Raw genomic sequence first — 57,671 nt, forward strand, 5'->3', positions numbered from 1 at the left:
GCCTCCGACTTAATTGGTGATAATATAATCATTAAGGGCCAGACTACCGGTTCAATAACTCATACAATAGAGTCTATGCAGATTGAAGGAAAATCTGTAGAATCTGTTGAAAAAAATACTAATGTTGCTATTTTAATACCAACAAAAGTTAGAAAAAATGATTTTGTTTATAAATTAATTGAGAGGTCACACAATGATTAAAAAAATAGCAATTTACGGTAAAGGCGGAATAGGAAAAAGTACTACTGTGGCTAACTTATCAGCTACATGGGCCAGTCAGGATTTGAATTGTTTAGTTATTGGTTGTGATCCGAAAGCTGATACTACACGTACATTATATGGTCAAAGAATTCCAACTGTTGTAAACACTTTAAAAGATAACAGAAAACCTGAACGTGATGATTTAGTTTTTAAAGGTTTTAAAGATATATTATGTGTTGAAAGCGGAGGGCCTGAACCTGGAGTCGGATGTGCCGGTCGTGGTGTAATCGTTGCAATGAAAAGACTTGAAAATATAGGAATCTTTGATGAAGACATTGATGTAGTGGTTTATGATGTTTTAGGTGATGTGGTATGTGGAGGTTTTTCAGTTCCTCTACGTGAAAAATATGCTGATGAGGTATTGATTGTCACTTCTGGTGAATATATGTCACTTTATGCTGCAAACAATATTGTTCGCGGAGTTAAAAAACTTAAAGGAAATTTAAGTGGTATTATCTGTAATTGCAGAAATGTTGAAAATGAAGAGGAAATAGTAAATGCTTTTGCTGAAAAAATTGGCACACATGTTATTGGAACTATTCACAGAAGCAATTTAATTCAAGATGCTGAATTGGATGCAAAAACCGTTGTAGAAAAATATCCTGAAAGTGATGAAGCTGGTGAATACTTCAATCTTGCTTCAAATATAATGGCTAATGAAAAGGTATCAATTCCTGAACCTATGGATGATGAAGAGTTTGAGGAATTTTTTAAATCTTATATCTGATTATTATGGCTAAAAAACTATGTATATTTGATTTTGATGGAACTTTGTTTGACTCAATAGATGATGTTATTTTTTGTTTTAACAAAGTTTTAAAAGAGTATGGCTTTCCTACCTTAACTCGTGATGAGTATATTCCATGTTTGGGAGGAAATATTAATGATATTGTCTCAAAAGTATTGGGCAAAAACAGTACTCCCCAAAATGTAGAAATTATTAAGGATGTCTATTTGGATTGTTATAATTCATCCAAAAAAGAAAGAACAATTCCTTATCCGCATAGTGAAGAGCTTTTAAGGAATTTGCAGGATAAAAATATTTTGCTGGCCATTAATTCCAATAGATTAAATTATTCATTAAATGAATTTGTTGAGAAATATTTCTCAGATATTGATTTTGTACTGATAGAAGGCCATAATGTTGATTATCCATCTAAACCTGATTCTTTTGGAGTAAATAATATAATTGACAAAGCAAATGTGAGTCTAGATGAAGCAGTATATATTGGTGATACTATAATTGATATTAGGACGGCTCAAAATGCAGGAATTGATTGTGTAGTTGTCAAATGGGGTTATGGGCAAGATAATGCATTCAATCATGAATATCCGATAGGAGTCATTGAAGAATTTTCACAATTATATGACTTGCTAGACATTAACTATTTTTAATCCAAAAATCATAGTATAATCTATGTTATTTGTATATTATCCAAAATGCTCAACTTGCAGAAAAGCCAAAAAATGGTTAGAAGAAAACAATTTAGAATTCCAGGAAAAGGATATTGTTGAAGATAATCCTACTGTTGAAGAGTTAAAAGAATGGTATGAAAAAAGTGATTTGCCATTAAAAAGATTTTTCAATACCAGCGGAATGAAATATCGTGAATTAAAATTAAAAGATAAACTTCCTGATATGTCTGAAGATGAACAATTGGAATTGCTTGCAACTGATGGAATGCTTGTAAAAAGACCAGTAATTGTCACAAATGATGTTGTCTTAACAGGCTTCAGACAAAAAGAATGGGAAGAAAAATTATTATAATTTTTTAACCCATTACCTTTCAATTTTAGGGTATTAGATTAATTTTCAATTCTAATATCCTAGAAAATCCAATTAACCATAATCCCCTACTGTCAAAACAACTTGGTGTAAATTATGGGAGGAGGGCTGAGATTATATGTTGTTTTGATCAAGTGGGATAAATATTGTTTGACACATGTTTTTTACCCCATTATCAATATGAAAGTTTAATATTAGTAAAACTTTCAATTAAAACTTATGGTATTTTTATATAAATCCTTTTGGTTACTTTTTAGTTACTCTAAAATAACGATAACTTTATATACTATAAAAAAGCCTATATGGCTAAGGGGGAAAATAAAATGAACACCTATAGCAAATGTCCAATAGAATTAGTAGTACGATTGTTCAAGAAAAAATGGGTAATCGAAATTCTTCGAGATTTGTTTTTTGGCAAAACTCGTTTTTCCGAATTCAAAATAGACAAACCAAATCTATCCAATAAGGTGTTGAGCAACTGCCTAAAATCAATGGAAAATGATGGTTTGATTAAAAGAATATCTGATAGATATGAGCGTGACGTTGAATATATATTAACTAAAAAAGGTCAAGCTTTAAATAAAATTGTATATGAACTAGCTATGTTTGGTATTGATGAAGATATCGGTGATACTAAATTTAATGAAGAAACCAAAGGTAAAATGAAACGTAGTTTTAAAGATAAATTAATCTTTAAATAATTCTTTTCTTTTTTTAAAAATTTTTATATTTAATTAAATTTAAATTAGATATCATGAACAATGATGATTTGGATCAATTAAAATTGGAACTTGAATGTGAAAAATTTCGCCTGATGTCATATCAGCTTGGTGATTTGCTTGAAGAGTATGACAAATTAATGGAATTGAGGGGAAATATTCAATTTAAATTTTTCCGTACATTGGAAAACATAAAGAATAATGGAATTCCTGTTAAAGAGGATTATGAACGTTGGGAAAAAATCAGAACCCGTGAAAGAGAAGGATGGGATGAAGAAATTAATTTAATTGCTGATTTAAAATATGATGTAGACGATAATTTGAAATTGCTTGATAATACTAAAATGAGAAGAAGCATGATATTCAATAATACGTCTTCTGATGACTAAATTCCAATAATTAAAGATTATTCAATGTGTTTAAGTAGACGCTTTCAATGTCTTTTCCAAATGTTTCTTTTGAGAATTTTTGGGATGATTTTAAAGCATTATCTTTCAATATAGAATATTCATCATCCATATTTAATATTTTTAAAATATAATCTATATATTCCTGTTTATTAGTATAAGTAAATCCGTTATATCCATTTTTAATAACATCATTCAATGATTTATCATATCTACAAACAAGAGGTAATGAAGATGCTAATGCCTCCATATATGTTATTCCCTGTGTTTCACATGTAGATGCAGAGACAAAAATTTTTCCTAATTTATAATATTTATATGTTTCTTTGGGTTGAATAGCTCCTGTTAATCGGACATGTTTCTGCATGCCCATTTTAGTAATTTTATTTTTTAAATGGTTGAGATTAGGTCCTTCTCCACAAATAAGCAATATGATATCTTTATCTTTTAAAATTAAATCTGGAAGAAATTCAATCAGTTCTTCAATATTTTTTTCTTTCGCTATTCTTCCAATATATACCAATATTTTTGAGTTATCATTTAAATTTAGCTCAGACTTTAATTTATTTTCTTCTTCTGGTGATAATTTCTGGTTAAATCTTTCTAAATCTATACCTGTTGGAATGAGGTAAGTTGGAAGATTAATATTTATTTTTTTAAGATATGAAATCATTTTTTCACTTGGTGCAATTATCCCATATGATTTATCATAACATTTTTTGACTATTCTTTTTGAAATTATTCTTCTAATTATCTTTGTAGGAATTAAACCGCTTGTAAAATCTTCCCAAGATGTATGGCAAGTATTAATATATGGACAATTCGATTTTTTAGAAATTTTTTTAGAAATTTTACCACAAAACCATTCTGTCTGAACATGGATTAAATCAGGATTCCATGAAACAATTTCGTCGATAATTTTATCATTGAATTTAATTGATTGTCTAAAATCTATTCTGTAAAGCGAAAAAGAACCTATATAATAATCATTATTAACAATTTTAGACTTATGGTCTTTTGATAATGTTAATAATCTAACATCATGTCCCTGTTTAATTAATTGGTCTTTTAATATGGTAATTGATACATCAACTCCACAAATTTGATTTTCATATGTATCTGATGTTATTAAAATTTTCATACAACTCTTATTCTTATTTTTATTCTTTTTTCTATTTAAAATTATAATTTAGTAGATATATTCAAGTGTTAGAGTAATTAAAAACAAAATTAAACAAATTGTCATTGAAGTGAGATATTTCTGTGTAAAGAAAATTAAATTTAAAAATAATCTATATTAAATTTTACAGTATTATTCTTAATAATCATTATATATAAATAGTAATAATTTACATAATTGTATATTGTATATATTTTGATAATTTTAATGTGGAGTTTGTGATAATGAGTTCAAAATGGAGAAGTACATCAGTTAAAATTACTTTAATTTTATTTGTTGTTTGCATAATGTTGTTTGCATTTTCATTTGTTCACAATACCCATTATACCGGTAAATCTTTTGCTGAAGCATATAATTTGCCTATTGGACAATCAGTGTTTGCTGGAGATTCAGTTTTGGATGATAAAGATATGGTTGAGGTTCCATTTCTTGGAAATCCATCATTTATTCTTCATGAAATAGGAACACTTGATTTACATGGCATTTTAATGACTTTATCAACAGGTATGGTTCCTTTTGATTTTTCTACTATTTCGGGTGAAGGTATTGATTCTTATGGAAATGCTTATGGATTTAAAGGTCCTGGTTATTTAACTATTCAAGGCGATAAATTAGCTGTTAAAGCTCCGGATACTTATATTTGGGGTTACAGTTCACCGTATAAAGTTTTAACAAAAACAGAAAAAGGTGTCGATGTTGTTGAAAATGGTACTGTTATTAAATCAGTTCCTACAAATGAAATTAAAGACTTGCCTTATCATAATAATTTTTATAATGCTTCTTCAATTGTAAATTGGTATAACTATGATGCAAAGGTAGGTTCAAACTTTACATTAGAAAAAGGAATTGTAGGATTTTCAGATAATAGAAATAATATTAGTCATGAAGATGTAGAACGTATTTTCGGTAAAAATGTATCAGATTATGTAGATGCTTATCCGTCAGGTTCACCTATTGTTTTATATATGGGAAACACTACTCAAGTTGAAGGTGAAGTATATTATACTTATTTGGACTCACACCCAGAATATGGTGACTCTGTAAGGGAATTTAATGCAAGGCAGTTTGTAGAAGCATGGAATAACACTATTATTCCACCTAATTGTACTGGATCAGGGCATGATTATGTTTCATTCGGTTCAGCAACTGATGCTTCAGCACCTGGTGGAAGTGCGGCTCACGGTGTTTGTCCACCAGCTAGGGCTTTAAGGTCTGCTGTTTTAGCAGAAGGATTTGGACTCCCTGTTGGTATGGATGGTACTGAAAATGCTGTATTATATGGTTACAATCCTGCTAGTGGTATTTTAGTAACTAATAATCATAATTATCCAGTTAAACTTGTAATGTGGACTGAAGGTAGTGGAACAAGTATGTCTATTCATTGTAAGGTCATTAGATTCGTGCCTTCTGATCAGGTTAATACAAATAACATGACTACTAACACCACTAAAACTAGTAATATAGGAAATGGTTAATTTCCTTTCTTTTTTTTATTTTTATGTCAATTTCAGCTATTATTACTGCAGCTGGTAAAAATTCCAGAATGCGTAAAGATCAAATTTCGAGAAATTTGGAAATCAGAAATAAACTTATTTTACCGTTTAATGATAAAACTGTTTTGGAGACAACTATTGACAATACATTATCTTCAAATATTGATGAATGTATTGTAGTACTTGGCCATTATAGTGATGAAATAATGGAAGCTATTTCTAATAATTATAAAGACTCAGTAAAATTTATTACAAATAATCCTTGTGATGTAGGTTTATCAACTTCTCTTTTCAATGGTTTATCAAATATCGATTCTGATTTTGCATTATGTGTTACCGGAGACCAACCAACGGTATCAACAGAAACCTTTAATAACATGATTAATGTGTTGGGGAAGTGTGAAAATCCATATAAAACTATATCCATTTTGAGAAGGAGAAAAACAGGATTATTGGATACTGCAGAAGGTCTTGGAATGCCATTTGTAGCACCAAGGATTAATTTAATGAAATATCTGGAAAATGAGGATGATAATTTAAATCCAATTTTGAGAAAAATATTTGCTGATGGCTATACATTTTATGGAATAAAAGAAAAAAATGAAAAAGAATTATTAAATATCAATCATTATGATGATTATTTAAGCTTAATTAAATAGATTCAAGTCCGCTAATTACCTCATCTATTTTTTCAGCACTGATACCGATTGTCATTTCGTTATCCTTAATATCGGCAGCTTTTCTGGAACCATCACAACCTAAAGTGAAGTTAAGTCCTCCTTCATTGTATGGATCTGCAAAAGCATCACCGCATAATGACTGAATACCTGCAAAATTAGGGTTAATTTTTTCACCACTTTCATAAACTATGCTTTGAGCAAGTTTCATTGCACCAACAGGCTCAGTTATTACTTGAATAACGTCTGCTTTAAAATTAGCTTCATCTAATGGTGCATATGCCATACCCCAAAACTTATCTTTAACAATTGATAATTTTGAAGTTAATTTTTTAGCAGTTTCCAGATCTTTAAATCTACCTAAAGAAAAGTATTTTTCACCATTAGCCAATTTTTCAGGCATTTCTCTAAGTCCGATAGCTCCGGCTCCACCAAGACACATTTGTTCTTCAACAGTACTGTAGAATTTTTCACCGAGAGAAGCTTTTCTAACCATTTCACAGTGTCTTACTTTTTCACTAATTAATTCAAAGCCTTCTGGAATATCGTCTTCGCTTTTAAGTAATTTCATAGCTACCGGTTTGCAAGTTAATTTAACTTTAGATCCAATAACTTCACAATATTTTTGATTTTTTTCTAAGTCGCTCATATTACTCACCTATTAATATATTTGTAATCAAGGAATTTTAAATTCTTTGTTTTTGTTTTTATTATTTTTACAAAATGTTTTGAAATCGCAGGCAGAACAGGTTCTCTCTTCTGCTTCAGCAGTCCATGCATCCTGTATTTTACAGCCATTTATCTCTTTGATTATAGATGTTTCGATTTTTTCAACTACATTATCAAATTTTTCTAGTGCATCATTAATTTTTTCATCATTAATTGGAATAATTCGAATTGAGCGGTCTATTTTAAATTTTTCACTTAATTTAGGCATTTCATCATCTTCAGTCCAGTTCTCAATCAATTCAATATCCTTTTTATATTCTTCACTGTCACCGACATCAGTAAGATGGTGATGAATATCCTCTTTTATTAATTTCAAATCCTCAATTGATGGAACTAACTCATTTAAATAAAATATTATTCCTGCTACCGGTTTTTTGCTTTCCTGTTTTTCTCTAAGCCAGGAATAGGTCAGGATTTGTCTTTCATGATAATCCCAATTTTCATTATTGCTGTTTGCAACATCGCATGGAGGTCTTTTCATACCTTTATAATCGATAATGATTTCGTATTCATCTTCATCATAATCTTTAATCAATTCGTTGAATTCGTCATTTTCCTTAAGGTATCTGACAATCTTATTGTCATCATGAATATTGATAAGGCTCAATACGTCTATAACCCCATTAATCCCATAATATTTTGAACGTTTATCATTTTTTGTATATGGCATATCCCTTAGACCTTTAATTAGAACTTCAGCAGATTCCATTAATGGGAATAAATCAGCACCCCATACATTAATTGCCTTTTCTGCCCTTGCACTGGCCAGTTTTTTATGGTCATATTCATTCAAATCATCAATGCTCATGTTAATGTCAGGATGATTTATAGTAAAGAAATGATTTGCCGGCGGATATAAACCACGAATCTGAAGCCTTAAATCAATAATATCTTCAATAGGCCTTACATCTTCTTTCCAGTCCCATGGAAATTCAGTTTTTTCATTTTCCCATTTCATATAAGCTTCTTCCATCACACCGTGAATAAATTCTCCAAACCATAGCTGGACGGGCATTGAAGGAGGAAGTGTCCCTTTATTCTGATATCTGTATTGCAAACCGCAAGTCAAATAAGATAATAAATCTCCAGTTAAGCTATACTCTGGAATCATATATGGTTTTGATTTTGATGATAATCTCATTAAATTCACCTTATATTAAATAAATCTCTTTAAATCCTTTTTGATGTTCATCTCTACTCCACCCGAGTGCAACGTTAGGAATAGATTTATGTTTCTGTTTAAATGAATAACCGTCAATCGCATTGTTCAATCCTATTAATATTAAAATATGTTCAGCTCTTGAAAATGCTACAAAATAAAGCCTTGTCAGGTCATCGAAAGACTTGTCCTTTTCACTTCTATAATCCTGCCCAAGTTCACTATATTTACGGATACTTTCTTCCATGATTGTATAATCAGGTTCTTTTTTAGGAAATCTTTGGTTTTGTGTTCTAACATCATTCTTTTTAAATTTGGAACCTACATCGACTATTACTAAAGGGAATTCCAAACCTTTTGATTGATGAATGGACATGATGTTTAATCTGTTTGTAGGTAGTGTTTCAAGCAAAGCTTCGTCTATTGAAACATCTCCCGTAGCTATTGGCAGGAAAATATTCCAGATAGCTTCAAGAATGGAAGCTCTTTCAGCTTCGGGGGTTGTGAAAACAATATTGGCAGAAAATTTATTGAAAAATCCTGTCTGGGTAATTGACTGGGTTATCGCTTCAAGATAAACTACTCCTTCAGCATCTTCCTGTAAAAAATCGAGCCATGTTACCAATTTATAAGCAAGTTCCATTAAATTGGCTCTGTCAGGCCATTTGTCATATCCTCTTGGATTTCTTCTCTGCCAATCTATAACGAATGTATTCAGGTCAAAGGGTTCGTGAGGTTCCGGATTTAATTTAATATATTCTTTTGCCTCATACCTCCAACGTTGCATATTTTTTTTACCAAGAACTGGTATCTGCTTATCTGATTTTTGTATTTTGGACTCCGGATCAATGCATTCTAGCATCAATCCGCAGAATATTGAAACTTCTTTAATTTCCTGCAGGTCACGTCCGCGAGGATTAAATACTTCAATAGGATTTTTTAATCTTTTCAGCTGATTTCTGATATGTCCGTTTAAAGTATGTGTGCCGTGACTCATTTCCTTTGGTGAATATGTTAAAACTGCCATATCTGAAGCTGAACCCTCTTCTTCATCCAGTTTAATAGTAATATTTTTAATGTCCATTGCTTTTTTAGCACTATCCATTTTCAGTTGCTTTATATCCTCGTTGGTTTTACATTTTTCCAATTGTTTAAAGTATTCTTCATCGATGACTCGGTTGACTTTCAGCTTAGTTTCACCCTTATTAATCAAATCGCTAACCAGTTTTGCCAAATCCTTTGACAACATCTGAACATTATTTCTGAATAATCCTAAAATAGGCATGTTGTGTTTTTCAAGTTCTGGAGCTATGATTTTAGGTTTTGCTTCAACCCTTGCATTTTGATATTCCTGATCAAGTTCAACAAAGCGATTGCAGTGGTTAATAATGTTTCTGCTTGAACGGTAATTTGTTCTCAGGTTAATTTCTTCCACGTCAATGCCCAGCTTATCTTTAACTCTTGATTTAAAATTGGTAAACAGGTCAACTGTAGCTCCCCTAAATCGGTATAATGATTGGTCATCGTCACCTACAACAGAAATGCTTCCGCCGTTTTCAATAGCTGATGCGGCCATTGTAAAGTAAATCTCTTCCTGTATCAGGTTAGTGTCCTGATATTCATCAATCAGAATGATTTTCAAATCATCTAAAAAGATATCCAATTTGTTGTTTCTAAGTGAATCAAGGAATTTTGACTCAAGCATTGTAAAATCAATAATATTTCTGTTTTTAAGTTCTTCTTCATATTCTTTTATACAGTCAAGTGCAATTTCAGCACCGCTGCCTTCACCAACATTGCTGTAAAATTCATCAAAGTCAATCTGGTCAAAATACATTCTGTTTTTCAGTTCCAGAATGATTTCACTCATCTGTGAAGCTTCTTTCAGTTTTTCTTTTTTGGTAAAACTTGTAAGATAACCTTGAAGGTTTTCATTTAAGTAACGGTTGTCCTTTAAAAGTATTTTAACCATTGCAAATTTAGCAACAAACTCTTCAATAACCACTTCCTGGTTGGTTCCCGGTTCTTTGTGAACACGCAAAAGTTCCTGGGCAATACTGTCTGTGGTTCCAATAGTCAGCTGATTGAAATCAATTCTGTTAATTTCAATTAGTCTGTCAAAGTCATCTCCGGCATTATCTATGAGATAATTTTTGATTTCATCTCCCCATCCAAGAATACGGGAATATAATTCGTCCGCTGCTTTTCTAGTAAATGTTGTTGCAAGTATTTCATTAGGCTTGATATCATCAACAAATATATATTTTAGTATTTTAAGTACAATTACTGTTGTTTTTCCAGATCCAGGACCTGCTACAATAAAAAGTCCTTCATTTGCTTTTGAAAGAATAGCTTTTTTCTGGTCATGGTTAGATGAAATATCTCTTTTCAAAATATTCACTACTATATCTTCAAATTCTTCATAACTAATCATTGTAATACCTAAAAATTTTATTATATAATATTTATTATTCAATTAATATATAAATAATTAGAGAGCATTTGATTAGTAATCCACGAATAATTTAAATATTATATCAAATTAATATAATATCTGTAAAGCTATTTTTAATGATTATTATGTTAGACTCTCCAATTGATGCATTTAAAAATGATATTAGGTTTAGAGACCATATTGCTCATGTTGAAACTATACCTGCTAAAAAAGCCAGTTTCAAAAAAATACCTAATTTAAATGATAAAATCATTGATTACTTGGATTCTAAAGAGATTAAATTATATAATCACCAGGCTGATACTTATGAAGCCATAAAAAGGGATGAAAATGTTATTTTAACTACAACTACTGCTTCGGGTAAAACCTTGGCATTCAATCTTCCTATCATGGATTCATTGATTGAGGATGAAAAGGCAACTGCCCTTTATATTTATCCTGCAAAAGCTCTGTCAAATGACCAGCTTAATGTTTTAAAGAAATTGGAAAAAGATTTGGATATTGATATTAAACCAAGAACTTATGATGGGGATACTCCAAAGTCCCAAAGGTATAATATACGTCAAAAATCAAGAGTTATTCTGACAAACCCCTATCAGCTCCATTTAATACTGTCCTGGCACCATCAATGGGAGAGATTTTACCGAAATTTAAAATATATTGTAATAGATGAAGCCCATTATTACAGGGGGGTTTTCGGATCAAATGTGGCTTTTTTAATTAGAAGATTAAAGAGAATAGCTAATTTCTACGGGTCAAATCCTCAGTTTATCCTATCATCAGCAACGCTGGCAAATCCTTTGGAGCTGGCTAATAAATTGACTGGTGAAGAATTCACATTAATAGATAATGATACTTCACCTAGCGGTGAAAAAGATTTTATTTTATTCAATCCATTTAAAAATTATAGAAACTCGGCTGAATCATCAGCACCATCAATTCATGTAGTGACAGCAGACATATTTCGTTACCTGATGCTTAAAAACATTCAGACATTGTGTTTTACCGTTTCTCGAAAAATCACGGAATTGATTGCAATGTGGTCTAAAAAGGATGCTAAACTGACTGATGGTAAGCTGGATAATTCCCGTATTGCAGCATATCGTGCAGGTTACAGACCGGAAGAAAGACGTGAAATAGAAGAAGGCTTGAAATCACGTAAATATTTGGGCGTTACATGTACCAATGCATTGGAACTGGGTATTGACATCGGTTCACTTGATGCAGTTATAATATCCGGTTTTCCGGGAACCATGATGTCTACATGGCAGCAAAGCGGAAGGGCAGGAAGAAGCAACCAGAAATCCCTGGCAATTTTGCTTGCATTTGAAAACCAGCTGGATCAGTATTATATGAACAATCCAAAAGCATTTTTCTCCAAGCCTCAGGAAAAGGCAATCATTGATTTGTCAAACCCGATTCTTCAAGAAGCGCACCTTTTATGTGCTGCAAATGAACTTCCTTTAAAAAAGGGAGAAGCATTAACATACTTTAACATATCTGATGATGTTTTGGATGAAATGGTTGAAAATGATGATTTGTACCTGTCAAGGCTTGGAAACTACACTTATAAATATGATGACAATCCAGCATTCGACCATTCTCTGGATCAGATATCTTCTGAAGAATTTAAAATAATGAATAATGGAAGATTGTTGGAAACAATGGAACGTTCACAGGTATATCGTGAAGCGCATGAAGGTGCAATCCTAATCAATAAGGGAGAAACATATACTGTTGATAACATTAATTTAAAATCAGGTTATGTCAATGTTTCCAAGAAGAATGTTGACTATCATACGATGGTGTTAAATGATACGCAAGTCAATGTGGTGTCAAAGGAATTCAAACGCCAATATGGAGATTTAACGATTCATTTTGGAGAACTGAACGTTAAAAAGGACTATTACAAATACAAAAAAATGCAGCATTCAAGGGTACTTGGAATGTATCCTCTTGATTTGCCTCCTCTCAAATTCAAAACAAAAGGCTTATGGTTTACAATACCTCAAAACGTAAAGGATGAACTAAAGAAATTGTATCCTGATGATGATGAAGTTTTTGAAGGTGGCCTTCATGGTGCTGAACATGCATTGATTGGACTATTTCCTCTGCAGGTAATGTGTGACCGCTTCGATATAGGAGGAATGTCAACAGCATATCACAAAGATACAGAAGAGGCTACAATATTTATTTATGACGGATATGAGGGTGGAATTGGAATATCTGAAAAGGCAGTTGATGTCTTTGTAGAGCTGTTGGAATCAACTCTGGATTTGATTAAAAACTGTAAATGCAGAAACGGTTGTCCGTCATGTATTTATTCTCCAAAATGCGGAAACGATAACAAGCCGCTTCACAAAAAGGCAACTGAATATATCTTGCAATATATGCTTGATGAATCAATGAAAAATAACTCAAAAGTAGTAACGGAAGAAGTCATTAGTCGCGGTGATGATTTATATGCTCAGGCACTGGATCTTTACACTGAACATCAATATTCTCAGGCAAAGGATTTGCTTCATGAAATATTGAATGATGATGCCAATAATTTAAATGCAAATCTTTTAATGGCTCATGTTCTATATGAACAGGGAATAGAAGATGTTGCAACTTATTATGCAAGAAAAGCCCTTAAAATTTCTCCTTCAAATACCAATGCAGCAGAACTGTTGCATAAAATGCAATTTGTTCCAGCAAAGATTGAATTTAGCCATAAAACTATTGAAAAAGAAGAATCTATTGAAGAAGTTGATGAAGGAAAATCCTTTGATGATGTTGATACATTATATGAAGAGGCATATGACTTATTTATTCAGGGTGATTTGGATACTGCACGGGAATTGCTGGAAGAGCTATTGGCTATTGATGATACTCATGTGGAGGCAACTGCATTGATGGGTTTTGTTTACAGAAGGGGCGGACTATTTACAGAAGCCATGGAATATGCGCGTAAAGCTTCCAAGTTAGATAAAAATAATGAGATGGTTCGTGAATTAATTAAGGAATTGTCTTAAATTGTTTATCATATTTCATATAAAAATAGATATTTTTAAGTTATTTTTTGGTGATGGTTTGGCTTTGTTTAAGGTGCTCCGGAATATGCGCTGAAACCTTCTTTAAAGTGTTCGCATACTTTTTTCAGCTCTTCCGGTATGTCAATGTGTTGGGTACAGTAATCAATGCATGTTCCACAATATGTACAGTCATCAGCAGACACCTTTTCATCTGCTAACTTGTCAAAGTAATTCCTGTAGATATTTGATTCAGGTTGGGCTTTGCTTTTATTATATAGGGAGAAATATTCAGGAATTGGAATCATTTCAGGACATGCGTCGATACAGTATCCGCAATCGCTGCATGGAACAGCTACTTTGGCATTGAGCTTATCAGCCATTTTTTCTAAAAATTCACTTTCTTCATCACTCAATACATCAAAGTTTTCAAATGTATCGCAGTTATCAAGCAAATCATCCATATTGCTCATTCCAGTTAATACAATCTTAACATGTTCAAGTGATGCGCAGAATCTTAATGCAAAGCTTGCTATTGATTTATCTGGATTGAATTGTTTAAACTCATCTTCAATTTCCTTTGGAGGATTTACAATGACTCCTCCTTTTAATGGTTCCATAACATAAACGTCAAGGCCGTGTTCAACACATAAATCATAGCATTTGCGTGCTTCAATAATCGGATCTTCCCAGTCAAGATAGTTCAATTCTAGCTGAACAACATCTAAAAAGTCTCCATATTTGTCTAGAACCTCTTTTAATAGTTTTGAATTGTCATGGAAACTGAAACCTATTTTTTTAGCAATTCCATTTTCTTTCATTTTTTTAATATATTCAAACGCTTTTGCATTTTCAGCTAATTTGTACCATGGAACGTTGATGTTGTGTATAAAGAATACATCAAAGTAATCTATTCCCAATCTTTCAAGCATTTCTGCTACAAACTTGTCATTGTCCTTTTCGGATGTCAATGCCCAGGTCGGCATTTTGTCACATATCTGATAGGATTCTCGCGGGTATCTTTCAACTATTGCTTTTCTAATAGCTATTTCGGATATTCCGTTATGGTATGCATAGGATGTATCAAAATAATTAAATCCTTTTTCCATGTAAATATCTACCATCTGATTAAACAGTTCCTGGTCAACACTTGCAGGATTATTTTTATCAGTTAATGGAAGTCTCATACATCCGAAACCAAATTTTTCTTTAAAAGTCATTGTTACTGCTCCCTCTTTAATTTAATACTATTTTATATTTAATGACTATATAAATGTTGTTAATTGCAACAATTGATGTATTACCTAAATATTATTGGGATATTAAATACTTTTATTAATGTAATAAAACAATAATTAATGTATAAATAATTATATTTTTTAATAGGTGAAATTAATGCATGAATTATCAATGGCTCAAGGAATAATTGATGCAGTTATTGAAACTGCAGAAAATAATAATGCAACTGAAGTCAATGAAATTACAATTGAACTTGGAAGACTGGCAATGGTTAATCCTGAACAATTAGAATTTATTTTAGGTGTTTTAATTGAAAATACAATCTTGGAAGATGCAAAGATTATTTTTGAAGAAATTCCAGTAGAAATTGATTGTCATGACTGTAATTTCCATGGGGTGGCTATATTGGACGATAAAGATCATTATGCTCCTATCGTCAAATGTCCTGAATGTGACAGTTATTCTATTGAAATATTAAATGGAAAGGATATAGTCGTTAAAAATATAGTTATAGAAAAACCTGAAGATAATTAAGTTATATGGTGATATAATGCATCAAGTAGCAGATGTAGAAGTTGCAAAAAATATTATGGATGCTAATAAAAAATTAGCAGATAAAAATAAGAAAAATTTAGAAGAAAAAGGAATATTCTGTGTTGATTTTGTTGGAGCAATTGGTTCCGGTAAAACAACTTTAGTAGAAGAAATTATTGATAATACTGATTATAAAATAGGTGTTTTAGCTGGAGATGTAATTTCTAAATTTGATGCTGGAAGAATAGAAAAACATGATGTTCCTGTTGTAGGTTTAAACACTGGCAAAGAATGTCATCTTGATGCTCATTTGGTAGGTCATGGTATTGCAGATTTACCTTTGGATGATTTGGATATGCTTATAATTGAAAATGTAGGTAATTTAATCTGTCCTGTAGACTTTGAATTGGGTTCCCACATGAGAATAGTTGTTGTAAGTGTCACTGAAGGAGACGACACTGTTGAAAAACACCCGATTATTTTCCAAACATCTGATGCTGTTGTTATCAACAAAGTAGACTTGGCTGATGCTGTTGGTGCTGATGCTGATAAAATGGTTAATGATGCATTAAAATTAAATCCTAATATTAAAGTCATTAAATCCAGTTTAAAAGATGGTACTGGATTAGATGAAATCATTAAATGTATTGAAGAAGCTATGAACAATTAATTTCGGTGATTTTTTGAAAATTTGGATTGATATTTCTAACGCTCCTCATGTAAGGTTTTTTAAAGATGTTATCAAATATCTTGAAGCTGAAGGTGAAGATTTAATTGTTACTGCTAGGCAATTTGGAGATATTCATAAATTATTGAATATGTATGATATAGACTTTATTTCTGTTGGAAAACATGGTGTAAGTTTATATGATAAATTAAGAGAAAGTACTTCAAGAGTTTACAATCTTGTTGATATTATAGCTGATGAAAGGGTTGATGTCGCCCTTAGCAAGCATTCTATTGAACTTCCTAGAATCACATTTGGTTTAGGAATTCCAAGTTTGTACGTTTTAGACAACGAACATGCTCTTGCAGCTAATAAGTTAACATTGCCTTTATGTGATAGAATTATCACTCCAAGAAAAATCGATTTTTGGAAATTAATGAAATTTGGAGCTGATCCAAATACTATTATTCCATATAACGGTACTTCTGAATTAATGCACTTTAAAAGTTTTATTTATAATGATGATGTTTTTAAAGATTTAAATTTAAAACTTGAACATCCTAAAACTATTTTAATGAGGCCTGAACCGTCTCTTGCATCATATTTGGATGCAGATTGTAGAAAATCTGTTTTATCTCCAATTGTTGATGAATTGAAAGACCATGCAAATATATTAATATTGCCTAGATTTAAAGAGCAAGCTGATATTTTTGAAGGTATTGACCATGTTACAATATTGGAGCCTCCTGTTGACACTTCAAGTTTAATGAAAAAGTGTGATTTAGTCATTGGTGCCGGAGGAACAATGAACAGGGAAGCAGCTATTTTACAAACTCCTGTTATTTCATGTTATCCTGGAGAAACATTATCAGTTGATCAGTATTACATTGATCAAGGTTTAATGTATAGATCAAATAATTCAAATCAAGTAATTACCAAAGCATTGGAATTTTTAAATAATCCTCATGAAAAAATTGATTTGAAAACTGATGATTTATTCCAGATTATTATAGATAACTTATATGATTTAGGTAAAAATGGTAAATAGTTTTTTATATTACTTTTACCAATAATATTTATTAAGGGCTGGTAGCTCAGATGGTAGATCGTCGCCTTGGCATGGCGGAGGCCCCGGGTTCAAATCCCGGTCAGTCCACTTTATTTTATTAAATAAGTTTCAATTGTGATTAAATTATGATGTTAATAGCGCAAAATCATTTACAACTGATATTGGAAATAGGAATAATGATGTTTGTATTATTAGTCTTTTTCCTTAATTTAGTTCCATTATCTTTAAGTGTTGTAACATTTTTATCTTTATTCTTAGCAGGAGGTTTTACTCTTCTTTTCGGAGCAGATATTGCTTTGCTTGTAGTATCTTCAAGTCAGGCAGAGTTTACTCACCCTTTCGGACCTATTGCGCTTCTTGGTGCGGTGACTGCATTAGCGTCGCTGAAGGTTATGCGGAACTCGGGAGTAGATGTTAGGCCACTTAGAAGATTTGTAATCTTATTTATAGCAGGTATTACCATATTTGGTGGATTAATGCATAGATCTTTCTTGTTATTATGGATTTTAGGTTTATTCTTAGGTTACACCATTTTATCAAAAACATTCAGAGAAAAATCCATATTTACACTTAAAAGAATCATGCTCTTTTTCGGTATAGCTATAGCTGGATTTTTAAGTTTGGAAGTTATTTCAAGAATTTCAGGAATGACTATCTTTTCACCAATGTTGAGATTAGGTAGGATTGAACAGTATTCTTCATCCAGTGTAAAAATGGTATTGAATAATATACAGCTAATAGGACATAATGGAAATGCTTCTTATTGGGGTGCTGAAGGTACCGCATTTGCTGAAGGTTATATTACCCTTCCGATGCAATTGGTTTTATTCTTTGGTCTTCCGTTTCCAATGTTTTTCGGTATATTAGTTAACCAAAAAGATACTGTTGATTATATGCTTCCAGGTATTCTCGGTTATGGATTTGACTTTGGATATTTAGGTCTTATTGGATTAATGGTATTTGTATTAGGAACAATTATCATTGGATTTAAAATATTATCCATGTATAGAGATAAAAGAGAGAAAAACAGTAAAAAATACTTAGGTAAAGAAGTATTGTTAACTGGTGCATTAGCAGCATTTTGTTCACAGGCATTAATTGGTTTATTTATATTTAATAGGACAATTAACGGTACTGCACTTTTATCATTCATGTTCTTAGGTTGTTTAATTTTGGCAAATGCAGTTACATTAAAATCAAGAACTTAAATAAGTGGGAGGAATATTTTTATGAAAGCTTTGATATTATTAGGATGTCCTGAAACTCCATCTCAAACTCCTATGGCAGTTTATGCATTTAGTAAATTGACTCAATCTGGTTATGATGTTACAATAGCAGCTAATCCTGCCGCTTCAAAATTAGTTAAAGTTTCTGATCCTGAAAATTATTATAATCTTAATCTTGTAGATTTGGAGAGAACTTTAGGTGAAATTAAAGAAGGAGATTATGATTTATTAGTCGGTTTTGTTCATAAAGATGCTGCCGCAGCATTTTTTGTAACATTTGATCAAATTTTAAACACCAAGTCTATTGCATTGGTATTTGAAAGAGACCTTGATTTGGTTGGTGAATTTGTTGATATGATTGAAGAAAGTGGAAGTAAAGCTAAAATTTATGCTGTAAGAGCATTCCATAATCCTTCACCTATTAAAGTTAATTTTGATAAAGCATTAAAGGAGTTGGAATAAAATGTCATTTTGTTTAGATACTTATCTCCAACAATCAGATAATTATGAAATTCACGCATCAAAAGCAGGTTTTAAAGATTGTGCAATGATTATTCGTTTTAAAGCTGATGAAATTGTTTATGTTAAACCTGGTGATCAGGTATTAGGTGTTCGTGTTATTGGAATTCCACCTATTCCTATTGGAATTGATGATAAAAAAGGAACTGTTTTTATTCCATACACAAAACCATGTCACGGTACTTCTGTTGTAGAATTACCTATTGATGCTGAAGAAATTGATAAAATTAGAGAATTGAATACTCAATAAGTGGTTATTATGCTCTCCACAGTTGTAGGTAGTTATCCTGTTGAATTAAAAGAACCGTCTGGTTTTAAAGATAAACTTCTTAATACTTTTGGAGCTTATGATCCTTTTAAAGAATCTATTAAGCAGGCTGTATTTTCTCAACTTGATGCCGGTGTTGATATTGTATCTGATGGTCAGGTAAGGGGGGATATGGTTTCTAGTTTTTCAAAGTATATTCCCGGATTTAAAATAAAAGATGGAAATACATATGTTGTTTCTAAGATTTTAAGACCTATTGGCGAAATTTCTGTTAAAGATTTGCTTTATGCCAAAAATTTAATCAGTAAATATTATAATGGTAATGTTCCTGAAGGCAAAGGAGTTAAAGGTATCATTACAGGTCCTTCAACCATTATTCATTCATCCAGAATCTCTTATTTTTATAAGGAAAAGGACGATGCCATTATTGATTTGGCACACAGTTTAAAATCAGAAGTCAATGCTATTGAACATAGGGTTAAGCCGGTTTATATTCAGGTGGATGAACCATTTTTATCAACAGGCATGGTAAACATGAAGGTTGCCCGTGAAGCTATTGATATATTGCGTGATGGTTTAAGCATTCCACTGGCCATGCATGTTTGCGGTACCCTTGAAGGAGCATATAAAGACCTTGCTAATTTCAATGTTGATATTCTGGATTTTGAATTTGCTGGAAATAATGTTAATTTAGGTATTTTGGAGAAAAATATTGATTTATTTAAAGGCAAAAAAATAGGATTTGGATGTATTGATTCTTCTATAAACGAAGTTGATTCAAAAGATAAAACCGAAGAGTTAATTTCAAAAGGTGTTGATATTATTGGAAAAGATAATATACTCCTTGATCCCGATTGTGGCCTTAGAAGAGCGCCAATGGATGTTGCCTATGACAAATTGAAATTAATGAATGATATAAAAGATAAATATTAAAATTTGTCTTTACATGATCTTGGGAAAAAGCAAGTGCTTGTTTTTTTCCAATAACAGTTATTGCACATTATGCATTTGCTTTGTCCATTGCCTTTCAGTTCCCACTCAACTAAAAATGTTGGATCAGCTACAAAAGGCCTTTGCATAGAAATGAATTCAATTTTTGATTTATTTAAGATATTGTTGATTTGATTTTGATTATTGACTCCACCACCCATAATAACCGGAATATTGACATTCTCCATAATTTTTTCACTTTCCTCAATTAATGGATTTTTCTTTTTAATTTCTCTTGAGGTAAATTCAGAAGGAGTTCTGTCATTATCTTTTGAAAAGAACTGTGGGGAGCGTGGACGTGTAATCTGTAAACTGTCAACTCCATGTTTTTCAAGTAGTTTGGCTATTTCTATTGTATCATCTATGGTCATTCCGCCGGATTGAATTTCAAATGCATTTAATCTTACATTGATGTGGAGTTTTGTATTTTGTTTTATTACTTTAATCATTTCTAAAACTATTCTTAAACGATTAACGGTACTTCCACCGTATTTGTCTTCTCTTTTATTGAAATATGGACTAATAAATCTTGTTAAGAAATAATAATTTCCTAAAGCTATTTGAACACCGTCAAATCCAGCATAATCAATTTTTTGACAAGCTATTATAAAATCAGTTTGAATTTTTCTTATATCCTCAATAGATAGGTCTTCTACGCGCATGTTCTGTTCTGCATGCTTGTTGAATTGTACAAATCCAAGTTGTGCAAAAATAGGAACATCATAAACATGAACTAAATCGGTCAAATCCTTAAATTCACGAACAAAACGTTTAAAATGAGGAGTATGTGAATATTTTGAAAACGCATCTCTTGGATAAAGTGATATTAATTCAGTAATTATTAAACCAACACCACTTGCAGCGATGTTTTCGTAACGATTATATATTTCAGGTGTTAAATTACCTGAGCTTTCTCTTTCGGATTCCCATAATCCAGTTCGTATTATACGACTGTTAAGATTTAAATCTCCAAATTTACAATAATCAAATAAATCTTTCATATTTATTATTTAGTTGATTATATTATAAATATTATATTTGAATGGTGAATGGTAAGTAAAAGTTAATTTGTGGGATATGATTTTTCCCACTTCATCGATATTCATGTTTAAAGTTTGCATCATATAACTTGGATGGTGTAAAATCACCAGGGTCTAAAACATCTCCCACCACAATCATTGCAGTCTTCGTTATATTAGCTTCTTTAACTTTACTTGCAATATCCTTTAACGTTCCTCTTATTATTTCTTGGTCTGGCCAAGTTGCTTTTTTGACTACTGCTACTGGGGTGTCTTCAGTGTAGCCTTCGAGTAGTTCATCAACAACTTTATCAATCATGGAGATTCCAAGAAATATGCACATTGTTGCATTGTGTTTTGAAAAGCTTCTGATACTTTCAAGTTCCTTTTTAGGTGTTCTTCCTGCAGGACGTGTGATAATAACACTTTGTGAAACTTCAGGTATTGTCAGTTCCGCTTCAAGTGCACTAGCTGTTCCAAATAATGAACTTACTCCGGGAATAATTTCATATTCAATGTTAAGTTTTTTCAATTCACGTATTTGTTCGCCGATAGCACCATAAATTGCAGGATCTCCTGTGTGAACACGAGCAACAAGTTTATCTTCTTCTATTGCTTTGGCCATAATGTCAATTGTTTCTTCAAGATTTAAGTAAGCACTATTGTGTACATCGCAATTTTCTTTTCTTGGAGCTAATACTTCTTTGTTAACAAGTGAACCTGCATAAATAATCACATCTGCTTTTTCAATAACTTTTCTTCCTTTAACAGTTATCAAATCAGGGTCACCCGGTCCGGCACCAATAAAAATAACTTTAGCTGTCATAAATATTAATTTATTTAATCTAGTATATATTTATTATCTGCTTCAATATTACTCATTAAAGGCAATATTGCTTTTAAAAATGAGTTAAATTTATTAATTTCAAAGATAATGTAAAATTATGGATAATCAAGGTTTTATTTCAGTAGAATTTTTATTTTCACTTTTTATAATATTAATCATAGCTACTGGTTTAATAGTTTATTCGCAAAATACAATAAATTCTGCTTTGGATATTGAATATGACTTAAATCACAGGATGATTCTGGATGATGTTGCAAATACTATCAATCAGGTAGATTCACAGGGCGAATTTTATTCAAAGGATATAAAATTGCCTGTAACGGGTAAAAATTATGAAATAACACTGGATAAAAATAAATTAACCATTGAATATGAGAATAAAAAAGGAGAAATCTTTGTTCCATTTGTTGAACCCTATTCAACTTATAGGATGTATCCAGGTCATATTTATGTAATTGAAAAAACACACGAAGGAAAAATATTGATAACATGATGTTTGACAGTAAAGGACAGGTCAGTGCAGAGTATTTATTGTTGTTCGGTTCATTAATTGTAATAATATTGATTTCATTATCATTTATTGCATCGCAGCATGAATTGACTATGGCAATGGCTGCCGCAAGGAATGGTGTAAATGACGGAAGTCTATACTCAACAAGTGCAATTTATCCCAAAGACACATACAATGATTATTCAAAGGAAAATTATAACATGCTTATTCCCTCATCAGTTGAAATAATTAATATCAGCTATACTGATATGGGATATGATTCCAATTTTGATAAGCAAAGAATTCAGTTTAAGGTATATGCCCATTCATCAAAAGATTTTGATAAAAAGGAGCTGGATTCCATTGGTGAGAGAATTAATTATAACTTAAGAAAATCTATAGCCTTAACTTTCGAGACAACACAGGCAACAAATAAATTATTTAATCCCGTTTTTTCAGACCACTATATTTTTACAACAGCAAATGTTAAGTGGGTTTAAGGTATAATAATAATTAGGTGTTAATATGGAAGATAGATTTGAAAAAGGTATGAGCATATTAAAAATTACTAATGGGGATACAATTGAAGAAATTTTTAAGGAACTTGAAGATATCGCTCCTGATTTAGGACGTTTTATTGTTGAATTCCCATATTCTGAGATATATACTCGTGAAGAAGTTGATTTAAAAACTCGTGAATTATGTACTGTTGCTGCCCTAACTGCAATTGGAACAATTCCTCAGCTTAAAGATCACATTAATGCAGCTTTGGCCGTTGGAAATACTCCTCGCGAAATTGTAGAAATCATAATGCAGATGACTGCTTATGCAGGATTTCCAAAAGCTATCAATGGTGTAATGGCTGCAAAAGAAGTATTTAAAGAAAAAGATTTACTTCCTGTGGAATGATATTGATGTATTCTGAAGAAGAAAAAGCAGAATTAATGAAAGAATTAAAAGAAATGGAGTCCCTTAAGGTTGATACGGGCAACGAAGGTGAAATCCTGCAGAATGATTTAATTGATTATATTGAAAATGGAAACGGCGATAAGCAAGATTTGATTTTTCGCATTGAATTATTCACATATGCTTTCAAATTATTTTCAAGAAAAGAAGTAAAATTAGATAATAATCAATTTATAGTGTATTTAAATGATTCAATTTTAGATTATGAAAAAATAGATTTAATAACAAAAGATTTAAATAAATTTGAATTGGTTATAGAAGCGGTTGAAGATAATGGCGAAATATTAATTAATTTGAATTTCACTTATCATTATTAAATATTAAAAATTTTACGTGCATTGTTGGTAGTTATTCTATCAACAGTTTCCATATCTTCATTTTGGAGTTCAGCTATTTTTTTAACTGCATTAACTACATTTAATGGTTCATTTCTTTCATCTTTGGTCATGGCTAAGTATGGACTATCAGTTTCAGTTAAAACATGGTCAAGAGAAATGTTTTTAATTAAATCCTGATGTTGTTTTGAGTAACAAAGCATTGTAGAAAAGCTCATAAAGTAATTGTCCTTTTCCATTATTCTTCGGGCGGTTTTAGCACTTCCGCTGTAACAGTGGAATATTACATATGGAATATCATCGTATTCCAAAACGATGTTCAGTGCTTTTTTTTCGCAGTCACGTACATGCATAAGCAATGGCACTTTATATTCATTGGCTAGTTCTATAAAACTTAAAAAGATGTCTTTTTGTTTTTCACGCATTGCTTTGTCTTTAACATAAAAATAGTCCATTCCAACTTCGCCAATTGCAACAATGTTATTAATATTTTCAATTAAATGGGCATGGGCTTGTTTTAATTCTTCATCACTGCAATTTTGTGAAGAAACGGGGTGATATCCGAAAGATGGGTAAATGAATCCTTCATATTCAGAACATAATTCAAGAACACCTTTATTGCTTTCATATCCTATTCCTGAAACAATAACTGCATCTAATTTGTCCTTTGCTCTAGATATGACCTCTTTACGGTCATCATCATATTCTTCAAAATCAATGTGGCAATGTGTGTCTATCATTGTTATACTCCAAATCTGCGTTCTCTTGCCTGATAAGATCTTATTGCCCTTAAGAAATCAACTTTTCTAAGTTCCGGCCATAATGTCTCACAGAAGTATAATTCTGAGTATGATGATTGCCATAATAAAAATCCGCTTAAGCGTTCTTCACCGCTTGTTCTGATAATTAGATTTGGATCATCAAGTCCTTCAGTATACAAGTTTTTACTTACTAAGTCTTCATCGACATCATCAACGGTGATTTTACCTTCCTGAACATCATTAATAATCTTTTTAAATGAGTCAATGATTTCCAATCTTCCATCGTAACCAATAGCTAGGTTGAAAAGTCTTTTATCATAATGTTTTGTAGCATCTTCTGCTTCTTTTATAGCTTCTTTTACTTCATCCGGAAGTAGTTCAGTTCTTCCAACAACTTTAACTCTTACTTCGTTTTTATGAATTTTTTCGTGGTCTACTAATTTTTTAAAATTTATTACAAATAGTTTCATCAATCCCTCTACTTCATCTTTTGGTCGGTTGAAGTTTTCTGTTGAAAATGCATATGCGGTAACTATTTCTATTCCTAGTTCTATACTCCAGTCTAAAACGTTTTCTAGTGAATCTACTCCAAGTTCATGACCTTTAAGAACATTTTTATTTCCTTGAAGTTTAGCATATCTCCTGTTACCGTCCATAATGATAGCTACATGTTTTGGCATTTTATTAGGGTCTAAACCCCTTGAAATATACCAATCATATATTTTATAGATTATGTTCTCGCCCATTTGAATTACCTAAAAGTTATTATTAATTAAATATATGTTGTTATCTATTATATAATATTGGCTAATTTATACGCTAATTTTAAACTCCTTAAATATCCTTTGATATTTTGGTCACGGCTTGTATCGATATATATGCTGTTTATTCCAAATGTTACCGCTCCGCAGCTTGGCCAGGAATTTACTAAAACTAATGTTCTGAATATGATGTTTCCCATTATTCCATTTGGAGCTATAATAATGTTGCACTTATCTTTTATAGCTTTTTCAATTAATATGTAGTGATTTATAACTTCAAAATCAGTATTTTCCTTAATCAATTTAGTCAATTCATTACTTTCATCAATGGATTTGGATATTTCTTCACTTCTTCCGTAATCTCCTTTTCTTCCTGATGCCATTACTGCAATTTTAGGAATTTTGGACTGTTTTTTAAGAAATTCTCCACAGTAGATTGCAATTTTTAATTTATCTTCAATTGTTGCTCCCTCATCAATTCCAACAGGAGTTAGTAAAAATTCAATATTATTTCCGTTAATATATGTGGCTCGGGAAATATCACTAAATTTACTTTTTAATTCTTTCATAACGCTTGATGCAGGTAGTGATCCTCTTACAACTGCATTAACATTATCATCCAGTATGGCTTTAACTAAATCATTATCATTGTCAACAGTTATTATTTCTACATTGTTATTTTCTTTTTTAAAAGCTTCACATGCCTTAATAACATCTTTGTTTTTGCCAAGTCCAACTGCTATTTTAATCATTAGTATTATATTTATATTGTTCAATGATATAATCTTATTTTAAATATTTCGAAAGATTAACTATAGTTATAAAAAGATATTTGTTTTTTTTAAAAAAGAGCATATTGTCTAATTGATTTTATTTGAGTTCAATTTTATTATTTTTTATTGAACATATTTGTACAATGTATCTTTTTTATTTTATATTTTACAATACATTAATATATATGATTGAATAATAATTATATTTATGAATGAAGAAGAAGTTTTAAATTCATTAGGTTATGTGATGGCTTCAACATATAGGCTTAGTGTAATACAATATATTGGTAATGGTGTTAAAATACCATCGGACATTGCTAGAAAGATAGGGGTTAGAACAAATCATATTTCAAATGTTTTATCAGATTTAAAGGATCATGGTTTGGTTATTTGTTTAAATGAAAATGCCCATAAAGGAAGATTATATAAAAATACGGAACTTTCACTAGAGATTTTAAAATATTTAAATCAAATGGATTAAAAAAATAAAAAATTATGATGATTTGTTAAAATCATCAATTGCACTGTCAACCAATTCAATAACACTATCTGCTAAATCAGGATATTCATCGTTAATTGCCACAGGGATATTGTCACAATAAACTACCTTAATACCAGCTTCAATGGCGTCTTTTGTTGCAACGTCAACAGCAGCTGCCTTGAGTTCAGTTAACATGACATCTGCTTTATCCATATATTTTGCCATATCCTCTTTTAAAAGAGGTCTATTGGATAAATGGGATGTAGTACCAATAACTTCACAGGAATAATTTTCTTCCAAATAACTTACTAATTTATCTTTAACTTCTTCAGGTGCGGTTGTAGCAAACAAAACTTTTTTTCCAGATATATCTTCCAGAGGTTTAGGTCTGAATACTGTTGAAATAATCGTTGCATCAGGATTAATCTCCTTTATGAATGATTCGATTTCAGTTATTTTTTCACTGCTTGCCATAGGTTCTTCACACATAGTTAAAATCACCAGATTACCTAAGGAAATTCTATAAGGACCAAAGTAAGTTGTTAAATTAGTGATTGGTTGGTTTGCTCCTATTAATGCTATTTTTTTATTTGTTTTTATTGGCGGTATGGCGGCACCGCTTCCTTCAAATATGGCAAATTTGGATTCCACTTCATTGGCAAGGCGAGCACCTTTTTTCATATTGGTTAAAAATACTTCACCGGCCATTCCTCCACCACATCGTCTACAGCCAATGGTTAAAATTCTGCTCATCAATGCATCTTCCCAGTGGTCACTTGCTGCGTGAACTCCTTTTTGGGATTGTTCCAATAGAAATTCGGCTGAAATTTCAAGTTCTTCACCATGAACAATTTCAGGTTCTTCAGGCCCTCCTCTGCCCATAGCTATAACACAGGGTTCATAACCTTTTTTATCAATTAATCTGGATACAAAACCAGAAACCGCAGTTTTTCCAATACGTTTTCCAGTTCCAAGAATAGTTATTGAAGGTTTTTGCATAACGTCATATTCACTGTGAGGTTCGAATTTAAAATCTGGTCCTTCATAGGTAATTCCTTCATTCAGGACTTTGCATGCTATTTTGAATCTTTTTGGATAGTCCAAGATAGGTTCATCACTTAAGTCCATCACTGCATCAATATCATATTGTCTGATCATGTCAACAATAATGTCATAAGGAATATCTTTATCTTTTGCAAATTGAACGGGAACTCCCAGAACTTGTGAATAGGATTCTTCTGTATCATCTCTTAACTTTTCAGTTCCACCTATAAAAACAACAGCAGAAATATCAATATGCTCTATTTTATTCAATGTATCAATTGCTTCTTGTGTGACTGGTAGATAATGTTCACCATCAACAAGACAAAGCATTTTTGTTAGACTAGTCATGGTTAACTATTTTGGAATTGGATTATATATACATTATTTTTTTCTATTAATCTTTAATTAATATATAATTTTACTTTATCTAAAATAGTCATATTAATGCCTATATTTAAATATGATTAAAAATAATATTATAGTATTCATATAGAAAAGAAGTTAATTATATAATTAATTCAAAACTTTTTACTCGAATTAATTAATGACATATTTATAGGTTAGATATTTATGTATAAAGATGAAATGATACAATTACATCAATTTTTAGTTTATGTTTTAAAATATTTATCAGAGGATGATCAAATCACTAATGATTGTAGCGAATATATTTCACTAAAAATAAGCCCACATCATATTCATAAAACCAAAGCGGAACATAAACATGCTATTTTTGTTTTATGTAAGATAATCTCTGAAGTAATTGCCGATAAAGATAATCATTCAATACCTGATAATGTATGCAATTCTTTAGCGGATTTGGTCACACGCTCCGAAAAAGAAATTAACGTAGCTTAATTTTCTTTTTTTTAACTTTTTTTTTTCAATGTTTAATATTAAATTCATCGCTTTCAACGATTTTTGGCAGTTTACCTATAGTTCCAACATTTTTATCTGATATAATTAAAATGCCGTCAAAGAATTCTTTATAGTTTTCCCCACAGTCTAGAGCATTTGAAACTTTATCTTCACTATTTTCACCATTCACTTCATTCGCAATTCTTGTTGCAATTCCATCAGCCAATGAAGGACTTTTGGAAATAACGGTAACGCTGTCGGATGAACCGAAGCTTATTGAATGGCCGATTTTTCCTGATGATGTACAGATGCCTAATGGTTTTTTCCTGGATTTTATTTTAAAGGCAATATTGTTTCCTAAAATTTCATTGTTTGAATAAATTCCACATAAAACATCCTCATCATTAACAAGAGCTATATCTCCGCCATTTTCTACAATTGAATAAGTACTTCCATTATCAATCAAATAATCTAGACTCATTTCAGAAATTGTACCTGCAACACATGCCATAGGGCCTACATCGGCTTTTGATGATGATTCATACATTTTCAAAACAATTTCAGATAGGTTTTCACTATTGTATTTCAATGGTTCGATGGACAATAAAAAGTCAGGATTTTTAGCAATGTATCTTTTTAATTCCTGTCTGATTTTAAGTATATATGGTTTTAGATTAATATTATCTAAATCACTTTTCAATCGTATATGTGTCTGGTCGATATCAATTTCTTCAAAATGCATATGATAATATATGTAAATGGTTATTATAATATTGATGCTTTTGTACAAATGTTGGTTTTTAGTTTCATTTTTTATTTTGGCTTTAATATTTTTTTAAATATGGAAAAGAAAAATTTTAATTAAAAGAAAAAGTTTAATATAAATATTATATAATAATATAATAAAAGTTAACGATTGTGATATTTTGAAAGCATTTGATTTTTTATTAAATAAAAGAGAAGAAAAGCCTAGAAGTAAAGGCATTACTATGGTCCTGGATAAAGGTTTAGGTCTCGAAACTGCCGAAAGTCTAATGAATATTTCCGGGGAATACGTTGATTATTTAAAATTCGGATGGGGTACATCCATAATTCATGATGAGGATATTATAAAAGCAAAGGTTGAAATGTATAAGAATCATAATATTATTCCATATACTGGAGGAACATTATTTGAATTGGCTTATATGAATGAAAAATTGGATGAATTTTTCATGAGAGCTAAAGAATTAGGTTTTCCAGCTATTGAAATATCTGACGGATCTGTTAATATTCCTCATGAAAACAAATTAGAATGTATTGAAGCTGCAAAAAGTAAAGGCTTTGAGGTATTATCAGAAGTAGGTAAGAAAGATCCGAATCTGGATAAGGAATTAACTTTGGATGAAAGAATAGAATATATGCAAGAAGAATTAAATTCAGGCTCCTCATTAATCATTGTTGAAGCAAGAGAAGGTGGAAAAAATATTGGAATCTTTGATAAATCGGGCAATGCAAAAGAAGATGAGATAGATTATATACTTGATAATTTTGATGGAGATAAGATTCTTTGGGAAGCTCCAAATAAAGATCAGCAAGTATTTTTTATCTTGAAACTAGGAAACACAGTTAACTTGGGCAATGTGTCTAGTGATGATATTACATCTCTTGAGACTCTAAGAAGAGGATTAAGAGGAGATACTGTAGGAAAGATTTAATACATTAAACTCGGGCAAAATAGTAGTTAATGTATTGAAACAATAAACTTGGGCATTAGTTTCAATTTAACTATTCTTTAAAGGTGAATTTAACCTAAGAAATTAAAGAAGGTATTAAAATTGACAAGAAGAAGTATTGGCCAAATCAATCAAAAGATTGAAAATGGCGAAGCTAATATATTTACGGTAGAAGAGTTTAAAAAGCTCGTAAAAAATGATGATGCTCCAGATTTTGATGAAGTGGATGTTGTTACATGCGGAACATGTGGAGTGATGAGTGGAACAGCAGCCATACTAAACTTTGTTGTATCTGGGCCTGGAGAATTTATAAGGGCTCGTGAAGTTTATTTAAATGGAATTCCTGCTTATGCAGGACCATGTCCCAATGAATGGTTAGGTTCAATAGATGCAATATTGCATGGAACAACTCATTCAATTGATGATGATAATTACGGCGGAGGATTTTTGCTTAAGGAACTTCTTGAAGGCAAATCCGTTGATGTGAGAGTGGAAAGTGCTGAAGGATTGACCATTGAAAACACAATAACAATAGATGATGTTATCAGAGGTCAAATTATAGGTACCCGTATGGCTTTCAAAAACTATACTGCATTTACAAATCCTAATGATCATTCGATTCCATCAATATTTGCGGCAACGCCTTTGGAAGGGAACCTTTCCGGATTAACATTCTCTGGATGTGGGGATTTAAATCCGCTTCAAAATGATGTTCCCCATAATGCAATAAAAGAAGGAGTTAAAATACTTTTAAATGGTGCTCCTGGATATATTTTAGGTGATGGAACTCGTTCATCTGCAGAAAAACCAAATTTAATGTTAACTGCAGATTATAAAGAAATGGACCCTTATTATATTGGAGGTTTTAAAACCGGACAAGGTGGGGAAGTATATGATACAGTAGCAATTCCAATTCCTGTTTTATCTGAAGAGATATATAATAATCTGCTGATTAAGGATGAGGATATAAAATTGCCTGTTGCAGATATTAAAGGACGTCACCTGCCATTGGCTGAAACTAACTATAAGGAAATGTGGGAAGGTTATGATTTAAGACCTCAATATGATGATTCTAAATGTAGAAACTGTGACCAGTGTCTTGTGGAAGAAATCTGTCCGACAAATGCATTTAAAAATCTAAAACTGAATATTTCTTATTGTTTCGGTTGTGGAATGTGTGCTAATTTCTGTAAGCATGATGCATTTGATATGAATACCGGTGATGTTGATTTACAAATCGATGGCCAAAATGTAAATATTCCAATTATTTGCAGACAGTCTGACAGATTGAGAGGAAACAAATTATCTTTAAAACTCAAAAAATTGATTGAAAATAATGAGTTCAGATTATAGGTGATTTCATGACTAGCCAACAGAAAATTACTGACTCACCTATTGAGTTTGCTGAAGATATTATTGAAGATGTAAAAAACTCAAAGGATGATGGTGTTTTAAAATGTGTTCAGTGTGGAATGTGTACATCAACTTGTCCCGCAGCAAGACACTCCGATTACAATCCTCGTGAAATCATCGAAAGAGTATTGGACGGTGATGTTACTATAATTGAGGATGATAATATCTGGAATTGTTTTTATTGCTATACCTGTCATAGTGTATGTCCTGTTGGAAATAGTGTATGTGAGGTAAATCAAATATTAAAACAGTTTGCTGTAGCTAATGAAATTGGATATGATAAGTTATATGAATATATGGGTTTTGCTGATTCATATTTCACTGCAGCTATTGGTGCAATTCCGGAAATATTTTTTGAAGATATTGACCGTGATGTTCCTGGCTGGTGGGATTTTAGACAACATTTGGATGAGATACGAGATGAATTAGGTCTTAATCCTCCATTAATGCCTCCAAAAGAAGTTATAGAAGAAGTAAGTACTATATTAACAATAACAGGTTTTAAAGCAAAAATTGAAAAGATAAGAGCATCCCAGGAGGAATCCGGATGAAGCAAGTTCCTGACAAAAATATTCTTTTATTCAGAAGTTGTCTTGTAAGTGTAGAATATCCTGGTGTTGAAGCATCAACAAAGTTTGTATTTGAAAAGCTTGGAATTGACTATGCGATTTCAGATAAACAGACCTGCTGTACTGGTCTTGGACATTATTCTGATGTATTTGACCAAATTGATACCTCTGCAATAGGTGCACGAAATTTCAAAATAGCTCGTGAAATTGGTCGGCCGAATCTTGTGATGATGTGTGCAACATGCTATGCAATCAACAAAAAGTCTGTTAAATTACTCAATAAAAAAGATGATTTAAGAGAACACATTAATCAATTGTTTGATGAAAATGGTTTGTCTCACTTAAAATATGAAAAGGATGATTTAAAACCTACAGAAAATATTTTTCATGTAGTGGATATCCTTTACAATAAAAAGGACGAAATCAAAAATCACCTTAAATATGATTTAAGCGATTATACCATAGCCACTCACCACGGATGTCACTATTGTAAGGTACATTATGAGGATACTATTGGTGGAGTACGTGACCCGAACATCATAGATGAATTGATTGAAGCCTGTGGATGTAAAACCATAGGATGGTATGACCATAAACGTGCCACATGTGGAACAGGTTTCAGACAAAGATATTCCAACCCTGATTTGTCATTTACAGCAACTGCAGATAAAATGAATGCATTAGGTGATGAGGAAGTTGAAATTGTAGTTCATTTATGTCCTAATTGTCATATTCAGTTTGACAGATATCAACCTTTAATATCAAAAAGAGAAGGAAGAGAATTTAAGGCAATACATTTAAATATATCTCAATTTATCGCAATCGCAATGGGTGGTGATTTTGATAAAGTAATTGGTGTTAAAGCTCATACTACACCAATTGATTCAGTAATCAAGGAGTTAAAGGAGGTTGAAAAATGAGAGATGATTTAAAAGTTGGCGTGTTTTTATGTGAATGTGGGGGAAATATTTCAGATATTATTGATTTGAATGAAGTTAGGGCCTCCTTGGATGTTGAATTTGTAGGGCAGTTTGAAAATTTATGCTCTTTAAATGGGCGTAAGATTATTCGTGATGCAATATTTGATCATGACCTGGATAGAGTAGTTGTTGCTGCTTGCTCTCCAATTAGTCATGAAAAAACATTTCAGGATTATGTAAAACCTTTAAATCCTTATTTGATGGATATGGCTAATATCCGTGAACAATGTTCTTGGGTTCACTCAGATAAGGCTAAGGCAACACATAAAGCTATTACTTTAATTAATGCATCTATTGAAAAGGTTAAGCAATCTGATGCTGTTGATCCGATCTTTTGCCAAACTCCAGATGAAGTTGCTGTTATTGGTGGTGGAATTGCAGGTATGAATGCTGCATTGTCTCTTGCCAAACAGGGAACTAAAGTAACATTAATAGAGCAGTCACCTTCTATTGGTGGACACATGGCAAAAATAGGTAAGGTTTTCTCTCCTGTTAAAATTGCTGAAGAGTGTGGAATGTGTCTTTTAAATCCGATATTGAATGAACTTGTTTGGAATGAAAATATAGAGGTATTAACAAATTCAAAAGTCATTGAAGCTGAAAGAAGGGCTGGAACATATAATCTGATTGTTGAAAAATCTCCCCGATATGTTGATACGGAAAAATGTATTGCATGCGGTAAATGTTCACAGGTTTGTGAAGTGGAGGTTCCTGATGACTGGAATGACGGCCTATCAACCAGAAAAGCAATTTACAGACCATTTGGACAATCATATCCTGAAAGTCACGTGATTGATATGGATAACTGTACAAAATGTAGTAGCTGTGTTAAAGTATGTAATATGAAAGCTATTAAACTCAGAGGGAGGTCTGAAAGGATTCCTCTTCAGGTGGGTTCAGTAATTGTTGCAACTGGACATAAGCTCTTTGACATGGAAAAAAGGCCTGAATATGGCTATAACCGTTATGATGATGTAATAACACAATCTGAATTGGGACGTATCACTGGAGTTAATGGTCCAACAAAGGGAAAACTCTTAAAATCCAATGGTGAAGTTCCAAAAAGAGTTGTAATGATACAGTGTGTCGGTTCAAGAGATGAAAAACCTGACGGACACAGATACTGTTCTAAAATATGCTGTACAGTAGCCCTAAAAAATGCCAATATTATCAAGCATAAAAATCCTGATACTGATGTTGTAATATGCTATACTGATGTCAGAACGCCGGGAATGTTTGAAAAATACTATAAGCACACTCAGGAAAATGAAGTAAGATTCATTAGGGGAAGACCTGGTGAAGTTGTCAAAAAAGGAGATAGCTTTATTGTTAGAACAGAAGATACTCTTAAAGGAGATTTTATTGAAATTGAAGCTGATATGGTAGTTCTTTCGACTGCAATGGAACCTTCAGATGGAACTCGTGAAATTGCTGAGATTTTAAATATCGGTACAACAGAAGATGGATTTATTAAGGAATCACATCCAAAAATCAAGCCTGTTGCAACTGATGTTCAGGGTATCTTTGTTTGTGGAACAGCACATGATCCAAAAGACATTACGGAATCAATCATGCAGGCTATTGCATCTGCATCAAAAGTATCAGAATACAATTATGGTGGTGTTGAAATCGAACCGTTCATTGCTGAAATTGATAAGGAAAAGTGTATACTCTGTGGAGACTGTATCAGCAGATGTAAGTATAAATCCATGAGCATCCAAAATGATGAGGTATATATTGACCCTATGGCATGTACCGGTTGTGGTAAATGTCTGGTTGGGTGTGGTCAGAAAGCTATTCATGTTAATGGTAATATTGACGAGAAAATTCTGGCTACCATTAAAGGTGTTCTCAGCAATAAAAATGATGATGAACGTATGATACTGGTATTTTTAGATAATATAGGTTATACTGCCGCAGATAATATTGGAGTAAACCGCTTGTCATATCCTGAGTCGATTCATATCATTAAAGTAATTTCAGTCAATCGTGTGAGACCGAATCACATCAAATATGCTTTGGAAAATGGTGCTGATGGAGTATTCATCGGTGAATTCCCTGGTGATTTAATGTATGATGAAGTGGAACGTAAAGTTGATAGGATTAAAGAAACATTAATTGAATTAAATGAAAATCCTGAACAGATTATGTTTTCAAAAGTTTATATTCCATACTTTTCAGGACTTGCCCGTAAGCTGACGGACTTTGATAAGAAAATTGAAGAGTTAAATCTTTAATTTTTTCACCAAATGTTTCTGGAGTATAACTTTTTACTCCATTTTTTTCTTTTTTTAAATTAAAGTAAGCTATAATAATTTTACTAGTTTTCATTAAATGATTGTATTTAATTTAATATTATAATTAATATTTAAATAATTATAAGATAAAAAAAATATTTTTTGAGTTTGGTAAACATCAGATGGTTAAAATTTGGTAAAAAATAAAAATTTTAGGGAAATTATAATTCCCCATTTGCTTTTCTTTCTTCAAGAAGTTTTAAACCTATCTCACCTAATTTGTATTTTTGAATTTTTCCACTGGTGGTCAATGGGAATTCGTCAACAAAGAAAACATATTTAGGTACTTTATATCTTGCTATGCTTCCAATACAGAAATCACGGATATCCGCTTCGGTTATATCATCATATCCTTCTTCTCTAATGATAAATGCACCAACGAGTTCACCGTATTTTTCATCAGGAATTCCAGCAACCTGGACATCTTGAACACATTCGTGGGTAAATAGGAATTCTTCTATTTCTCTTGGATAAATGTTTTCTCCACCTCTAATAATCATATCTTTGATACGTCCAACAATGGAGTAATATCCATCTTCGTCAACTGTAGCCAAGTCTCCGGAGTGTAGCCATCCGTCAGGCTCAATGGTTTCAGCAGTTTTTTCAGGCATATTATAATAACCTTTCATAACATTGAAACCTCTGCACATGATTTCTCCGGTTTCACCAGGACCTAATTCCTCACCAGTTTCTGGGTCTACGATTTTAACTTCAATATTAGGGAATTTTCTACCTACAGTATTGATTTTTTTCTCAAATGAATCTGCTGCATTGGTTTGTGTAAAACCAGGACCTGCTTCAGTAAGTCCATATACACTGGTGATTTCTTTCATGTTCATTTTTTCAATAGCGTCTTTCATGGTTTCAACAGGACATGTTGAGCCCGCCATAATACCGGTACGTAAGGAACTCATATCAAACATATCAAACATCGGATGGTTCATCATTCCGATAAACATTGTAGGAACACCATAAATTGATGTACACTTTTCTTTCTGGATTGATGAAATTGCAAGAAGAGGATCATATTCTTCAAGAACAACCATGGTAGAACCATGTGTAATAACTGCCATTACACCTAAAACAGTACCAAAACAATGGAATAAAGGTACTTGGAGAAGTAATCTGTCTTTTTCAGTATAATTCATATTTTCTCCAATATAATATCCATCGTTAAGAATGTTTCTGCTTGAAAGCATTACACCTTTAGGAAAACCTTCTGTACCGCTTGTATATTGCATATTTATAACATCATATTGGGAAACATCATCTTTTGCTTTTTGGAATTTTTCCTCATCGTAATTCATACCAAGTAACATTAATTCATTGGTATTGTACATTCCACGATGCTTTTCCTGACCTACATGGAAAACATACTTTAAATATGGGAATTTTTCACTGTTTAAGTTACCTCTTGCACTGTTTTTTAGTTCAGGTACGAGTTCATGGATAATTTCAAAATAGCTTGTGTCCCTAAATCCATCAGTCATTGCAATAGCTTTCATCTCGGATTGTCCTAAAACATATTCTAATTCATGGGACTGATAAGCTGTATTAACAGTTACAATTGTTGCACCAATTCTTGCTGTTGCAAACATATATGTTAACCATTCAGGGACATTTTTAGCCCATATTCCAACACGGTCTCCTTTTTCAATACCTAGAGCTAAAAATCCTTTTGCAATATTGTCAACTCTTTCATTAAATTCCTTATATGTAAATCTTAAATTTCTATCTGGATAAACTATAAACTCATGATCTGGTTGTTTTTCCACTTGAGTTTCAAAAAACTTTCCTATAGGAAGCTCTGTAAATAATTCACTCATTTTCACACCTTTTTTTAATTATATATTGTAAAAAAGCTAATTCCTGAATTTTACTTCTAATTCAACCTAAAGCGCAAATCTGGCTTAAAATATCTAAAACTCTTATTTCTAATTTCATTATTCCTTTTTATTTTAAACATTTTGATCCCACGCCTTTTAATTTTAATATGGTGTGTATAATACTGCTAATATTTTTGAATTCTTTTTCCCGGTTGCATGCAAATGGTGCGGAACTACAGAATCATAGAAAATAGTGTCGCCTTCATTGATTACAAAAGTGTCTTTTCCATAGATAACTTCAATTTCTCCTTCCAATACGTAAATAAATTCTTCTCCTTCATGTGAAGATAATTCTTTTTCGCCTTCTTCATATTCAATTTCAATTATGAATGGGTCTATGTTTCTGTCAATTTTACCTGCACCTAATGAGTGGTATTCTAAATTAGTTGCATTTGTAACATCTTCTCTACCTGAGAAATATAATGCATGATCTGTTTTTCCACCTCTAGTAACAACAGGTCCAATTTGTGGTGTGTCATCTAAAAATGTTCCAAGTCTGACTCCAAGTGCTCTAGCCATTTTGGTTAATGGTGTAAGGGATGGAATAACTTCTCCATTTTCCATAGCTTTTAAAACTTCTAGTTTAACGCCACTAGCTTCTGATAGTTCTTCAATAGTCATATCTTGTCTTTCTCTAATACTTTTCATTTTAGAAGCAAATTCTTCATTTTTTTCCATTATATCACTTTTTTACTTTTATAAAATACTAAAATTTTTAGTATAAGTATAGTATATTTTTTAATTTATATAATACTTTGTAAAATTAAAATGAATAGGGCTGTCTTAAAGTCAGTTGTTTTTTTTGCTTATTTTGTTGTAATTGTCTATTTAAAAAAGCTCTTTCGAATATATTTCCTTGCATTAAATTCGGTTTAAATAACTTTCATAAACCTTTCTTTTATAAATTCAGGAGTCATTTCAATAATTGGTGCTTTGGAATTACCAGGCTTACAGTTAAATTCTATAAAATTACATTCGTCATCTTTTATTATTTCTTTTAAATCAATATCTTCGAATTTATAGCTTTTTAGACCAACACTTGAAGCAATTTCTGATAGATTTAAATCTTTTGCATAGGTTTCCTGGTTGCCTGTTGAACCGTATGCTCCATTATTAATCACAATCCAAGTTAAATTTCTTGGTTTGCATGCATTGATGGTTACAAGTGAACCCATGTTCATAAGCAGTGCTCCATCTCCATCAATAACGACAACATCTCTATTTGGTTTTGATAAAGCTAATCCAAGACCAATTGATGAAGCAAGCCCCATTGATCCAATCATATAGAAGTTTTCCTCTCTGTCATAAATGTCATATAGCTCTCTTGAAGGAAATCCGATATTGCAGACAATTAATTCATAATCAATTAATCCAATTATTTTTTCAATAGCATCTCTTCTTTTCATTTTATCACCAATATTTGATTTCCAATAATACTGAAACAGGTTTTCCTTCTTTTAAACTTAATTCCCAGGATTCTCTTATATCTTCATATGCTGCTTCGGGACTTCCTGGTTTAAAGAAATTAAAATTCATTGCTTTTAAAATTAATGGTGTTGATTCACCCATTGGAACTTGTCCACAAATGTTTTCTCCTTCAGTTCCTCTATGGCTCATTACCATCAAAAGAGGAAATTTATATAGTTCTGTCAATGATTTTAAAGCATTAATTGAGTTTCCAAGACCTGAATTCTGCATAAGTATTGCGGTTTTTTTACCTCCGAGGTAAGCTCCGGCACATAATCCAATTCCTTCTTCTTCTCTTGTTACAGGCACATGAATGATAGTTTCATCTTCATCAATCATTTCTAATAATCTAGATAAGTTAACGCAGGGAACACTTACTATAAAGTCAATTCCCGCATCTTTTAGCCCATTATATATAGCTTCTGTACTATCCATGTTATCATCTTTTTATTTAAATTTAACATAATTTGTTTACTTTATTTTCCTAATTAATGTTAGATAGTAACATATATATTAAATTATTTACTTATTTATATTTATGTTTGATAAACTACCTGTTTCTTCAAAAACAGAAAAAATTTTGACTAAATCTCTTGATGAAGAAATTTCTGTTGAAGAGGCAAATTATTTGATGAATATTAAAGGGGCTGATTTTTATCCTTTAATGGCTACTGCTGACTATTTAAGGAACCAAATTACTGGTGATGATGTTACATTCATTAACAACTGTAATATTAATTTCACTAACATTTGTACTGTTAGATGTCGATTTTGTGCTTTTGGAAAGGATGCAGACGATCCCGATGCATATATTTTGGATGATGAAGCTATTTTAGCCAAGGCTCGAGGGGCTGTTGATAATGGTGCCCATGAATTTACTTTAATGGGTGGTGTACATCCGGATGCAGATGTTGAATATTATGAGCATTTATTGCATTTGCTCAAGGGTGAGTTTCCAAATGTCATGATTCATGGTTTTTCACCGACTATGATTAATGATGCAGCTATCGCATCAGGTATTGACATGGCTGAAGCCTGTGATAGATTGAAATCTGCGGGGCTTGATACTTTGCCAGGAACTGCAGCTGAAATTTTAACAGATCGTGCACGTGAAATAGTCTGTCCTGAAAAGGTTAGCGTGAGTGAATGGATTGATGCTGTTAGAACTGCTCATGAAGCTGGTATTCCCGGTTCTGCTACTATTATGTATGGACATGTAGAAACATTGGAAGAACGTGTTGAGCATATTGACATTATCCGCCGCTTGCAGGAGGAAACCCATGGATTTACCGAGTTTATTCCAATGACATTTATGCACGAATATTCTCCAATATATTTGGAGGGTCAGAAAAACCTGGGTGCTACAGGTACTGAAGATTTAAAGTTATATGCTGTTTCCAGATTAATGCTGAGAGATATAATTCCAAATATTCAAGTTTCCTGGGTAAAAATGGGTTTCAGATTTGCTCAGGTTGCTCTTACTGCAGGTGCCAATGATTTGGGTGGTACTTTAGGCGGAGACGAATTGTCAGAAGCATCTGGTGCTCCTGATGGTGTTGATGCTTCAATCGAAACTTTAGTAAACATGGTTAAAAATCTTGGAAGAAACCCACTTGAGAGAAACTCCAAATATACCGAATTTTATCCTGTCAAATATTAACAAAGCTCTAAAAATAAAAGTAGTTTATCTTATGATGTATTAATTTACATCATCAATAATTTAATTTACAGTGACATAACATGAAATTCATAGTAATTGACGGACTTGATGGGTCTGGAAAGGATACACAAATAGATTTACTTGCACAATATTACAGAAATAATGGAAAAAATGTTGTTGTACGTTCTCATCCATGTGATGATAATAAATATGGTCGTAAATCCCGACAGGCACTTCACAAAACAGGTAAATTCAATCATATAAAAGCTACTATTTATTTTGGTCTGGATGCAATCAGATCTGTTCGCAAATACTCTCATGATGATAGTATAGATGTTTTAATTTTTTCAAGATATATTTTGGCGGTGATGTATCTTCCTAGTGTTGTAAATACAATTACTTATAAGATTGTTTGCGCTGTACTTCCAACCTCAGATACAATGTTCTTTTTAGATGTTACTCCTGAAGAATCCTTAAGAAGAATAGGTTCGAGGGATGACGAACTCGAAATGTTTGAAAATTTGGAATCCCTGACTAAGAATAGGGCAAATTCCAAAAAATTCACGTATAACTGGAATGTTATTGATGGAAATCAGTCTATTGAAGAAATCAATCAGCAGATTATAAATAAATGTATCCAATGTGACTAATTATTATTATTTTTTTAATACTTTAAACACAACTTATATATATAATAAAAATATAATATTAATATATGTGCGAAGAATTACTTGACCATTACGAAGAAGAAAAAAATTATGAAGAGGCAATAAAATTAATTGATGAAATAATTTTAAAAAATCCTGAAAAAGCCTCATCACTACTTTTTAGAAAAGCGAATGCATTAATAGAACTTAAAAAATACTCCCAAGCTATTACAACCCTGAAAGTATATGTTAAAGATTGTTCAAAAAATGAAAAAATCAAAGCTTATACTGTTATTGCAACATGTTATATGCATTTGGATGATGAAGAAAAGGCAGATGAATATCTTGTAAAAACTCTGGAATTGGATCCTGAAAATGATATAATCCTTAAACATTTGTCTTACGGTTCATATATTAGGCAGGAACATGAAAAATGCTATGGATATATACAACAGTTGATTGAAATTGAAAAGGCGGATATTGAAGATTATACCAATCTAATATTTTGCTGTATTCAATTGGACCGGATAGATGAAGCTCTGGAATATGCTGAAAAAGTAATTGAGTTGGATCCGACAAATTTGGATGTTTTTGCAACATTAACCATTGTTTATGAAGATTTGGAAGATAAAGAAAAATTAAAGGAAGTCTGTGAAAGAATCATTAATTTAAAAGATGATGGAACATTACAGATTATACTTTTAAAGGCTCAGGCATTATTGGAACTGGGGCGAAAAGAAGAAGCTTTTGAATTTGTCAACAAGGCTATCAAATTAAATCCATATGATCCGTTTCCATACTTGATGAAAGGTATGCTGTACAATAAGTTAAAAATGTTTGAACATGCACAGGAATGCTTCAGTGAAGCATTCAATTTAAATCCTGAATTACTGCTGATGATAGAAAAATTAAAATAATGGTAGAAATTCTTTGTTGGGTTCGATTCCCAATTCTACCTTGTTTTTTTCATCTCTCCTTTTAAAAATGAATTGGAATAGAGAAGTGGTCTTCCTATTTCAATTCTACAATTTTTCTTTTATATATAATATAAACTTATTTTAACATTTATTTTTTTAATCAAAGATTTTGTTGCTTTTTGTTAATATGTAAGCAAGTATTTGCTTGCTAAAATATTTATATTTGATTAGATACTTAATAAGATTTCATAATGATAAAAATTTTCATGGTGATATATTGAATATTAGGTATGGAATAATTTTATTCATTTTCATTTTTGCCATTTCCGCTATTTCTGCAGTTAATGCTGAAGAAATAAACAGTGATCTACTGGTTAATGAAAATGTAGATTTATTTGTATGTAATGTGGATGATGGATGTTTAGATTCAAGCGTTAATTATTGGTATGTTGATGGAAATATGTCTGTTTCAGATAATGGGTCTGATCATACTTATAAAACATTGAAAGAGGCAATTGATAATGCACAGGATGGTGACACGATTTATATAGCGCCAGGTGTGTATAAAGGAGAAAATAATGTTAATTTAGATATAGATAAAAAGTTAAATCTGATAAACTGGAAAAACGGAGATGTAATTTTTGATGGTGAAGGTAAAAATTCAATGTTCAGATTTTCCGTTGATTCTTTCAATATATCCGGTTTGACCTTTAAAAATGGAATTGGCTTTAATTCAATGCATGATCGTATTTTACCTGGTGGTCTTTTGCTTTTTGAAAATGGTCTTAAAAATAGTTTCATTAATGCAACATTTATTAATAATGTAATGTCATTCTGTGGTGTTATTACTTCTAATTGTGATATTGACCGTGTTAATTTTGATTGTACTTTTATTAATAATACTGGTGGAATATACGGAGGTTCACTTATCTATGCATGGGCCGGTTCCTTTAAAAATTCCCATATAACCTGTAATGCTTTTGATAATACTATTTGGAATAATTTCTTTAAAATGGAAGAAATATATAATGTTGATATTAAAGGTTTTTTAAATGGTAATAAAATTGTAGGAATTGACACTTCTGTTGTCTTTGATGAAAATCATTATGATAATTCTACATTCACATTTTCTAATTTTATTTCCTTGAATCCTGTTGATAGAGCATATAATGGAAAAAGTAATTCAGTTAAATTTTATTCAAGTATAATTCCTCAAGCATGTTATTATGTTAATGGCAGCATATTTGCTTCAGGTGATGGATCAGTCAATGCACCATTTAAAACATTAAAAGAAGCAATTGATGTTGCAAACGAGGGTGGTCTTATTCTTATAGCTCCCGGTGTATATACTGGAATTAACAATACTAATTTAAGTATTTACAAAAAATTGAGTTTTATTAATTGGACTTCTGGTGATGTGATTTTTGACGGCGAAGGTAATAATTCATTGTTTCAGTTTTATGTGGACTCATGCAGTATATCAGGTTTGACTTTTAAAAATGGAGTTTCCAGTATTTTAAATTTCAATAATTGCCTTAAAGATAGTTTTATCAATGCTACTTTCATAAATAATGTTGGTGTAGGAAAGGGTATCATTAATTTTGTGAATGGTTTTAATGGTGTTAATTTTGATTGTGCTTTTTATAATAATACTGGAGATGATTTTAAAGGCTGTTTAATTCATTCTCAAGATTCCATGGTTAATTCTAATATAAAATGTTATGCAGTTAACAATAACTATAAACTTTATTTATTTAAAGCAGAGCAACATATTTATGATGTTAATATTACCGGAATTTTCATGAAAAATAACCGTGCATTTTATTCAATGAATGGGTTTACTTCTGCATTTATTATGGGTATGGGTGATGACAGAGTCACTATATTAAATTCTGTTATTCTAGATGAGTTTGCTAGTTTTTATAGTCATTTTAACTATTATGCTAGTGCGAATTCCGTAAAAACAGTTAATAATTGGTTCGGCAGTACAAGGGATAATTATATGAACTCCAAATTGTGGGATGTTAAACAGTGGCTGTTTTTAGATGCAGATATTCCTGATGGAGCAGTTCAAAATTTTACAACACACTTAAAGTTTTCCGCTTATGATTCTTCTTCAAAAGAAGTCAAGGATTTTGATGGAGATTTCATTATTCCAATTGAAAATATATTAAATAATATTTCTATATCATCAGTCAATGCTAATTTGGATAAAACTAATGTATCTTTATATGAAAATTTCACATACTCTGCAATAAGTGCTGGTAACGGTACTTTAATTGCTAATTGGGATAAATATACTTTCACATATACATTCCATAATTTTGTATTTGATGATGTATATGTTAGTTCTGCTGAAGGCAATGATATTAAAGGTGACGGTTCTGCAAATAATCCGTTTTCTTCATTTAAAAAAGCTCTTGATAATGTTGATGATGGTGGATTTATACATATTGCACCGGGAAATTATTCCGGTGAAAATAACATTAATATAGATATTAATAAACATCTAAACATTTTAAACTGGACTAGTGGTGATATAATATTTGATGCTGAATTTAAAGGCAGGATATTTAATGTTAACGTGGATAGTATTAATATTACCGGTTTAACTTTTATAAATGGAAGATGTGATAGTAATGGTGGTGCAATATCATTTAATGGTAATGTTATCAATTCAGTTATCAAAGCCTCATTCATAGGTAACATTGTAAATTATGCATATGGTAATGGAATTTATATTGACGGTAGTTTAGTTAATTCTACTATTGATAGTATCTTTTCCAGTAAATTCAATTCTCTATCATATGGTGGAGCATTATATATTAATGGTGAAGTTATCAAATCCATTATTAACGGAACCTTTGAAAATACTATGTCCGCAAGTATCATTTACTTTAACGGCAATGTAATAAATTCTACAATCACTGGTTTATATAAAAACAATACTGTATCAAATTTAGCTGTTCTCTACTTTAATAAGGATATAATTAATTCAACTATGAACATAACAATGATGGATAATGGTGCATATGGTGATTGTGGAGCAATTCAAGCAAATGGAAAAGTAATTAAATCAGCTATTTATGGGTTGTTTAAAAATAATATGATGTTGAAAGGTAATATCGTTTATTTCAATGATGAAATTAATGATTTGGTATTTGAAGGAATATTTGATGGTAATCGTATGTTGGATGGTTCTGTTTTCTTTTTTAAAGAATCTGTTTTCAAGTTGTTAATTGATGCAATAATTACTAATCATAATAATGCTAATGAAACCGCATCATTATTTTCATTCATAAAAGATTGCTCAGCTTTTTACAAGTTCGAGTCCTTTGATTCCAGATGGTTGATTGTTTCAGATAACCCTGAATTCTTAGATGTTGTAGAATAATATTAAGATTGGACAGATTTGAGAGTTGGAATTTTAGTTTAAAATCCGATAAATGGTCTGTCTAAAACTATTTTTTTTTAATTCTATAATATTTCTTTTATGCCGCTGTCAGTAATAATCATTAGTGAATTGAGATTTTCCAGCATTAATGAAGCAATGGGATGAGTTTGGATATCTTTATTCATTAAAACAAGTTCCTTATCTACAATATCAACCCAGTTAACATTATAAATAACAACTCCATTAACGATTAATCCTAAATATTCTGGAACAAATCTATTTTCATTCATCTCTTCAAAAAACTGATTTTCACGTAAAATCTGTCTTAAAACATTATCCATACTAATCACTTCTTTCATAAACAAATTTTGGAACAGCATCATCGAAAGGATCAAAGGTTTCTCTGTTTTTAACTTCCATACATTTCATACTTACTTTTGAATGAAGGGATGAAGGAAGTCTTAAAATCCTTTTCAAATCAATGGAAACTTTAGCATCAATGGTTGCAAGATTAACACGGGCCATGGCTTCTACTAAATTTTTATATCTTCTGGGACCAATATCTCTTTTGAAATAGCCCCATTCATCATTTTCTAAATGATGTCTGGCTTTAAGAATGTCTTTCATTAATTTAGGATTAATTCCATCGATTTCTTCTTGTCCGGTTAAATGCTGAACATTGTATTTCATTTTATCAGTAAAAATCTTAGAATAACCAATAGGAATTGAAAAATGCTCAAAATTAAAAGCTTTGTTTGAGATATCAGTATTAATGAATTGTGATTTTGGAACATCAGCTCCTGCAACATATTTCAATACTTCAGATCTGAGTTCACTGTTGGCCAGCATCATTTCATCATCAAGAATCCTAATGTGATATCCTCTACCTGAATATATTAAATGAATGTTATCAAGCCCCAAATCACCATCTAAGGTATCAATTAATGAATTGACAATTTCTAGAGCTTCACCTAAGCAAATTTCACAAACACCGTCACAATTGCATGACCTGATTGGAATATCTTTTGCATCAACATCAAAAATGTATTCGGCCTTTTGCCAGTCTTCCCGTCTTCGGGGATTATTATAAAAAGCTACTGAAATATAAGCTGCAAAAGGTGCTTTATATCTAAGGAATTTTCGCAAAGACTCTGTTCCTCTGAAAGTTTTATATCTGTCATTGGGACCTCTGCCATTATGGTCAAAACCAAACTCACGCTTTTTGATTCCATCTCTAATGAATTCAGGAAGGTCTTTTTCACTCCATTCCTCACGATAATATAGGCGCCTTTCCTTAAGGGTAGCTTTTGAAAACATAATATGAATTATTTTTATCAAAGTATTTATTATTTAGTAAAGTGTGATTTTTTAAATTATTTATATAAAGAATTTATTAATTATATATTAGTCAAATAAATGAAGGTAAGATTATGAAAAAGAATTTTTTATTTATTATTTGTCTGATATTATTAATTGTTTCTGTTTCATCAGTATCTGCAAGTGCTGATGTGAACCAAACAATTAGTGATGAAACTGGGGACTCAATAGCTTTGGCTAATGATGATGGAAATGATTTAGATGATAATAATTTGTCTTATGTGTCTGACATAAACATGCAATCATATATTGATGATGGTGATTGTTCTGATTTGAATATTTCCAGTAGTGATATAAATGATATTGATTTGTCTAATTTGAATATTTCAGATGCTTTGTCTAAAGTTGATTTGTCTAATTTGAATATTACTGATGTTTTATCTAAAATTGTTTTGTCTAGATTGAATATTTCTGATGTTAATCCTTCAGATCTTGCTGATTTGACTCTTCCTAATGTCACAAAATATTATCATGGTCCTGAAAGACTTGAAGCAACATATACTATACTTGATCAACCTGTTGAAAATGTAACTATTCACTTTTATGTCAATGATGTTGAATATAAAGTTAATACAAGTAGTGCGGGTAAAGCATCTATTGCTCTTAATCTAAACCCTGGTGTTTATGATGTCATGGCCAGAAGTTTAGTAATATTCCAAACGGCTACAGTAACCATTAAATCAACTATTGAAGCAAAAGACGTAATTAAATACTATAAAAATGCAACCCAATACTATGCCAAATTTATTGATGGTCAAGGAAATCCATTAAAAAATACTGATGTTAAGTTTAATATTAATGGTGTTGAATATACAAGAAAAACTAATGCATCTGGTGTTGCAAAATTAAATATTAATTTAAATTCTGGAACTTATACTATAACTGCTACTAATCCTGTAACAAATGAAATGCGTTCTAATATGATTCAGGTATACGGTTTAATTGCTGAAAATAGGGATTTGACTAAATATTTCAAAAATGAATCACAATATTCCATAAGACTTTTCGATGATCAGGGAAATCCTGTTGGAGCAGGTGTTACTGCATTGTTCAATATCCATGGTGTGTTCTATACTAGAACTAGTGATGAAAACGGTTATGTAACATTAAATATTAACTTAAGCCCTGGAGATTATATTGTAACTGCTGAATTTAATGGATATAAAGTTTCTAATAATATTAAAGTTTTACCTGTCCTTATTGCATCTGATTTAACTAAAGCATTTTTAGATTTAACACCATTTACTGTTAAATTGGTTAATGGTCGCGGGGATGCTTTAATAAATAGGGTAATTACATTTAATATCAATGGTGTTATGTATAATCGTACTACTGACCTTTTTGGTATTGCTACATTAAATATTAACTTATGGCCTGGCGAATACATCATTACTTCAAGGTATGATGAAATTGGTGCTGTTACTTCAAATAAAGTAACTGTATCTTCAATTTTTGGTTAATTAATTTTAACCTTTTTTTCTTTTTTTTAAATTTCAATTAGTTAAAGATGCATCGAATTCTATTTATATTTACTTTTATAAAATAATAATATGGAAGAAATTTATGAAGTAATAGGTGTTGAGCATTTAAAAACCATATTGTCTGGACTGACACCTGAAGATATTGTAAAGCCTGCATATGATAACTGGTTTCCAACCCAAAAAACAGGCCATACTATCCTTGATTTAGAAACTGGAGAAGTCAGGGGCATATCAATAGAACACAATCAAATGCCTTTCCAGTCAATGATGTATATTGAATTGTATACTATAAAATCCAGTGATTATCCAATCGAGCCAGAGGAATTATTTTCAAAAACAGAATATGGGGAGTTTTTGGAGTTTATGGAAGATGAGCCATCTGAATTCGCACCTGATATGGTTAGTATTTTTTGTGAAGAAAATGGCATTGATGAAGAATCACGCAATATTGGAATACTGGCTTACAGGTTTTCCACTAATGATCAACAGAACTATAACATGTGGGAATCCGCTATTTTAAATAAATACTATGATAAAACAGATGAAAACCACAATCCATTTAAATTTAATCAAAGCAGTATGTAAATTTATGATGGTGGTTTTTTTGAATAATATTAATTTATTCTTTTGCTTGTTTATCCAATTGGAATTTTTTACGTCCGTAACATGATAGGGGATTATTAATTCCTTTACAGGAGCCGTCAGGTTTACACAGCTGTGGCAGGTGTATTTTTATTTTTTCACAGCTCATTGGTGTGTACCATGTTGTTTCTCCTTCATGGTTAATGTCTATTTCACTGTGCATTCCAAAACCTAGCTTAGATATGATATTTACCTTTTCCTGAGGCTGGTCTTCAAATAATGGTGGTGTACAGTTGTCTGCAGCATCAAATATCAATGGCAATATTTCATTTTGGGTTATGCTTAAATCAGGATCTACATCGGACACCTTTATTGTTTCATCTGATGCAAATATTCTTGGATATAATCTTGCATATGATGCAAATGATGTTAATAAAAGCACAATTGCATCGTTACGTCCTCCTGAAGATACTCCATTTACTGTATTTTGTATGCATGGTGGGAATGCATCAGGATTTAGTTTTCCTGCTTGTACAGTTCCATAAATTCCACCGCTGCCTGCATAATACTGATTATATTTACTTATTTCTTCTGGAATGAATTCTTTCAGCTCTTCGGATAATTTGATTATTTCAGGATGCATTTCAACTCTTGCAGACATCTCTTTAATTCTTAAAATATATTCTTCTGTTTTCTGCATTATTAAACGTGATAAAATTAATTCCTTAACACTGTCTCCAACCAGAATATTGTACATTCTGTCAGGACTTCTGTCTGTGAACTGTTCTGCATAATTGTTTAAAAATTCATCCTGCTGGAGGATTATCGCTCCATCCTGTATGAGCAATTCACTTAATTTAAGTTTTTTTGTAGATATTACATCTTTTAGAGAACTCCATTTAATTGCACCATCTGTCTTTATTTCATCTAAGATTTCATCTATTATTTCTTCTCTCATGGTGGGAGTTAATTTGGCTAATCTCTCTTGAATTAGTAATCCTTGTGATTCAATAAACAATCTTGCTTCTCTTGAACCTGGATTAAACTGTATTGCAATAGCTTGGCAGAGTACATGAAATATTACAACGTCCTGTTTAAAAATAGCTTCATTTAACAGGTATTCAAATTCATTTTGGTTATAGTTTTTATTATTCTTTTTCTCAATAGCCCACTGCATCCTTTTAAATGCCAAATCTTTGTAGGACTTCGGTATTATTGTGTCGTCTGAGATTTTTTGGTTGTTCGTATGTGTTACCTCTTCAATCAGGTATTCATCTTCTTTTTCAAGCTGATTTAAATCCCCATATTTCTTTATAATTTCACGACCTTCATTTGACAATGGGTTTATATATGAAATTTCTGCCATGATTTTAATTTTAGTTTCGTATATTAAATAATTAACTTATTTCTAAAAGCAATATTTCATTTATATTGTAATTTTTTTGGAGTTTGTATTGAATACTAAAATTTAAATATAGTATAAAATAAAATATTACGATGATTATAGGTTTATTATTAAATAAATTAAATGGTGTATTAAAAATGGTTGATTTATATAAATATTTTTCAGCAATTTATGATGAATGTAATGTTAGTACCCATTCTATTATATTTGGAAAATCCATGTTGAGATATTTTGAAATAATGCATCCTAATGAATCTTTTAAGAAAAATTTAGATTTATGTTGTGGAACTGGATCATTATGTAATTTTTTGATGGAAAATGGGATTGAATCAAAAGGTGTGGATTTATCTGAGGAAATGTTGGAAATTGCTTTAAAAAATTATCCTGACATTGAATTTGTTCATTGTAATATTATAGATTATAAAGATGATGAAAAATATGATTTTATTACTTCGACTGATGATGCTTTAAATCATATTATTGAAATTGATGATTTAAAAAAATCTTTTCAAAATGCCAATAATCTTTTAAGAAAAGATGGTTTATTCATTTTTGATATATCTAATTTTAATCAAGTTAGTTTTAAAAGACGTGAGAAGTTTTCAGAGGGTTCTAAAAAACTTGTTTATTCTCCATCAAAGAAAGGTAAAATCGTTAATTATAAAGTAGAATATTATGAAAATGATGAATTTATATGGTCAGACGATATTAATGAAAGAGATTACAGCGTTGATGAGATAATTGGACTTTTAAATGATACAGGTTTTGTACTAGAAGTATGTGCACAATATTTCTTTGATGAAAATAGGATGGCTAAATTTAATTTTGTTGCTAGAAAAATAAGTTAATTCGATATTTTTTTCAATTATTTTGCTCAAAATAGCCATATTAATCTTTTATTTTTAAATTTATCCTGCTTAAATTTATTTTTATCATATATTTTCTTGAATACCTCGACCTCATTTTTCATATCAAAGATTTTTAATATTTATTGCAATTAATGTTTTTTTGTTCATTAGTCAATGTTCCTTATTTTAATTTTTGTTTTGGGATAATCTTAAAAAAATAATACTATATAAAGTATGAATAATATACATATTAATGCTTAAAAAATTTAGGAGAAAAATTAATGACTAAAATATTTATTTCATGTGCACTTCCTTATGCAAACGGTCCGTGTCATTTGGGTCATATCCGTTCTACATATTTGCCTGCGGATATTTATGCAAGGTATAATCGTATGATTGGAAATGACGTGTTGATGGTTTGTGCTACTGATGAACATGGAACTCCAATTGCTGTTAAGGCAGATAAAGAACATAAAAAGCCTATTGAGATTTCTAAAAGATATCATGACATGATTGTTCGTGATGTGGAATCCATGAATATTTCTTTGGATAATTTTACCAGAACTACTGATAAACTTCATTATGAAATCGCTCAGAATTTCTTTAAAGATTTGTATGATAAAGGTTTAATCTATAGGCTTGATATTCAGCAGCTATACTGTGAGAATTGTAAGAAATTCTTGCCTGACCGTTATGTTGAAGGTTTATGTCCTGCCTGCGGTAGTGAGGCTCGTGGAGACCATTGTGAGAAATGTGGAAGAGCATTAGATCCGACTGAACTTGATGAACCGAAATGTTTGACTTGTGGCAATACGCCTGTTATTAAAGATACTTATCAGTATGCTTTTAAATTATCTGATTTTGAAGATGAATTGAAGTCTTATATTAATAATAATGATAATTTGCCTGCTAACGTTAAAAATTATGCATCCAACTGGCTTAAAGAAGGCCTGAATGATTGGGTTTTAACTAGAGATATGGATTGGGGAATTCCAGTTCCTTTGGATGAAGCTAAAGGAAAAGTCTTGTATGTTTGGATTGAAGCATTTTTAGGTTATATTTCCTCAGCCGCCCAATGGTCAAGAAAAACAGGCATCAAATGGGAAGACTACTGGGATGATTATGTTGTCCATTTCATTGGAAAGGATATTATTTACCATCATTCAATATTCTGGCCGGGTTTACTCACTGCTTACGGATGTAAAAAGCCGGATATGATTTATGCAGGTGAATTCTTATCTCTTGAAGGAGAAAAGATGTCTACCAGTAAGAACTGGGTTATCTGGATAGATGATTTTGTAAAGGATTTTGATCCTGATTTACTTAGATATTATTTAACAATCAATGCTCCTTTAAATAAGGACTCTGACTTTTCATGGGATGATTTCCAAAGAAGAAACAATGATGAGTTGGCTGATGTTATTGGAAACCTGCTTCACAGAACATTTACATTTACCAATAAGTTCTTTGACGGCAAAGTGCCCGAATATAAAAATCCATCCAGCGAAGATTTGGCATTTGAAGCTGAAATTAAGAAATTACCTGATACTGTAGGTGAATTCATTTCTGCTTATGAATTCAGGGAAGCTTTGCTTGAAATATTTAAAGTAGCTAAAATAGGAAATAAGTATTTCAACGATCAGGAACCTTGGAAAGCAGTAAAAGAAGATATGCAAAAGGCTGCTAATACATTATATTTATCAAATCAGTTAGCTAAAGCTTTAGCAGTAGTATTGAAACCGTTCTTACCGGGTAAAGCTGATGAAATAGCTGAAATATTGAAATTGGATAATGTAGAAAAATGGGAAGATGCTAAGGTTGTTTTGCCTGAAGGTTATGAAATCGCTAAAGCTAAACCATTATTCAAAAAAATTGAAGATGATGTAATCACTCTTCAAAAAGAAAAACTACAGGAAAACTTAAAAAATAATGAGGATGATAATATGAGTGATATTATAGATATTGATTACTTTGACAAAGTTGATATTAGAATAGGTCAAATTAAAGAAGCTGAAAAAATAGAAAAATCTGACAAATTATTAAAATTACAGGTTGATATCGGTGATGAAACCAGGCAGATTGTTGCAGGACTTGCAAAATTTTACTCACCTGAAGAATTAATTGACAGAAAAGTTGCTGTTTTAGTTAATTTAAAACCGGCTAAATTGTTCGGAACATTATCTGAAGGAATGCTTCTTGCAACTGGAGAAAGCGGAGCATTGCTTTCACCAGATGACTGTGAAATAGGTGAACAAATTCAATAAATTTGATTAATATGGATGAATCTGTCCTGGTAATTAAGGCTGAGAAATACTTAAAGGAAATTGCTGCTGATGATATTAGTTTGGATAATATCTATGAGTTTGACAATTTCAAAAATCTCTACCTTAAGCTGGATGACAGATTAAAAACTTTAAAAGAACTTAGACGTGACATGGAGATACAGGGATACGGTTCTCCATTCGCATCACTTAATAAATATGGAAATAAGGTCATTGGCGAAGTTTCTCTTGATGAAATGGGTGAAAATAGCCGTCACAACAGGATGTTTAGAAATAAGGCAAATGCCAAGAAAAATATTCTGGACAGGGTTAAATCAGCTATTGATTCACACCAAATTGCATTAGGCCATTTAAACCAGTTTGGATATTTGAAATGTGATTCATGTTATAAAAAATATTCAATTTCTGATTATATCCAATCAAACGGGAAATGCAGCTGCAAATCCGAATCATTTTCATTTAAAATCAATAGGCAAAATACATATAGGATTGAAATAATTCCATATTTGCCTCTGTCAGGTAATTATCTTGTATTGATGTCAGATCTTTCAAAATATGGGAGAAGTTCATTTAAGAAAGTTATCAATGCACTTAAACAGGAACGTACAGGACATGTTAAAACTATCTCAACATTATTCAGATATAAGGACAGCAATAATCGCTGGTTAAGGAAAAGAACTACTTTTGATTCTGAATTTGTTGATAATTATGAAGAAGAACTCAGAAAAACCTATGGGAAAGATGTAAGAATTGAGAAATTGGAATTCCATAGGACAAAACCTGCCATTATAGATGACAAGCATGCTAGAATATCTTTAGCTTTGGGATACGTTCGACACGCTGAAAATATTATCCTCACTATTCGAGACGACATATTTAAAAGAAAATTAACTGATTTTAAAAGAATAAATAATTATGATGAGATATTTCATAAATACAACAATTATACTCCAAATTTCATAGATGCATTTGACACAGCGGAAATTGAAAGGTGGAGAGAAAATAAAATCAATGAGAAATTAAGGGAGCTCAATTATTTAAATCGTCATAATGAACTTAATCGTTCACTTAAAAGGGATTTAAAGACTCGAGATGCAATTGAGAGAACAATTTTTGAAAATATAGCTCCTGCATTAATCAGTTGGGATATTTTCAGATATTTTTTAACGACATCCGTTTCAAATCGTAAACTTACAACAGGTCCATTCCCATATATTCGTGTTGAACTTGACCGCCAACAAAGAAAAGTGTTTTCCAAAAGATTTCCGAAAGTTACAGACATTTTAAGTCAATTCACTGATATTAAAATTCTTGATGTGGAGGAAAAGGATTTAATATTGTATGAAAAATTCAAATTTGAAAAGCAGATGAAGAATTCAAATGTTAAATTTAATCATCCTGCATTGGGTGCTGCTCATCTGTATTTAAACAGTGACATTGACATGGAAAAGATTAGCAATTCATTGTATGTTAATGAATCTAAAATCAAAAAGGAAATTAAAAATATTGAAAGTATTAAAAATCCTAAAACGGATAAATCTAAAAAATTCCTTGATTTAATTAAAAAGTAGTGTTAGTTATGGATGAAAATGTTACAACAATTCATATTACGGAGACATTATCTTCAATAGACATTATGAATTTGCTTGATAAATATCCTGACCTTGAAAAAATAACCTGCTCACCAAGTGTCTATAACAGATTGTCTGACAATTATATAAACGCTTTAGAGCAGTTGGATATTGAAGTTACAAAAGAATATCACTGGGGAGCTTCCAGAAAACCCTGTGATTATGAAGATGAGTTATTGAAACTTGCAAGTGAAGGATATAAGGCCAGTGAAATTGCAGAAATATTGGATATAACTGTTAATAGGGTTTACTATTTGCTTAGAAGAAATAAAACCAAATTAGATACCAATACTAAAAAACATGATTATGATGAAGTTAAATCACTAAAGGAGTCTGGTCTAAAACCGAAGGAAATTTCCGAAAAGTTAAACATTCCGGTTAGAAGTGTATACTATATTCTAAATAATAAGTAATGATATATTGCTTTTAGAAACTGATTAATGCAGTTATCTTATGAAATAATACTGTCGCCTCAATTTAACATTAAATGATTATAATTAGGTAAATGCTGATTTTTTAGTTTGAATAATCGCAAATTATTTTTTTAACTTGTAATAAATATATAATTAAGTAAGTGATTATTATGATTTTATTACCTCAACTACCATTATATGTTATAGCGATAATATGTGGGTTGCTTGCTTTTTTAGTAACTCATTTGTCAATGCCCAGAATTATTAGAAAGTTGGAAAAAGCAGATATTGTAGGTAAGGATTTACATAAGTCTTGGAAACCTATTGTTGCTGAAATGGGTGGATTCGGAATTCTTTTCGGTTTTATTATTGGAATGTTTTCCGGTATCTATATGCACGATATTCTTACATTTTCATTAAGTATTGTGCTTCTTGTTATTTTACTTGTAGGTATTATAGGTATTGTTGATGACCTGTTGGTTTTATCTTCAAAAGAAAAACTTTTATTGTTGTTCTTAGCAGGTCTTCCTTTAATATGGGTTGCTCCGGATAATGTGGGAATTCTATATTTAATTTCCATTCCAATAGCTATTTCCATCGGATCCAATTTGACAAATATGCTTGCAGGTTTAAATGGTATTGAATCAGGTTTGGGTATCATATCACTTGCATCCTTAACTATTGCCTGTATTATTTTAGGAAAATATGACGTAACAATCATCAGTATGAGTATGCTGGGTGCTCTAATTTCATTTTTATATTATAACAAATATCCCGCTCAAATTTTCCCAGGAGATACCGGTACATTAATCATTGGTGCTACAATTGTTTCCATTGCTTTCATTGGTAGGGTTAAATTAATTGCACTGATTGTTTTAATGCCGAATATCATTGATGCTGCTTTGAAATTTTACAGTGCAGGAGTTATGGAACGCCAGCAGTTCAAACCAACTCAGGTTGATGATGAAGGTAAGTTAATAAGGCCGAATTCAGGTTTTAAATCATTAATCAGATGGGTTATAAGAAAACCGGTTACAGAAAAACAGGCCGTTTATATAATCTGGTCTATCGGTTTATTATTCGGTCTTTTAGGTATATTTGTTGCATTAACAATGCCTGGCGTAATAGGTAATCAGACATTAGCAAACTTCCTTCAAATTAAAGAGATGTTTTATCATATATGAGGTGATTTAATGAAACCTTATGTTATTTTAAATGCTGCCATGACTCTTGACGGCAAAATAGTTACTGCAAAAAACAGTTCAAATATTTCAGGTGAAGAGGACTTGAAGAGAGTCCATGAACTAAGAAAGAATGTCGATGCGATAATGGTTGGAATCGGAACGGTGCTGGCTGATGATCCGAGATTAACTGTTCACAAGGTTGATGCCAATCCTGAAGACAATCCTGTTCGTGTAGTGGTTGACAGTAAATGCAGAACTCCAGTTGCAGCTCGCATAACAAATAAAGATGCCAGAACAATTATTGCTGGAGCTAATGAGTTCAAATATGATTTTTTGGTCAGCGACAGATGCAATGTCTTTAAACAGAGAGGCGTAGAATTTTTCTTCAGTGGAGATACAAGAGTTGATTTAACTTCATTGATGGCTCATCTGGCAGATGAAGGAATTGAAACTTTAATGCTGGAGGGCGGAGCTACACTAAACTTTGCAATGATTGAAGCAGGCCTTATTGATGAGATAAGAATATGTATTGCACCGAAAGTGGTTGGCGGTGTAAATGCAAAAACGCTGTTTGATGGTGAAGGTTTTGATTCAATGGATGAGGGAGTTAACCTGGAGTTAACGGATTCATTTAAATTAGGAAAGGATTTGATTTTAACTTATAAAGTTCTAAAATAATCCCATATATCCTACATTTTGACAAACGCAGTATCTGCAAAGAGACCTTTTGTCATGTATTGCTTTCATTCTTACTTTACAGTAATAAGAATCATCTAATTTATAAACATCATCTTTT

At 31.3% G+C, this 57,671-nt stretch carries 58 protein-coding genes, 1 tRNA gene and 1 pseudogene (1 of these 60 running past the window's edge); 40 read left to right on the top strand and 20 right to left on the bottom strand.

All coding sequences use genetic code 11. The features are described from left to right. The 6 genes and pseudogenes from ACKI5C_RS04325 to ACKI5C_RS04350 all read left to right on the top strand — a co-directional run. Positions 1–201: pseudogene (locus tag ACKI5C_RS04325) on the top strand (hypothetical protein); the annotation flags it as partial. Then, positions 194–988 (top strand): Ni-sirohydrochlorin a,c-diamide reductive cyclase ATP-dependent reductase subunit, encoded by a 795-nt coding sequence (gene cfbC, locus ACKI5C_RS04330; RefSeq protein ID WP_407431980.1) that lies wholly within the window; start codon positions 194–196, stop codon positions 986–988. The pseudogene ACKI5C_RS04325 and the gene cfbC, both read left to right, overlap by 8 nt. 5 nt (positions 989–993) lie before the next feature. Then, on the top strand, positions 994–1,656 hold the full coding sequence (locus ACKI5C_RS04335; RefSeq protein ID WP_407431981.1) for an HAD family hydrolase: 663 nt from the start codon (positions 994–996) through the stop codon (positions 1,654–1,656). Positions 1,657–1,678: 22 nt separating this feature from the next. Further along, positions 1,679–2,029 (top strand): arsenate reductase family protein, encoded by a 351-nt coding sequence (locus tag ACKI5C_RS04340; RefSeq protein WP_407431982.1) that lies wholly within the window; start codon positions 1,679–1,681, stop codon positions 2,027–2,029. A gap of 341 nt (positions 2,030–2,370) precedes the next feature. Next, positions 2,371–2,748 (top strand): winged helix-turn-helix transcriptional regulator, encoded by a 378-nt coding sequence (locus ACKI5C_RS04345; protein WP_407431983.1) that lies wholly within the window; start codon positions 2,371–2,373, stop codon positions 2,746–2,748. A gap of 53 nt (positions 2,749–2,801) precedes the next feature. Beyond that, a complete protein-coding gene (locus ACKI5C_RS04350; RefSeq protein ID WP_407431984.1) occupies positions 2,802–3,155 on the top strand; it encodes a hypothetical protein in 354 nt (117 codons plus the stop codon). Between the two features lie 10 nt (positions 3,156–3,165). Here the strand turns inward: ACKI5C_RS04350 and ACKI5C_RS04355 are convergent, their stop codons facing one another. Beyond that, positions 3,166–4,314: a glycosyltransferase gene (locus tag ACKI5C_RS04355; RefSeq protein WP_407431985.1), complete on the bottom strand. Its 1,149-nt coding sequence runs from the start codon at positions 4,312–4,314 to the stop codon at positions 3,166–3,168. 263 nt (positions 4,315–4,577) lie between these two features. Here ACKI5C_RS04355 and ACKI5C_RS04360 point away from each other — a divergent pair, with 263 nt between their 5' ends. Beyond that, the gene (locus ACKI5C_RS04360) at positions 4,578–5,828 is read left to right on the top strand and encodes a hypothetical protein (protein WP_407431986.1); all 1,251 of its coding nucleotides are present in this window, start codon (positions 4,578–4,580) and stop codon (positions 5,826–5,828) included. A 23-nt stretch (positions 5,829–5,851) separates the two neighbouring features. Continuing rightward, the gene (locus ACKI5C_RS04365) at positions 5,852–6,505 is read left to right on the top strand and encodes an NTP transferase domain-containing protein (RefSeq protein WP_407431987.1); all 654 of its coding nucleotides are present in this window, start codon (positions 5,852–5,854) and stop codon (positions 6,503–6,505) included. Here ACKI5C_RS04365 and ACKI5C_RS04370 read toward each other — a convergent pair. From ACKI5C_RS04370 to ACKI5C_RS04380, 3 genes are read right to left on the bottom strand one after another with little or no spacing between them, the layout of a single operon-like run. After that, on the bottom strand, positions 6,498–7,172 hold the full coding sequence (locus ACKI5C_RS04370; protein WP_407431988.1) for a DUF169 domain-containing protein: 675 nt from the start codon (positions 7,170–7,172) through the stop codon (positions 6,498–6,500). The two genes, ACKI5C_RS04365 and ACKI5C_RS04370, sit on opposite strands and share 8 nt — an antisense overlap. Positions 7,173–7,199: 27 nt before the next feature. Continuing rightward, on the bottom strand, positions 7,200–8,393 hold the full coding sequence (locus ACKI5C_RS04375; protein WP_407431989.1) for a PD-(D/E)XK nuclease family protein: 1,194 nt from the start codon (positions 8,391–8,393) through the stop codon (positions 7,200–7,202). 10 nt (positions 8,394–8,403) lie between these two features. Next, positions 8,404–10,845 carry a UvrD-helicase domain-containing protein gene (locus ACKI5C_RS04380; protein WP_407431990.1) on the bottom strand — a complete coding sequence of 814 codons (2,442 nt, stop codon included), beginning with the start codon at positions 10,843–10,845 and terminating at the stop codon, positions 8,404–8,406. Positions 10,846–10,991: 146 nt separating this feature from the next. Here ACKI5C_RS04380 and ACKI5C_RS04385 point away from each other — a divergent pair, with 146 nt between their 5' ends. Beyond that, complete coding sequence (locus tag ACKI5C_RS04385; protein WP_407431991.1) at positions 10,992–13,883, top strand: DEAD/DEAH box helicase; 2,892 nt, start codon at positions 10,992–10,994, stop codon at positions 13,881–13,883. 68 nt (positions 13,884–13,951) lie between these two features. Here ACKI5C_RS04385 and ACKI5C_RS04390 read toward each other — a convergent pair whose 3' ends face one another. Next, positions 13,952–15,100 (bottom strand): aldo/keto reductase, encoded by a 1,149-nt coding sequence (locus tag ACKI5C_RS04390; protein WP_407431992.1) that lies wholly within the window; start codon positions 15,098–15,100, stop codon positions 13,952–13,954. Between the two features lie 175 nt (positions 15,101–15,275). On the opposite strand from ACKI5C_RS04390, the gene hypA reads away from it, so the two are divergent. From hypA to ACKI5C_RS04430, 8 genes are all read left to right on the top strand, one after another. Beyond that, the gene (gene hypA, locus ACKI5C_RS04395; RefSeq protein WP_407431993.1) at positions 15,276–15,653 is read left to right on the top strand and encodes a hydrogenase maturation nickel metallochaperone HypA; all 378 of its coding nucleotides are present in this window, start codon (positions 15,276–15,278) and stop codon (positions 15,651–15,653) included. A gap of 16 nt (positions 15,654–15,669) precedes the next feature. Next, the gene (gene hypB / locus ACKI5C_RS04400; RefSeq protein ID WP_407414186.1) at positions 15,670–16,323 is read left to right on the top strand and encodes a hydrogenase nickel incorporation protein HypB; all 654 of its coding nucleotides are present in this window, start codon (positions 15,670–15,672) and stop codon (positions 16,321–16,323) included. A gap of 13 nt (positions 16,324–16,336) precedes the next feature. Next, positions 16,337–17,368, top strand: a complete 1,032-nt coding sequence (locus tag ACKI5C_RS04405; RefSeq protein WP_407431994.1) for a DUF354 domain-containing protein — start codon at positions 16,337–16,339, stop codon at positions 17,366–17,368. A 35-nt stretch (positions 17,369–17,403) separates the two neighbouring features. Further along, positions 17,404–17,476 (top strand) — tRNA-Ala (locus ACKI5C_RS04410). Between the two features lie 38 nt (positions 17,477–17,514). After that, complete coding sequence (locus ACKI5C_RS04415) at positions 17,515–18,597, top strand: hypothetical protein (protein ID WP_407431995.1); 1,083 nt, start codon at positions 17,515–17,517, stop codon at positions 18,595–18,597. A 21-nt stretch (positions 18,598–18,618) separates the two neighbouring features. Then, entirely contained in the window at positions 18,619–19,077 is a 459-nt protein-coding gene (locus ACKI5C_RS04420; protein WP_407431996.1) for a DUF1890 family protein, read from the top strand. A gap of 1 nt (position 19,078) precedes the next feature. Further along, the gene (locus ACKI5C_RS04425) at positions 19,079–19,384 is read left to right on the top strand and encodes a DUF1894 domain-containing protein (RefSeq protein ID WP_296796081.1); all 306 of its coding nucleotides are present in this window, start codon (positions 19,079–19,081) and stop codon (positions 19,382–19,384) included. A gap of 9 nt (positions 19,385–19,393) precedes the next feature. Next, positions 19,394–20,335 (top strand): methionine synthase, encoded by a 942-nt coding sequence (locus ACKI5C_RS04430; RefSeq protein WP_407431997.1) that lies wholly within the window; start codon positions 19,394–19,396, stop codon positions 20,333–20,335. On the opposite strand, the gene ACKI5C_RS04435 is transcribed toward ACKI5C_RS04430, so the two are convergent. Continuing rightward, positions 20,332–21,393 carry an NADH-dependent flavin oxidoreductase gene (locus tag ACKI5C_RS04435; protein WP_296796078.1) on the bottom strand — a complete coding sequence of 354 codons (1,062 nt, stop codon included), beginning with the start codon at positions 21,391–21,393 and terminating at the stop codon, positions 20,332–20,334. The genes ACKI5C_RS04430 and ACKI5C_RS04435 overlap by 4 nt on opposite strands. A gap of 91 nt (positions 21,394–21,484) precedes the next feature. Next, positions 21,485–22,237: a precorrin-4 C(11)-methyltransferase gene (cobM, locus tag ACKI5C_RS04440; protein WP_407431998.1), complete on the bottom strand. Its 753-nt coding sequence runs from the start codon at positions 22,235–22,237 to the stop codon at positions 21,485–21,487. 118 nt (positions 22,238–22,355) lie between these two features. Between cobM and ACKI5C_RS04445 the strand changes: the two genes are divergently transcribed. The 4 genes from ACKI5C_RS04445 to ACKI5C_RS04460 are packed head-to-tail and all read left to right on the top strand — an operon-like array spanning position 22,356 to position 24,031. Continuing rightward, positions 22,356–22,751 (top strand): hypothetical protein, encoded by a 396-nt coding sequence (locus ACKI5C_RS04445; protein WP_407431999.1) that lies wholly within the window; start codon positions 22,356–22,358, stop codon positions 22,749–22,751. Continuing rightward, positions 22,748–23,248, top strand: a complete 501-nt coding sequence (locus ACKI5C_RS04450) for a class III signal peptide-containing protein (RefSeq protein WP_407432000.1) — start codon at positions 22,748–22,750, stop codon at positions 23,246–23,248. The genes ACKI5C_RS04445 and ACKI5C_RS04450 overlap by 4 nt, the downstream gene beginning before the upstream one ends. Before the next feature lie 25 nt (positions 23,249–23,273). Next, entirely contained in the window at positions 23,274–23,657 is a 384-nt protein-coding gene (locus tag ACKI5C_RS04455) for a carboxymuconolactone decarboxylase family protein (protein WP_407432001.1), read from the top strand. Between the two features lie 5 nt (positions 23,658–23,662). Continuing rightward, complete coding sequence (locus tag ACKI5C_RS04460; RefSeq protein ID WP_407432002.1) at positions 23,663–24,031, top strand: hypothetical protein; 369 nt, start codon at positions 23,663–23,665, stop codon at positions 24,029–24,031. On the opposite strand, the gene ACKI5C_RS04465 is transcribed toward ACKI5C_RS04460, so the two are convergent. The 3 genes from ACKI5C_RS04465 to mtxX are packed head-to-tail and all read right to left on the bottom strand — an operon-like array spanning position 24,028 to position 26,323. Beyond that, positions 24,028–24,789 (bottom strand): TatD family hydrolase, encoded by a 762-nt coding sequence (locus ACKI5C_RS04465; protein ID WP_407432003.1) that lies wholly within the window; start codon positions 24,787–24,789, stop codon positions 24,028–24,030. The two genes, ACKI5C_RS04460 and ACKI5C_RS04465, sit on opposite strands and share 4 nt — an antisense overlap. 2 nt (positions 24,790–24,791) lie before the next feature. Beyond that, positions 24,792–25,556, bottom strand: a complete 765-nt coding sequence (uppS, locus tag ACKI5C_RS04470) for a polyprenyl diphosphate synthase (RefSeq protein WP_407432004.1) — start codon at positions 25,554–25,556, stop codon at positions 24,792–24,794. Between the two features lie 47 nt (positions 25,557–25,603). Next, a complete protein-coding gene (gene mtxX / locus ACKI5C_RS04475) occupies positions 25,604–26,323 on the bottom strand; it encodes a methanogenesis marker protein Mmp4/MtxX (RefSeq protein ID WP_407432005.1) in 720 nt (239 codons plus the stop codon). Positions 26,324–26,552: 229 nt separating this feature from the next. Between mtxX and ACKI5C_RS04480 the strand changes: the two genes are divergently transcribed. Further along, complete coding sequence (locus ACKI5C_RS04480) at positions 26,553–26,825, top strand: transcriptional regulator (RefSeq protein ID WP_407432006.1); 273 nt, start codon at positions 26,553–26,555, stop codon at positions 26,823–26,825. Between the two features lie 12 nt (positions 26,826–26,837). Here ACKI5C_RS04480 and ACKI5C_RS04485 read toward each other — a convergent pair whose 3' ends face one another. After that, positions 26,838–28,217, bottom strand: a complete 1,380-nt coding sequence (locus ACKI5C_RS04485) for a 2,3-diphosphoglycerate synthetase (RefSeq protein ID WP_407432007.1) — start codon at positions 28,215–28,217, stop codon at positions 26,838–26,840. A 222-nt stretch (positions 28,218–28,439) separates the two neighbouring features. Between ACKI5C_RS04485 and ACKI5C_RS04490 the strand changes: the two genes are divergently transcribed. Continuing rightward, a complete protein-coding gene (locus tag ACKI5C_RS04490) occupies positions 28,440–28,727 on the top strand; it encodes a UPF0058 family protein (RefSeq protein ID WP_407432008.1) in 288 nt (95 codons plus the stop codon). A gap of 25 nt (positions 28,728–28,752) precedes the next feature. On the opposite strand, the gene ACKI5C_RS04495 is transcribed toward ACKI5C_RS04490, so the two are convergent. Then, on the bottom strand, positions 28,753–29,469 hold the full coding sequence (locus ACKI5C_RS04495) for a UPF0280 family protein (RefSeq protein WP_407432009.1): 717 nt from the start codon (positions 29,467–29,469) through the stop codon (positions 28,753–28,755). A gap of 184 nt (positions 29,470–29,653) precedes the next feature. On the opposite strand from ACKI5C_RS04495, the gene comA reads away from it, so the two are divergent. The 5 genes from comA to hdrA all read left to right on the top strand — a co-directional run bounded on the left by comA (position 29,654) and on the right by hdrA (position 35,641). Continuing rightward, positions 29,654–30,424, top strand: coding sequence for a phosphosulfolactate synthase (gene comA / locus ACKI5C_RS04500; protein ID WP_407432010.1), 771 nt, complete (start codon positions 29,654–29,656; stop codon positions 30,422–30,424). A 120-nt stretch (positions 30,425–30,544) separates the two neighbouring features. Beyond that, a complete protein-coding gene (locus tag ACKI5C_RS04505) occupies positions 30,545–31,795 on the top strand; it encodes a methanogenesis marker 16 metalloprotein (protein WP_407432011.1) in 1,251 nt (416 codons plus the stop codon). An 8-nt stretch (positions 31,796–31,803) separates the two neighbouring features. Beyond that, entirely contained in the window at positions 31,804–32,406 is a 603-nt protein-coding gene (gene hdrC / locus ACKI5C_RS04510; RefSeq protein ID WP_407432012.1) for a ferredoxin:CoB-CoM heterodisulfide reductase subunit HdrC, read from the top strand. Further along, entirely contained in the window at positions 32,403–33,344 is a 942-nt protein-coding gene (hdrB, locus tag ACKI5C_RS04515; RefSeq protein ID WP_407432013.1) for a ferredoxin:CoB-CoM heterodisulfide reductase subunit HdrB, read from the top strand. The genes hdrC and hdrB overlap by 4 nt, the downstream gene beginning before the upstream one ends. Continuing rightward, the gene (gene hdrA / locus ACKI5C_RS04520; RefSeq protein WP_407432014.1) at positions 33,341–35,641 is read left to right on the top strand and encodes a ferredoxin:CoB-CoM heterodisulfide reductase subunit HdrA; all 2,301 of its coding nucleotides are present in this window, start codon (positions 33,341–33,343) and stop codon (positions 35,639–35,641) included. The genes hdrB and hdrA overlap by 4 nt, the downstream gene beginning before the upstream one ends. Before the next feature lie 221 nt (positions 35,642–35,862). On the opposite strand, the gene ACKI5C_RS04525 is transcribed toward hdrA, so the two are convergent. The 4 genes from ACKI5C_RS04525 to comD all read right to left on the bottom strand — a co-directional run bounded on the left by ACKI5C_RS04525 (position 35,863) and on the right by comD (position 39,489). Further along, a complete protein-coding gene (locus ACKI5C_RS04525) occupies positions 35,863–37,527 on the bottom strand; it encodes an AMP-binding protein (RefSeq protein ID WP_407432015.1) in 1,665 nt (554 codons plus the stop codon). A gap of 162 nt (positions 37,528–37,689) precedes the next feature. Further along, positions 37,690–38,265, bottom strand: a complete 576-nt coding sequence (locus tag ACKI5C_RS04530) for a helix-turn-helix domain-containing protein (protein WP_407432016.1) — start codon at positions 38,263–38,265, stop codon at positions 37,690–37,692. Between the two features lie 194 nt (positions 38,266–38,459). After that, entirely contained in the window at positions 38,460–38,993 is a 534-nt protein-coding gene (gene comE / locus ACKI5C_RS04535) for a sulfopyruvate decarboxylase subunit beta (protein ID WP_407432017.1), read from the bottom strand. A 4-nt stretch (positions 38,994–38,997) separates the two neighbouring features. Then, the gene (gene comD / locus ACKI5C_RS04540) at positions 38,998–39,489 is read right to left on the bottom strand and encodes a sulfopyruvate decarboxylase subunit alpha (protein ID WP_407432018.1); all 492 of its coding nucleotides are present in this window, start codon (positions 39,487–39,489) and stop codon (positions 38,998–39,000) included. A 103-nt stretch (positions 39,490–39,592) separates the two neighbouring features. On the opposite strand from comD, the gene cofH reads away from it, so the two are divergent. The 4 genes from cofH to ACKI5C_RS04560 all read left to right on the top strand — a co-directional run bounded on the left by cofH (position 39,593) and on the right by ACKI5C_RS04560 (position 45,672). Further along, positions 39,593–40,714 carry a 5-amino-6-(D-ribitylamino)uracil--L-tyrosine 4-hydroxyphenyl transferase CofH gene (gene cofH / locus ACKI5C_RS04545; protein WP_407432019.1) on the top strand — a complete coding sequence of 374 codons (1,122 nt, stop codon included), beginning with the start codon at positions 39,593–39,595 and terminating at the stop codon, positions 40,712–40,714. 80 nt (positions 40,715–40,794) lie between these two features. Further along, positions 40,795–41,364 (top strand): thymidylate kinase, encoded by a 570-nt coding sequence (locus ACKI5C_RS04550; protein ID WP_407432020.1) that lies wholly within the window; start codon positions 40,795–40,797, stop codon positions 41,362–41,364. A gap of 65 nt (positions 41,365–41,429) precedes the next feature. Then, a complete protein-coding gene (locus ACKI5C_RS04555; RefSeq protein WP_407432021.1) occupies positions 41,430–42,278 on the top strand; it encodes a tetratricopeptide repeat protein in 849 nt (282 codons plus the stop codon). 277 nt (positions 42,279–42,555) lie between these two features. Then, on the top strand, positions 42,556–45,672 hold the full coding sequence (locus ACKI5C_RS04560; protein WP_407432022.1) for a hypothetical protein: 3,117 nt from the start codon (positions 42,556–42,558) through the stop codon (positions 45,670–45,672). 83 nt (positions 45,673–45,755) lie between these two features. On the opposite strand, the gene ACKI5C_RS04565 is transcribed toward ACKI5C_RS04560, so the two are convergent. Together ACKI5C_RS04565 and priS are read right to left on the bottom strand one after the other, a co-directional pair. Next, positions 45,756–46,013: a hypothetical protein gene (locus ACKI5C_RS04565; protein WP_407432023.1), complete on the bottom strand. Its 258-nt coding sequence runs from the start codon at positions 46,011–46,013 to the stop codon at positions 45,756–45,758. A gap of 1 nt (position 46,014) precedes the next feature. Then, positions 46,015–46,989 carry a DNA primase catalytic subunit PriS gene (gene priS / locus ACKI5C_RS04570; protein WP_407432024.1) on the bottom strand — a complete coding sequence of 325 codons (975 nt, stop codon included), beginning with the start codon at positions 46,987–46,989 and terminating at the stop codon, positions 46,015–46,017. Positions 46,990–47,102: 113 nt separating this feature from the next. Here priS and ACKI5C_RS04575 point away from each other — a divergent pair, with 113 nt between their 5' ends. Together ACKI5C_RS04575 and ACKI5C_RS04580 are read left to right on the top strand one after the other, a co-directional pair. Next, positions 47,103–48,509: a hypothetical protein gene (locus tag ACKI5C_RS04575; protein ID WP_407432025.1), complete on the top strand. Its 1,407-nt coding sequence runs from the start codon at positions 47,103–47,105 to the stop codon at positions 48,507–48,509. A 90-nt stretch (positions 48,510–48,599) separates the two neighbouring features. Next, positions 48,600–49,115 (top strand): hypothetical protein, encoded by a 516-nt coding sequence (locus ACKI5C_RS04580; protein WP_407432026.1) that lies wholly within the window; start codon positions 48,600–48,602, stop codon positions 49,113–49,115. 34 nt (positions 49,116–49,149) lie between these two features. Here ACKI5C_RS04580 and priL read toward each other — a convergent pair whose 3' ends face one another. Then, the gene (priL, locus tag ACKI5C_RS04585) at positions 49,150–50,478 is read right to left on the bottom strand and encodes a DNA primase large subunit PriL (protein WP_407432027.1); all 1,329 of its coding nucleotides are present in this window, start codon (positions 50,476–50,478) and stop codon (positions 49,150–49,152) included. Between the two features lie 176 nt (positions 50,479–50,654). On the opposite strand from priL, the gene ACKI5C_RS04590 reads away from it, so the two are divergent. From ACKI5C_RS04590 to ACKI5C_RS04615, 6 genes are all read left to right on the top strand, one after another. Then, complete coding sequence (locus ACKI5C_RS04590) at positions 50,655–51,365, top strand: class I SAM-dependent DNA methyltransferase (RefSeq protein WP_407432028.1); 711 nt, start codon at positions 50,655–50,657, stop codon at positions 51,363–51,365. Positions 51,366–51,646: 281 nt separating this feature from the next. Continuing rightward, the gene (gene metG / locus ACKI5C_RS04595; RefSeq protein WP_407432029.1) at positions 51,647–53,629 is read left to right on the top strand and encodes a methionine--tRNA ligase; all 1,983 of its coding nucleotides are present in this window, start codon (positions 51,647–51,649) and stop codon (positions 53,627–53,629) included. Between the two features lie 11 nt (positions 53,630–53,640). After that, positions 53,641–55,218, top strand: coding sequence for a DUF530 domain-containing protein (locus tag ACKI5C_RS04600; protein WP_407432030.1), 1,578 nt, complete (start codon positions 53,641–53,643; stop codon positions 55,216–55,218). Between the two features lie 8 nt (positions 55,219–55,226). Continuing rightward, complete coding sequence (locus tag ACKI5C_RS04605; RefSeq protein ID WP_407432031.1) at positions 55,227–55,691, top strand: hypothetical protein; 465 nt, start codon at positions 55,227–55,229, stop codon at positions 55,689–55,691. 170 nt (positions 55,692–55,861) lie between these two features. Next, the gene (locus ACKI5C_RS04610; protein WP_407432032.1) at positions 55,862–56,875 is read left to right on the top strand and encodes a multidrug transporter; all 1,014 of its coding nucleotides are present in this window, start codon (positions 55,862–55,864) and stop codon (positions 56,873–56,875) included. A 9-nt stretch (positions 56,876–56,884) separates the two neighbouring features. Continuing rightward, a complete protein-coding gene (locus ACKI5C_RS04615; protein WP_407432033.1) occupies positions 56,885–57,553 on the top strand; it encodes a 2,5-diamino-6-(ribosylamino)-4(3H)-pyrimidinone 5'-phosphate reductase in 669 nt (222 codons plus the stop codon). Here the strand turns inward: ACKI5C_RS04615 and ACKI5C_RS04620 are convergent. After that, a protein-coding gene (locus ACKI5C_RS04620; protein WP_407432034.1) for a DUF2115 family protein crosses the window boundary here: on the bottom strand, positions 57,545–57,671 show its 3' end. Its footprint extends 338 nt past the window's final position; 127 of the gene's 465 nt are visible here — the last part of the coding sequence; its start codon lies beyond the right edge, outside the window; it ends in the stop codon at positions 57,545–57,547. The genes ACKI5C_RS04615 and ACKI5C_RS04620 overlap by 9 nt on opposite strands.

The sequence above is a fragment of the Methanobrevibacter sp. genome (genome assembly GCF_045646045.1).
Classification (GTDB): Archaea; Methanobacteriota; Methanobacteria; order Methanobacteriales; family Methanobacteriaceae; genus Methanocatella.

Coding starts and splice junctions, on each gene's coding strand:
- ACKI5C_RS04565 (WP_407432023.1), bottom strand. CDS start 46,013: ATGGATAATGTTTTAAGACAGATTTTACGTGAAAATCAGTTTTTTGAA.
- ACKI5C_RS04450 (WP_407432000.1), top strand. CDS start 22,748: ATGATGTTTGACAGTAAAGGACAGGTCAGTGCAGAGTATTTATTGTTG.
- hdrC (WP_407432012.1), top strand. CDS start 31,804: ATGACTAGCCAACAGAAAATTACTGACTCACCTATTGAGTTTGCTGAA.
- ACKI5C_RS04355 (WP_407431985.1), bottom strand. CDS start 4,314: ATGAAAATTTTAATAACATCAGATACATATGAAAATCAAATTTGTGGA.
- ACKI5C_RS04380 (WP_407431990.1), bottom strand. CDS start 10,845: ATGATTAGTTATGAAGAATTTGAAGATATAGTAGTGAATATTTTGAAA.
- hdrA (WP_407432014.1), top strand. CDS start 33,341: ATGAGAGATGATTTAAAAGTTGGCGTGTTTTTATGTGAATGTGGGGGA.
- ACKI5C_RS04425 (WP_296796081.1), top strand. CDS start 19,079: ATGTCATTTTGTTTAGATACTTATCTCCAACAATCAGATAATTATGAA.
- ACKI5C_RS04420 (WP_407431996.1), top strand. CDS start 18,619: ATGAAAGCTTTGATATTATTAGGATGTCCTGAAACTCCATCTCAAACT.
- ACKI5C_RS04375 (WP_407431989.1), bottom strand. CDS start 8,393: ATGAGATTATCATCAAAATCAAAACCATATATGATTCCAGAGTATAGC.
- ACKI5C_RS04415 (WP_407431995.1), top strand. CDS start 17,515: ATGATGTTAATAGCGCAAAATCATTTACAACTGATATTGGAAATAGGA.
- ACKI5C_RS04340 (WP_407431982.1), top strand. CDS start 1,679: ATGTTATTTGTATATTATCCAAAATGCTCAACTTGCAGAAAAGCCAAA.
- cofH (WP_407432019.1), top strand. CDS start 39,593: ATGTTTGATAAACTACCTGTTTCTTCAAAAACAGAAAAAATTTTGACT.
- ACKI5C_RS04495 (WP_407432009.1), bottom strand. CDS start 29,469: ATGCATTTTGAAGAAATTGATATCGACCAGACACATATACGATTGAAA.
- ACKI5C_RS04465 (WP_407432003.1), bottom strand. CDS start 24,789: ATGATAGACACACATTGCCACATTGATTTTGAAGAATATGATGATGAC.
- ACKI5C_RS04600 (WP_407432030.1), top strand. CDS start 53,641: ATGGATGAATCTGTCCTGGTAATTAAGGCTGAGAAATACTTAAAGGAA.
- ACKI5C_RS04335 (WP_407431981.1), top strand. CDS start 994: ATGGCTAAAAAACTATGTATATTTGATTTTGATGGAACTTTGTTTGAC.
- ACKI5C_RS04525 (WP_407432015.1), bottom strand. CDS start 37,527: ATGAGTGAATTATTTACAGAGCTTCCTATAGGAAAGTTTTTTGAAACT.
- ACKI5C_RS04435 (WP_296796078.1), bottom strand. CDS start 21,393: ATGAAAGATTTATTTGATTATTGTAAATTTGGAGATTTAAATCTTAAC.
- ACKI5C_RS04550 (WP_407432020.1), top strand. CDS start 40,795: ATGAAATTCATAGTAATTGACGGACTTGATGGGTCTGGAAAGGATACA.
- ACKI5C_RS04590 (WP_407432028.1), top strand. CDS start 50,655: ATGGTTGATTTATATAAATATTTTTCAGCAATTTATGATGAATGTAAT.
- ACKI5C_RS04430 (WP_407431997.1), top strand. CDS start 19,394: ATGCTCTCCACAGTTGTAGGTAGTTATCCTGTTGAATTAAAAGAACCG.
- metG (WP_407432029.1), top strand. CDS start 51,647: ATGACTAAAATATTTATTTCATGTGCACTTCCTTATGCAAACGGTCCG.
- comD (WP_407432018.1), bottom strand. CDS start 39,489: ATGGATAGTACAGAAGCTATATATAATGGGCTAAAAGATGCGGGAATT.
- ACKI5C_RS04370 (WP_407431988.1), bottom strand. CDS start 7,172: ATGAGCGACTTAGAAAAAAATCAAAAATATTGTGAAGTTATTGGATCT.
- ACKI5C_RS04555 (WP_407432021.1), top strand. CDS start 41,430: ATGTGCGAAGAATTACTTGACCATTACGAAGAAGAAAAAAATTATGAA.
- ACKI5C_RS04365 (WP_407431987.1), top strand. CDS start 5,852: ATGTCAATTTCAGCTATTATTACTGCAGCTGGTAAAAATTCCAGAATG.
- ACKI5C_RS04615 (WP_407432033.1), top strand. CDS start 56,885: ATGAAACCTTATGTTATTTTAAATGCTGCCATGACTCTTGACGGCAAA.
- hypA (WP_407431993.1), top strand. CDS start 15,276: ATGCATGAATTATCAATGGCTCAAGGAATAATTGATGCAGTTATTGAA.
- cobM (WP_407431998.1), bottom strand. CDS start 22,237: ATGACAGCTAAAGTTATTTTTATTGGTGCCGGACCGGGTGACCCTGAT.
- uppS (WP_407432004.1), bottom strand. CDS start 25,556: ATGGGCGAGAACATAATCTATAAAATATATGATTGGTATATTTCAAGG.
- ACKI5C_RS04580 (WP_407432026.1), top strand. CDS start 48,600: ATGGAAGAAATTTATGAAGTAATAGGTGTTGAGCATTTAAAAACCATA.
- ACKI5C_RS04385 (WP_407431991.1), top strand. CDS start 10,992: ATGTTAGACTCTCCAATTGATGCATTTAAAAATGATATTAGGTTTAGA.
- ACKI5C_RS04345 (WP_407431983.1), top strand. CDS start 2,371: ATGAACACCTATAGCAAATGTCCAATAGAATTAGTAGTACGATTGTTC.
- cfbC (WP_407431980.1), top strand. CDS start 194: ATGATTAAAAAAATAGCAATTTACGGTAAAGGCGGAATAGGAAAAAGT.
- ACKI5C_RS04455 (WP_407432001.1), top strand. CDS start 23,274: ATGGAAGATAGATTTGAAAAAGGTATGAGCATATTAAAAATTACTAAT.
- ACKI5C_RS04610 (WP_407432032.1), top strand. CDS start 55,862: ATGATTTTATTACCTCAACTACCATTATATGTTATAGCGATAATATGT.
- ACKI5C_RS04350 (WP_407431984.1), top strand. CDS start 2,802: ATGAACAATGATGATTTGGATCAATTAAAATTGGAACTTGAATGTGAA.
- mtxX (WP_407432005.1), bottom strand. CDS start 26,323: ATGATTAAAATAGCAGTTGGACTTGGCAAAAACAAAGATGTTATTAAG.
- ACKI5C_RS04360 (WP_407431986.1), top strand. CDS start 4,578: ATGAGTTCAAAATGGAGAAGTACATCAGTTAAAATTACTTTAATTTTA.
- ACKI5C_RS04605 (WP_407432031.1), top strand. CDS start 55,227: ATGGATGAAAATGTTACAACAATTCATATTACGGAGACATTATCTTCA.
- priS (WP_407432024.1), bottom strand. CDS start 46,989: ATGTTTTCAAAAGCTACCCTTAAGGAAAGGCGCCTATATTATCGTGAG.
- ACKI5C_RS04575 (WP_407432025.1), top strand. CDS start 47,103: ATGAAAAAGAATTTTTTATTTATTATTTGTCTGATATTATTAATTGTT.
- ACKI5C_RS04390 (WP_407431992.1), bottom strand. CDS start 15,100: ATGACTTTTAAAGAAAAATTTGGTTTCGGATGTATGAGACTTCCATTA.
- ACKI5C_RS04460 (WP_407432002.1), top strand. CDS start 23,663: ATGTATTCTGAAGAAGAAAAAGCAGAATTAATGAAAGAATTAAAAGAA.
- comE (WP_407432017.1), bottom strand. CDS start 38,993: ATGAAAAGAAGAGATGCTATTGAAAAAATAATTGGATTAATTGATTAT.
- hdrB (WP_407432013.1), top strand. CDS start 32,403: ATGAAGCAAGTTCCTGACAAAAATATTCTTTTATTCAGAAGTTGTCTT.
- ACKI5C_RS04485 (WP_407432007.1), bottom strand. CDS start 28,217: ATGACTAGTCTAACAAAAATGCTTTGTCTTGTTGATGGTGAACATTAT.
- ACKI5C_RS04490 (WP_407432008.1), top strand. CDS start 28,440: ATGTATAAAGATGAAATGATACAATTACATCAATTTTTAGTTTATGTT.
- ACKI5C_RS04445 (WP_407431999.1), top strand. CDS start 22,356: ATGGATAATCAAGGTTTTATTTCAGTAGAATTTTTATTTTCACTTTTT.
- ACKI5C_RS04480 (WP_407432006.1), top strand. CDS start 26,553: ATGAATGAAGAAGAAGTTTTAAATTCATTAGGTTATGTGATGGCTTCA.
- hypB (WP_407414186.1), top strand. CDS start 15,670: ATGCATCAAGTAGCAGATGTAGAAGTTGCAAAAAATATTATGGATGCT.
- ACKI5C_RS04530 (WP_407432016.1), bottom strand. CDS start 38,265: ATGGAAAAAAATGAAGAATTTGCTTCTAAAATGAAAAGTATTAGAGAA.
- priL (WP_407432027.1), bottom strand. CDS start 50,478: ATGGCAGAAATTTCATATATAAACCCATTGTCAAATGAAGGTCGTGAA.